The sequence below is a fragment of the Candidatus Mycoplasma mahonii genome (assembly GCF_030550815.1).
GTDB classification, from domain to species: Bacteria; Bacillota_I; Bacilli_A; order Mycoplasmatales; family Metamycoplasmataceae; genus Mycoplasma_O; species Mycoplasma_O mahonii.
On the sequence record NZ_CP114583.1, the window covers coordinates 692,058 to 749,728 of the forward strand.

A 57,671-nucleotide genomic window follows, 5' to 3' on the forward strand; every position below is an offset into this window, starting at 1 on the left:
TATCTTGCTGTTACCCCCGAGGTTAAAGTTGGCTCAGTAATTCCAAGCACATCAGGAGTGATATCCTTAGCTGAATTAATAATAGCAGTTTTTAGATCAGCTTTATTTTTTGAAGATAAGGTATTAGTGAAGAGAGCTAAGTCATTTGTAAAAACAAATGGTGTTATTATAATATTTTTCCTTGCTATTTTATTTTCTTTGGTTAAAGTAACTCTCACAACAACTGCATTTGTCTGATCATAAAATGGTGTTGCAATAGCATATCTTACTGTTACCCCCGAGGTTAAAGTTGGCTCAGAAATTCCAAGCACATCAGGAGTGATAACCTTAACTGAATTAATAGCAGTTTCTAGATCATATTTATTTTTTAAAGATGAGACATCAGTGAAGAAAACTAAGTCATTTTTAAGAGCAAATGGTGCTGGTACTGGTGAATCATCTATAGGTGCTGGTACTGGTGAATCATCTATAGGTGCTGGTACTGGTGAATCATCTATAGGTGCTTGTACTGGTGAATCATCTACAGGTTTTTTAGTAGGACTTTCTTCATCACATGATATTGCTACAGCAACTGGAGCAATAACGGTTGTTACCATTCCAAATCCTAAAGCTAGTTTTTTCGTTTTTTTCATATATTATATTTTTCCTTATTCTATATATTCTAAATGTATTATATATGTTATGTTATGTTATGTTATGTTATGTTATGTTATGTTATGTTAACACTTTAAATTATATTAAGACAAATGGAGAAAATTATTACAAAGAAAATTATTGTTCTAGCAAATGATTATTAATGTTTTGCAATGAAGAAGTATATTTGCAAAATAGTGAAAGAGCGACCTTATGTTTAAAGCAAGTCTGTTATTTCAAAATTTTTACAATAATCACATACCTTAAAAGTTTAAATAAATTAGAAATATGATATTTCTAGATGAGGGCAAAATAAGATCAAAAACAAATATGAGTGTAATTGTAAAAATATTCATAAATGTATTCAAAAAAAATGAAAAATTAATTATATTCATTAAACAAACATATGATACACTGTTATAACTACCTTTGAAAAATAACAAAATTATTAAAAGGTCCATCAAAAGATCTGCGGTGATCATATTTACAAATACATAAATAACAATTGTGGTGACATTGTCAATCAATAATATATAGATTAATAAAAAGAAATACAAAATGCTGTCCAAAAAGATTTTTTGTTAGACTTATATAATAAAAATTATTTACAAACTTTGTAATTTATGTATAATAACACTTAGAAAAGGAAATATATACATATGAAAAATAAAATAATATCAATTGGGATAATATCTGCAATTGCAGCACCATCAGCATTACTTATTTCATGCGGAGATTCAACACAAAAGAAATTAGATAAAGACCAAGGATTGACTATTAGTTATTGACCAGATATTGATCCTGCAATCTCTTTAGGGGCTAAAATTAAAACATCAGCATTTTCTGGAGGCCATAGTGCCACATGATTTACTGGCACAAAATTTGAGGATAGAATCCAAAATCTAATTCAAAATAGACCTTTATGAGATGTCGATACAATTGACGAAGAGTATTGAAGAAACTTAAATGGAGGAAAACCAGTAGGCCTCGTCTATGAAAAATGAGTAGAAACACCACAAAAAGGTTTTTTAGCAAGTGATCCTAACATTGTCCCCATTGAATTTGATTATAACTCAGGAATTGCAAATGAAAAATATCATTGAAAAGTGATTGGCGATGAAAATGTTAATGAAGTCTTACTTCAAAACAAAGGAGATGTTAACTATATAAATACATCTGATTTGTATCAAATTAGAGATATGGGTGAAATTCTTAAAAAAGCTGCAAGCGAATTAGATAAAGCTTTTGACGAAACAAAGTATTCCATTAAAGCAAAACAAGTAATTGAAGAAACTAATAAACATTGATCAGAATTTGCCAAATTACAAGGAAGCGATGTTCCTATTGATGAAAATAAACATGAATGAATTAATGATGATATTGATAAAAATCAAACCCTTTTAATTATCAATATAAAGACTGGTGCCGTTAGTGCTGGATCAAATGATACTGTTGCTTTTTCAACTCCATCAATTCAAAAAGAGGCTTATACAAAGACACACTTTAGGATGCCTAATTTAAATAAAGAACAATTTAATATTTTAGCGAAAGGCAATAATCTTAAAAATGACGGTCATGCTGTAGTTGCAAGCGCAACAAATAACGGAGTATATTTTCCAAATTATGAACAAAACCCATTGCCTCAATCGTTTTGAAGTTCGTGAGATAATAAAATAGATAAAATAGTTATTGGTGTTTCTCCTAGTGAAGTGGATAATATAAATATACAAACCATAATATCAAACTACCCTTTTATCACAAATCTTATGAAAGGCAGTAATGGATTAACAAGCAATAATGCCGTGATTATGGACACATATCTTGCTGGATCAGGCGCTTATGGATTCAGAATGCCAATAGGTCAAAATGTATTTATTGACAAAATCGCTAAGGCATTTTACGATGTTGATGTTGATTCAGACGTACTAAAATGAGATTTTTAAATAAAGTTAGTTACAAAAACACATTATTAATTATATTTCTAATCTTCTTAACATTTTTCTTTATTTTATTGGGCCTCATTTTTGATGTTGTGAAAAAGACGCCTTCACAAGTTTATAGCGCTGTTTTTCACTACAATTCTTCAAACCCTTATCAATACGAGATACGTCATAGACTATTAATACTGACTGCCATGATTCTCTGCATTGTAGCACTAAGTGTTGGAGGATTATTGATGCAGACAATCTCAAGAAACGCCTTGGCATCTCCTGGTGTTATGGGTATGATGGGAGCTATAAAACTCGGAGCTACAATTCTTTTATTAACTGGTATATCTATTCCATTGCTTGGTAAACAAGCATTATTGATGATATTTGGATCGATACCTATTTTATTTTTATTTATGATATTGAAATTTTCAAAAATCAGAATATCTGGTATTTCTATTATTTTTATTGGTGTTGCTTTAGGAGTTGTTTTTTCTTCTATTGAATGATTCGTTATGTACAACAACGAAGAGGGTGCATTATTTGTAAGAACCTTTGTTGATTCTAATTTCACTCTTGTTTCAAAAACAAATTTATTTATATTAAGTTGATTTGTAACTATACCCATTTTATTATCATTATTATTTTCTAGGCAATTTACAATATTGTCTGTTGGTGATTCGCTATCAACAGCAACAGGGAACAATGCAAATAGAGTACGAATGTTTGGATTTGCACTGGTCATTATTATGGCTCCTGTCACAATTATTATTGGAGGCAATTTGTTATTTGCCGGAATTATTGCACCAAATATTGCTAAGCTATTGATCAAAAATAAGAAATTTCTTCAACTTCTAATTACCACGATTTTGATCAGTATAATTATTATTTGCTTGACATCAATTATGTCAGCATATATAACAATAAATGTGGGTTCACTCCTTAATGTAATCGCTGCTCCAATATTCATTATATTAGCAAGGAGACATCATGAATAAATGTTTAGTATTCTTTAAAAATATAAGATTAAGTTGAATTAACTCGACTGTGAGTAAGAGGTTTTTTATTTCAGTTGCCATTATATCATTTTTTATATTTCTTATTGGATTTGGTCTTGTATTCATTGATACTATTGGAGGCTTTGATACTTATGCAATATTAAAATATAGATTACCGCGAATGCCCTTATTAATTATTATGGGTGTGGGAACACCCTTAAGTGCTTTGCTAATTCAAAAAATTACCAGAAATAATCTTGCTGATGCAGGTCTTATTGGAATATCTCATTCAGGTGTATTTGCATTATCAATTATTTCTATATATGCACCAAGTATTATTAATCCAATCAATAATACATTAACCATTAGCCTAATTACTCCATTAATCATTGGTGTTTCTGCATTTATCACAATGATTATGTTATATGTCTTGTCAATCAAACAAGGAGTATCCCCAGAAAGAGTCATTCTTATGGGAATTGGACTACACATTTTTTTCTCTGGCGCGGCTACATTAGTTGTTTTTTTCAATAATGGGTATGAAATCAGTTTTTTTACTCGTTACCTCATGGGTTTTATTGAGAAGAAGCCTGTATTATTGTGAATTGTATCAGCAACAATTATTGTATGTGTCATCATTTTCACATGGATCATTGGCAAGAAACTGGACATTTTAGAATCTGACGAGAACATGGCAAGGTCTGTGGGGATTAGGGTTGAATTACTAAAGTTTGTTGTTTTTGTAGTTGTAGCATTAGCTATTGGAGCTACAGTATCAAGTGTTGGATCGGTTGCATTGTTGGGCTTGTTCGTACCTAATATTGCAAGATCATTAGTTGGTAGTAAGACTAGGAGCTTACTCATTGTATCTTCGTTATTTGGAATTATGTTTGTTTTTTTAGCGCAATTTATTAACGTTAACTGATCTCACGTATCAGCACCAATTGGAATTCTGCTACAAATTCTTATTGCACCATACTTTATCTATAAAATATTTAAGAGGTCAAATAATGTTTAACATAAAAAATATAAATTTTAAATACTCGAAAAAAACAATAATAGAAAAAATTTCCGCTTCATTTAAGCAGAATGCTTTTACATCTATTTTAGGTCCTAATGGATCTGGAAAAACCACATTAATTAAGATTATGATGAAATTGTTAAAACAACAAAAAGGCGAGATTGATATTGATGATAAAAATATTTCAACATTTAAGTCCAAGGAGTATGCCAAAAAAGTTGCTTATATTCCTCAACAAATTACCTTCCCCGTTGGCACAACTGTTTTTGATTTTGTTGCCTATGGTCGTAACCCGCATACCAACATCATCGGAATGATCACAAATGAAGATAAGACAAAAGTCAAAGAAGCACTAGAATTGTGTGGGATAAGCCATTTACAAGATAAATTTATAACCCTCCTTTCTGGAGGTCAAAAACAAATGTGTGCCATTGCTTTAACAATGGCACAAGATGCTCAAATTATTTTATTGGATGAACCTAATTCTTATCTTGATATATATCATGTTGATGAAATTATGACCATTTTAAAGCATTTAATTAACACACATAACAAGACAATTATTTTAACTATTCATGATATTAATCAAGCTAGCAAATTTTCTGATTATATTCTAATGATGAGTAAAGGAAAAATTGTTGATTTTGATACTCCAATCAAAGTAATCACTAAGAAAAATCTTAAGAATACTTTTCACGTTAATGCAAAGATAATCAAAAATGAGGGCAAGCCATTCATACTAAACTATACACGTTATGAAGAAGATCATGCAAAAGATGACATATAAGGAACAATAAATGAAATTAAAATACTATGGAGAATACCCAAATGTTCAAGAGGCAATCAAATATTATGAAAAAATATTTGATTTTGATGTAATTAAAAATACAAAAACTCATGGCAATATTTTACTGTATTATCAAATAACTTTGTTGTTACATAATGAAAGTAGTTTTAGAGCAAAACCAGGTTATTATATTATTAAATTTGATGATGATGAAGCAGATAAGTATATGTCTGCCGTCAAAAAGATAAAGGCCAGTAACTCCGTTCAAATAAGTATTGATATGCATGCAGGCAAATGAGGCACAACATTTTTTGAATTTCTTGACCAATATGGATACATGTGAGATTTAGAAATAAATTCATCTGCTTTATTTTAATCCAAAATAATTAAGAAACTTTTAATCACATTTTGTGATCTTGGCTTTTATATAAAGTAAGATTTAACTAACTAATTTGGCCATCAAAAATTGCATGAATATCTCTTAAATCAGATGCTAAGATATTTGTATCTTTTTTTCTTGAAATCATTTACTCTTTGTTGAATTAATTCAAGATTGGGTAATTGGATTTTTTTGCCTTTATATTGTTCGCTCCAACTTAGAATGTATTTACTAATAGCTGAAAAGAAATATATACAATTCACAAACTTTATTTAACATCTCTTTTCTTTAGAAATATGTTTTGTTTTTTAATTGAAAGATGTTGTTCAATATTTTGAATTCACTTTCATTGTAATTACAGTATTTAACATAATTTAATTTATCAATATCAATTATTAATTTTGGTTAATTACTTGTTATTAATCACATTTAGTTCTCTAGTCATAGAAAATAGTGCAGATTCTATGCCTTGTGTGCCAAATCCTGAATCTTTAACTCCCAGAAAAGGAAACTCATCTGGACCTCTAGATGAAGAACGGTTAATATTAACGCTTCCAGATTCTAAATCTAGAGCAAGTTCTTTAGCAAAGGCAATATCTTTTGTAAAAACGGAATTTTGCAATCCAAAATTGGTTTGATTGAAGATATTAATCAGATCTTTTTCATCATCGATGACAATAATTGGCAGTAATGGTCCAAAGGCTTCTTCTTTTCATGCTCTGGATGAAGCATCTGTTTCCACAATATGAAATGGAACATCATTAACATTTGTTTTGCCTTCTAAAATGAATTTATCACCTTTTGTTTTAGAATCTAAAATTAACTCTTCAACATAATCTTTTGCATGAGAAGTAATAAGGGGATTTGTCTTCATCTTAGAAACAGCAATCAATAATTTTTTAATAAACTCATCTTTAACATCTTTATGTAAAATGACTCTTTTAATAGCTGTACATCTTTGGCCTGAATAAGAGAAGGCACCTTTAGCAATCTCCTTAGCAGCGTTGTCTAAATCAGCATCGTGTCTTACATAACCAGCATCGTTACCACCTAATTCCAATACTAAAGGAATCATACTTTGGGCTTTGGTGATATTTTTACCAACTCTAACACTTCCGGTAAATGAAATCATATCAATATTAGGGTTTGATATTAAAACATCACCAATATCTCTACCTCTTCCAGTGACTAAATTAAAGACTCCCTTAGGAATTCCCGCTTCATGCATAAGAGTAGCAAGAAAGCCTCCTACAAGTGTGCCATTTGTGGCAGGTTTAAAGACAATTGTATTCCCGGCTATTAACCCAGGGGCAATTTTAGACATTGATAAATTAACTGAATAATTAAATGGAGAAATAGCTAAAACAACACCAAGAGGAACAAGATGAATATCATTTGTTTTGCCGCCAATGATCATTTGTCTAGTTTTTATCTTATCAAATGCTATAGTTGTCTTTTCAATATACTCGATAGTTCTATTTATTTCTGATATGGCATCGGACATTTCTTTGGCGTTCTCTAAAAACATAATTTTAGCTAACTCGTTTTTTCTCTCATTCAAAAGATTTTTGAATTTTTGCACATAAGTTATTCTTTTGCTAGATGATAACTTTCTTCATGATGAGAAAGATAATTTTGCATGTGCGAAGGCCTCGCTGATCATCTTTGGTGATAATGTTGATACAACTCCTACAATCGCATTATCTTTTGGGCCAATTATTTCAAGTTTATTAACAGAATCAATAAACTTTCCATTTATATATGATTTAAATTTGTACATACATTGATTATACAACAGAGTAAAAATACTAATCAAAAGTTATGAATAAAAAATATTTAAAAATAGATATTTAAGATAAATTGCTTATTTAATGAATTTTATTTGCCTTTGTAAGAAACTGATTCTTTTTAAATTTTAGATAAAATTCAATATTTTGTAGCGTTGTTTGAACTTTTTCATCAACCTTGTTAAACCATTAATCAATTTTTAAGATTCTTTAACAACCAATTTTCCCAAAGTTGGTTGTTTCACCTTTGTTTTATTTTTGGAACCACAATGACATTTCTTTTAAGCATAGTTCTCCAAAAAAATACATGAAGTAAAAAATGCAATCATAATGATTACATTAGAGATACATAACTTAAAAAAACTATCTAGATGCCACACTTGAGTTGCCCATTGGTTCCTACTCTTCCGCCTCTAGACATAATTTCCATTACGTTTTTACGATGATCAGAAATACCGTATTGATTACAATTATTTAGTATCTATTTCTTTTTAATAGGATTCAACTTATCATCTACTTCTCTAATGTTGATTGGATCCTTACATCTTGGAGTTGATATAGTTAGTTGTAATTAATTAGGTGTCCTTATTAACCCCCCTATAATCCCCCCCACTCCTAATGTATTGTCTCAACTCATAATTATCATCTCTAATGTGGATTGGGTTCTTGTATATAGGAGTTGGATAGCTTGGTATTTCATCTCTTCATATATTGGATTGTTTAAGGCCATTTAAAGGCATTCAAAGCTTGGCTAGGGTATTTCTCTTGGCCTTGCTCTCTTGAATCTTCTGGCATTGGCATTACAAAACAATTAAAATAAGTAACACTTGTTCCTGATCTTGCTCCGTATAATACTCTTCTGGCTGGAACAATATTCATTGAAGCAATTTCATCGGAAAATTCCTTGGCAAACTTTTGATTTTCATCAGCCACTAATGCATTTTTCACTCTTTTAGCAATTTGTTCATAAAATATCTCAAGCGGTTTTGAAATAACTGATTTATTTAAAGTAATGACACCATTTTTTGGTTTATAAGATGGATCAATTTGAGGAATATAGTTTTCATCAACATCTTACTGATGCTATCATGTGGTATACCCATTAACTTATCTATTGGGTAAATAAGGGGAAAAATAACCTAATTTGCTTATTTAGTTGGTCCATATGATCTTGCTTGTATGGTCTATTTGTTTCCATAATGTAACTTCTTTTTGTTTATTTATTCAATTATTATATTCACCATCTTGTTATATAAAATCATAAAATAATAATTATTTTTTGGGACATTATCGGTAAATTAATACGTCTTTTTTTCAGTTTATTTATGTTTTAAAGCATCAATGAGGAAGTACCCCTTCATTGAATCACTCCAAGCCTTGGTATAAATTGTACTTTTTTCATCATTTAGTTGGCCTTTTTTCAATGGATTAACATTGTATATAAGTTCCTTCTCATTAAATCACTTTTTAGTTAGATTTCCGGTGTGAGAAGAAACAAATGAACTTCCTTCTAATGTTTTATAAGAACTTTTATAAACTTGATCCAGGAATTCATTGATTTTATCCATAAGTGTTTTAAAACTTTTAAAACTCATTTTTGGCAAATTAACCAGCTTAGAGAGATCCAGTGCAAATGAAGGATCAATATTAAGTAGCGCTTTGACTACATCATTAGTTATTAAAATGCTACCGACACGAGCTACGCCACTAGAGTTAACGGGTTGTCCATCAGCAGAAAGGCCTTCGGCTTCAACATCGAATGACTTGGCACTAGATCTTTCGGCAGGTTTTTTTAAATTATTAAACAAGTTTATTCCTTGAATTGCTGCATCTGCTAGATCAGTTATGTCTCATCTTATTAATGTCTTCTTATTTTTATACTGAAAATTTAAGTTAATTGTTTTTGTTGTATTTTCAATATAGTCTCTCATTCCTCAGTAAGCATTTGGAACAGGGTCATCCTTTCAATATAAATCAGCTCTTTTTGCTGAAATAAGCCCTAAAACATGAGCTAAAATTAAATTTAATTCAAACTGATTATTGATCTTATCCAACATAACTGTCTGTGTACTTTCATCATAAGCAAGTTTAGATGTCAAAATATCTGGCCTTACTTCTCACTTATCTGGTTTGGCATATTTGAGGTTTGGAAATTCAGTGATAGTTTGCTTGGGATTTTTTTCTTTTTGTCATTTTGTTCAAGTTGTTGTGCATGAAACAACCATTGTTGGCACAACAACAATTGATGAAATACTACCTAATCATAATAATTTTTTATACATTATTGCTCCTTAAACGCTGCAAGAACAGTGTCGGCTTTCAATCGCATAATACTGGAAAAAGTAATTATCATAAATAGGAATAGGATTCCTATGACGGCAGCAATTGGCATTCATCAAGACATACCAAACGGAATTAATATATGACCAAAATTCATCGTAAACTCAGTCATGGCAACAAATACTCCTAAACTAATTAACGTGCCGAAAATACCAGCTAAAATAACAGGTAACAAATACATTGTTAAAAATATTTTAGATATTTCTCACTTGCGATACCCTATTGTTCATAAGGTGGCAATTTTGGTATAGTTTGCCCTTATTAATAATGATGTGATAATAATGGTAAAAATTAGTGCCATAATAATTGAGATTGATTCAATCGAAATAATCATAAATGAAATTAATTTCGATATATTGTTAAATGTATACCGATCAATTTTATCTCATGATACATCTGATATGGCTGCTACAAATGGTGTAGATGAGTATTTATCAATAAATGATGAAGAATCATTTGCAATAGTATCTGAATACTTCCAAATATCATTATTTTTAAGCATGTTACTTAGGACAGAGTTCCAAGCACCGGAAAAAGAATCCGTTCCTGGATACAAACCAGATTCAGAGTATAAAGGCAGCGTGTTAATTATGGCGGGATTTTTATTTTTAGAAAAAATACCATTAAAGCCATCAATAACATTTAATCCTAAAATGGTATTTGCCTTAGATTTTAAAGTATATATACCTGCATCATTATAGCCATTAACAATTCCACGAATGACACCTTTTACTATATGTGGGTTATGATCTTTGAAATTTCTTGTCGAGTCATTATTAATTGTAAAATCAATCGTTGATCCATTATTGAGATCATATTTCTTAGAAATATATTTATTAATTAGAAGTGGTAATTCATCAGTATTTGATTCCAATTTTTTTAACTGATCATTAATATCCACCATTTTAGTTGAGCTATCAATCCCCAAGATGGTCATTTTTTTAGAATCGATACTTGTATCTAAATACGTATATTTTTCATCTCCATAATCGATAATAACATTATTATAAGAAATGATGTAAGGACTTGCCTGTGCCTGATCACTCAAGTGATAACCGATTACTTTTTTAACTGCAATTTTCTCAGCAATTAATTTTTCATCCGGAACTTTTGTATTAGGACCGTTGATTAATTGATTAATACTTTTAGAATCTTCAATGGTCTTATTAAGTTGATTCTCTGGCATTAATTTCTTGGCTATATCCCATGGGTTAAGCCCTAAATCCCTATTTAACAATGTCTCTATTTGTAGTTTATTTTTAAGATACGTAGATGATGCTACTAAGTTATTCTGCGCGTTATCTGGTAATCCATATTCTAAATCCCCAATACTGGGTATATGCCAATGTGGTTTTAAGAGGTCAACAGAAATTGTTCCAGGGGGCCCATATGTTACTTCCATTGGAATAATATTTTCATTGACTAAATCTTTATAATTAATTGTTCCATATTGTCCACCTTCTTTAGTTGGTGAATTCAAATTAACTCGGAAAGTAAATTTTTGAACATTAGCAGTTTCATTGTATGCTAACATCCCTTTGCCAAATGAACCCATGCCAACAATGATTGCTGTAATGGAAATTGTGGAAGTAATAAAAATTAAAAATATTTTTCAAATGTTTTTTGTTGAAAGGGCAATGGCATAACGGCCAGATATACCAACAACTCTTAATTTTGAAATAATCTTTGTCAAAATGATGCTAGACGGATCATTTCTGCCTTGTAACATTTTAGGTAAAGGAAAACGTAACGAAAATATTGTTAACAAAATAATGGTTAGACCAACTAATAATAGCGGCAAGGCCACGATAACTAACAACGATGTTAGGGAAAACAAAACACCATAAGTTGGCAAAGTCCAATAATTGGAAAAAGAGTTAATGGCAATAAATTGCATTCCATGCCCAATTCCGTAAGCAATTATGGTAGAAGTGCCAATTAAAACTGTAAAAGCTATCGCTTCACTTAATCCAAGCTTTCATTTTGACATTCCTAATGAAAGTAATGTTGCAAATTGCTTTTTATTGATAGCAATAATCGCTTGCAAAACAAGAATCACAATAGATCCAACAAATACGATAAGCATAAACGTAGTCATTAATGAAACTGTTCTAATAGTATTTTTTAGTTGTTCTAAAAAGATGACACGTTCTTGCGTTAATAATAATTGATCATTACTATCATTTCAATTTGTAACAATTTTCACATTCCTTGGTCATGCAGAAGTGGGGTGATTAACAAGAGGAAGTGCTTTACCATTTGCGTCTTGGCCTCTTGCAAAATGTTCAACACTTGTCTTAATTTCAGCTTTTTTTTCTTGGGTAATATTTTTCTTAAATCTTGCAGAAATATAATTTTCTTGTTCATTAGTTCTAAAAGCATCATAAGTTCTTTGAAACCCTCTTACATTTGTGTAGACAATCGCTTGGTTAGCAGGATCCACTGTTGGATGTTGACCATCAATAATTGGATTAGCAAAATCTGGCGTTGTCCCAATGCCTATTATAATAAATGGTGTTTGATCAACTCAGATTAAGTTGTTATCGTATTGCATTTTAAGTACATTATCAGTGATAAGATTAGCCATGAATTCTGGATTTATTTTCAATATTTTTTGAAATTCAGTTGGAGAAATAGACTTTTTTTCATTTATATTAGCATAGGCCGGAGAAATAATCGCTTGATATGAAGAAGGGTCTATAATGTTTTCTGACTTATTTAAAACAGTTGTGGCAGTTACCTTGAACCCTTTTGTTGTATTGAAGGAATATTTATTTTTATCTATTCTTTTTTCTAATTGGTCTTTTAATTGTTTTGTTGTTAAAGGTTCTGTAAATAAGGATGATCCATCATTAATCACCAATTGATTTATCCCTAACACATTGTTAAATCTCACGACCTTAAAAGATTTATTACCAGATGAGATTGATATCGAGTGTGTTTCTTTTAAAAATAATTCGCTATCATATTCTTCTCTAAGAGCATCAGTAAATCTGATCGAGAGTTTTTGTTTAGCATTAAACTCTACAAGACTCTTAAAATTTAATTTACCATCTTCTATAATTTTTTTAGAATCATCATTTAGTGTAACACCATTATAGTTGAAAGATATGCTTCTTGTCTGTTGAATAATATCTTCATCATTAAAATCACCAATAGCATCTCCTACACCAAGATTTATAAAATATTCATTATCAATGCCACGACGAGCGTTTGCCTTGATGTTTTCGTCTGTTAATTCATACATGCCAGAAGTATTTGTGACGCCTTTAACTTTAAAATTAGAACCATCACTTTGCTTAAAATTTTCTTTAATAACAAAATCATGTAGTTTACCTTTATTAATAACATCATTATAAGAAGCATTAAAAGATGAGGAAGTTGATTCCAAAATGGTATAAATTGCCCCTGATAAAATAACCAAGATAATTAATAATATCGAAAAAACTTTATGTAAAAACAACCCTTTGAAAGATCTTTTTAAAAGCAATTTAAACATGTTGTACTGTAACCTTCCCATCTGAGACATTGATAATTTTATCTGCCATTTTAGTCACTTGGTTATTATGAGTCACTAGAACAATGGTGGTTTTATATTTTTTATTGATTTCTTTAAAAAGTTTCATGACTTTATCGGATGTCTTAGAGTCCAAGGCTCCCGTCGGTTCATCGGCAAAAATAATGGATGGATTTTTTGAAAGAGCTCTAATTAGTGCCACTCTTTGTAATTGTCCTCCAGATAGTTCACCAACAGAAGAATTTAACTCATCAGTAATGCCAACACGTTCAAAAAGCTCTTGCACATCAAGTCTTAAGTTCCCATCTTTTTGTAAACGTCTGCCAATTTCAACATTATCTCTTGCATTTAATTCTGATAGTAAATTGTATGATTGAAAGACAAACCCAACATAGTTTCTTCGAAATGTAGTTAGATCTGTATTAGAAAGGCATGACAAATTTGTGTTCTCCACAATAATATCGCCGCTTGTTGGGCGATCAAGAGCAGATAAAAGATTAAGTAAGGTTGTTTTTCCTGATCCAGATTGTCCCAATATTACAACAAATTCACCTTTTTTAATTTCAAAGTTAACATTATAAAGCGCTATTTTTTGAACCTTACCTTTAAGATATACCTTTGTAGCACCTTTGACATCAATGATATGACCTTCGGTGTTTTTTAATGAAGGATCACCCTTGGGTGTGTTGTTACCCATTTTAACCATTTTCGATCTTACATTCTGAGTTTTAATTTTAACCATCTTTTTCTTATCTTTATACTTTGCTTTTAACTCGTTATATTTATACATATTATCCTTTCTAATATCACCAAAATCATCGATTATTAATCTAACGTGATTATGCAAATCACATTGTAAAAAAGTTGCATTATTTAACGATTCAGTCCAATTATAATTTTCTATAATATACTTTAAAGTCTCTATTTTGCATGTAACAAATTTAATAACGACTACATAAATATCTAAGAACTAAATTTATTATTATTGGTAATTGACTATATTAAAAAATAAATTTTAAGTAATCATTTTAATACAAATGTGAATTTCTTTACTATTGACTAATAATTTCATTTATATTTGCTGGACCATTTTTAATGTATCAGTTAATGTTTTTGCTTCATCTATCACTAAAATTTTTAATTAATCTGTGCCTTTTTCGACATGATCGCTATTTTTACTTATATTTAAAAGAAGCACACTAAAAGTATCTTGTTCATTCTTTACTAAATATCTACCTTAATTATTAATGTTTTAACATATAACCTAATATGGTTTTAAGCTCTTAAGTCATTAATGTTATTAAGTGGATATGTGATATAGGATTTCATGATAGAACAAATAAATGATTTTCATGTAATCTAATTAGTTAATTTTTTATTTGAATGGTGAAATTATTGTTAATCTTAATAATTTAAGCAAGTTATTAGATTTAATTAATGATATTGATTATGATGCTTCTACTAAAGTTCACTTAGGAGTCAAATGTTCTAGGATGTATCTTACAATTTCAGTTCCGCCCATTGCATCAACACCTAGAGTCCATAAAACTCCTGTTGTCAGGGTGTGAGTCTTTTCATCTGCGGTTGCTACATTAAGAACCAATGACGAAAATTTATTATTTTTTGAAGCTGGCTCATCAGCGGTTCCAACATTTGTGAATTTCTCTATAATGCCTTTTCCAATTTCATTTATATCAGCAGATCCGTTTTTTATGAAATCAAAAAATGGTTTTTGAAGTGCAGATAATGCAGCTGAGTCTTCTTCTTCTTCTGTTGACAGCTTGGCCTTAGCTTCACTATAACCTTTTCAAGCAATCAAACCCAATTCAGCTGTGGGTCCTCTAGCGCCTCTTGCAAAACTAATAACATTTCATGATGTCTCTCAGTTTTTATAATAATTTATTAATGTCTTAAGTGATGCTTTTTGATCAGCACTGCCTGTTAATGTATCAACCTTAGCTAAAGCTTGTGCTTTGGTTAATCCTTTAGTATCATCTGCTACCAAAATAGCCAGTTGTTCATCTCCTATAGCAGCAACTTGACCAATAGTTAGATCCAATGTTGTTGGACTATCATCACCACAAGCAATAACAACGGTCATGGGAGTAATAACTACTGTTATAGCACCTAATGCCAATAATGATTTTTTCATTTTATTTCTCGTTTCTGGGCTTGACCCCATGTTTATCTTCTTAGTACTTAAAAATAAGTCGATACAAAAATATTATTGTCTTTATTTACTTTAAATCTAAACATCGGTCTAATTTCGCATCAACTCGAATTTATTACTTCTAAAGGTAATAATAAAGATGAAATTCACAAAGACATCTTTCACCCGTTCAGTTACTTTTTCAAATAAAATCAGTGTTCCAACATTTGGTAACAATAACTTAATTTGATCAACATTACCAGCAAACTCGTTGTTGATCATTTTGATCATATCTTTAATCTCACTTCTTGTTAGAACTAGACCTTCAATCTTCACAATCATTTTCAAGACCTTATATTGTCTTCATGAAGACAAGACTTTAAAGTCTTGGATACTATAAAAGTTTCTTCCTAGCAGTCAATTGACTTTTTTAGAAAGATCTTTTACATTGATAACTTTTGCTTTTTTATTTAACAACATAAAATCATTATATCAAAAATACAAAAAAGTAAGGTGTTACCTTACTTTTTTCATATGGTAGTCCCAACAGGACTTGAACCTGTGACCAACCGGTTATGAGCCGGTTGCTCTAACCAACTGAGCTATGGGACCATGGTGCCTTGGCGGCATTAGCCAAATGGTGGCTCCAAAGAGAATCGAACTCTTGACCTCGCGGGTATGAACCGCGTGCTCTAACCAACTGAGCTACAGAGCCATAATGGTGGAGAGGATGGGGATCGAACCCACTACCCCCTGCGTGCAAGGCAGGTGCTCTAGCCAGGTGAGCTACCCCCCCAAATGGTGAAGAAGATAGGATTTGAACCTACGACCACTACGTCCCAAACGTAGCGCTCTACCAAGCTGAGCTACTTCTCCAAGTAATTTGCTAAAAAATTATATCAAAAAGTATCAAGAGTAAAGTATTTATTTGCTACACCTTCATTCCCATCCTTAATTACACAAGATTTTATCTCTTAAATTTATAGCTTCAATAGATATTTAGTTTTTAATAATTGGTGACAGTAATAACTATTAACAAATCGCTCTGTTCCTTTAGTATTCTTTGAGTTAATTTATTCACATATCAACCTTTTGTTCATACCATTTTAATTGGACAACATATTGTTTCTATGAATTATTTTGTCATGAATAATATGGATATAAAGCAAAGATTTTATCAATGATGAAATCTTTAGATAATTATTCTTGTTTATCATTAATTTTAAATTTAGTATGTTTTATGATGGCATTATTAAATTTAATTTGTTTTTTGTTTACTTCCCTTTGTTCTTTGTTTACTCCCCTTTGTTCTTTGTTTACTACCCTTTGTTCTTTCATAAATTCAAAGACAGCATCATTGAAAATACCCTGATTATCAATAAACACACTTGTCTTCTCCATAAAAGCTCTTACTTCTTTTTCAAATGTTGGACTCACAGGTCACCTCCTAGTCTTATATGGAATAATATAGATTCCATTATCTTTGCAAAATTTATTTGTCACATCATGAACTGACTTAAACCATAATCTAATGATTCCGCTTTTTAGTTCTCTAGCGATAATTTCCTTTTTATTGAGATGCTTTATCAATGCTAAGATCTTCTTTTCATTCATTAAGACATCGCTATAATTATACATTTGAAAATTATTTTTTCCAGATCCAATTTACATAATTTCATATTTGCTTTATTTTCAATCATATTTATAACCTTTCTAAGTGAGTAAAATATTTTTCTACTCACTTATATATGTAGTAAAAAAACATCAATTCTTAAAAAACTCTAAATATTTTACAAAAAGACTATAACTAGCGATAACTATTTATTAGTAAAAAACGATCCTCATTAGGATCTACGATAACTATATAATTATGTTATTAATTTCATAAAATTAAAAAATTTACCCAAAATAAAGTCATATACTTATCTTTTCCATTCAAGAGGAAGATGGTAAAGTCATAAACCATAATCAGATTGCAGACATTTTTTCACAATACCTCCTTAGTTTAGCAGTTGGTTGCCCTATCTTATTATCAGAAATTATACTTTATGATCATTTAATGGCATAACCGATTATTATTTCCACCACAAAATCAGAAAGATATTCTCTTGGGTGATAGCTGAACATATAAATATACATGTAAATAAAACATGTGAAATACAATATAATCTTTTTATGGCAAACAAGAGAAATTCACTTAATAATTTAAGTTTGGAAGAATTAAAAAAAGTGGCAGAACAATTTTCCATATATAAATATGATAATTTAAATAAAGAAGCGTTGATTGACCAAATACTTTTAGTATCAGGACATAAAATTAAAAAGGCAAAGCAGCCAAAACCAAAGATGATGACCACAGATATTATTAATCTAATAATAATGACTGCACTAATATCTGCATTATTTTTAATGACTATTTCAACATTTTTTACAAATACATATTTTAAAAATAAACTATTTGATACTTCCACAATTAATGGCAATGGTTATTTTGGGATTATATTAAATTTATTTGGGGTATTATGATCTGTTTATATTTATATATGATGATGAAAAAGAAGGGTGTTTTCTGCATGAATGTTTATCTTTATAATTTTAAATATCGGTTGATATATATATTTTATCATTAATTATGTTGACAATATGAATGCCATTAGACACCTTATATCAGTGTACGAGACAACAAGTAATACAAGTACATTATTTTTTAAAGAATTAAAACATAATTTTAATATATACCAAATCCTGTTCTGAATATGATCCGGAACAATATTTGCGTGTTTGCTAATATTCTTATCAGCATTTAGTTTTAAATATTTATATTATTGAAAAAGATAGTAAGAATTATTAATATATGATATAAATTAATAATGGTTATATTAATATTAATTGGTGTGTTTATAATTATTGTAGGAGTAATTGGTTTACTTATTGGTTTACTTATTTTTAATTCATCATATCTTCGTCCTGTGTGTTACAAATGTAAAAAACCGGTTTCTGCAATAGGAGATATATATTTTAAGGGAACAGGAAAAATAACTTCTCGAAGAAGTAAATGTTTGATACATCAAACACCCGGATATGATGTGCAAATAGATATAAGTGAAAAACATTATATTTGAATGAATAAAAATGTTTTAAATGATATAGAAAGAAAGAAACTGGAATCTCAAAAAAAATTCACAAAAGAAATTAAAATTGATAATCTTTTAACGAAAAAATGTATATTCAATTCAGAATCAAAAAAAATAGAATATAAAATAAATATTTTTAAAAATGAGAAGTGAGATTCGCACTATCAGTCTGGGATTTATATGATGCAATTAAAATCTACAAAGCAAATCTATGTAGGACAAAGCAAAAATGTGATCAAAAGACTAAAAGAGCATTTTCAAGAAAGTTCGTCGCATTTTAACTCTAAAAATAGTAAAAATAGATCAGATTACATTGTAAAAACACTCATAAATTGCTCTGTTGAAAAATTAAATTTTTTTGAGGTATATTTCATACAAAAGTATGGTTCCTTTGAAATTGGCTTTAACAAAAATAGAGGTAATATAAATAAATTGACAAACGAGGAAAAGCAGACCCTCAGATTGATTAATAATACATAAATAAATCTTCCACTTAATCCATCAATAACAAAGCAAAGTCATAAACCATAATCATAGCGCGGACATCATTTTCGCAATATTTTCTTAATTTTGTCACTTCTTGTTTTCACTTATTTTCACCAATAATCCCTAGTGCTCTTTCAATGGCTAAGTTCATGGCCATCATCCCATTTTGAACATCTAGTTCTTTATAAGGAACTATTACTCTTGGCAACTCGATATGATTTGCTGTAATATGTTTTTCAACATTCTTAATTGATGAACGAGCCTTTTGATCATGCAAGATAATTCCAGGTTCAGCATCTTTTTTGGAAATCACAAAGATGTCATAAAGATCAACTGTATGATTAATGATCCATTCATACATTGATCTCGCTGTTGCTGCTTGAGGATGATCTGCTTTATCCATGTATTTAACTATTTCTTTGATTCTAGTATTTTCATAAGTTTTGTTATAAACAACATAACAATCAACTTTATTGGCATAAACAGTTTTAACAACATCAAATAAGTCTTCAAGTGTTAAAGTCCTAGGATCAACTACTTTGTTTTCTTTTCTCACTTCCACATTATCGATGGTCTCAATGATTGAGACTTGAAAAGGGACTTGTGAATTAGGAGCAATATTGTCTAAAGGGGCAAATGGTAATGAATATCCTTCAAAATCATATCAAAGGACGTGTGTTGCTTGGATGATAGGATCAATTGTTTTACGTACTATTTCTTCATTATAAACACTAGCCTTCTTGGCTTTTTTGATATCATCTCATAAAGATGAATCAATGGTATCGTCATTAGCTAATGATTTCTTTTTAATCAAATTACCATTAACTCCCGCATAAGGATGTTTCAAAACTTCTAACAACTCAACCCATTGATTGTTATCACCAAAAGACGTTGTATCAAGCTCCAAGTTTTCAGAAAAGACTTTAGTATCTTTAGCTTCTTTAATTTTTTTAATAGCAAAATCAATATCTGGAAAAATTGTGTTTTTATCTACTTGTCTAGAAATTACCACAGGCAAAATAAGTTTAGCTTTTTCATTACCGTTTTTATCTATTTCTCCAGGGGCAAAACCGCCTTTTTGGGAATGAATTTTATTAACAGCAATTAAATCAATTTCATTTTTTTTATAATCTTTATCCACTGGTAAAAATAATTGATAATCATGAACGATATTATACTTTGCAGTGATGGAATAATTTCAAAAAGCTTTCATAAAATCAGCTCTTTTGGTTTTTTTGGAATATTTAATATCAACAATGATCTTTGATTTAGTATCATAAGCAAAAGGTTGAGCCACGGCTCCATCGTGTTCAAAGACCGGTCGTAAAATTAGTTTGCCTGAATCGAGATATTTTTTTGTTTCGATAATCTTATCTTCGACTGATTTAGCTGATAAAATAATTATTTCATTATCTTTAATAAGCTTATTCATAAGTCACTTATCAAATAAGCTATATGTTCTTGCCATAATTTGACTAGTTGGATCAATATCTAAAGAATCGGTTAAATCCTCAAAACTAAAACCTGTTGCTGATTCTTCAACATCGATAGCATCATCTAATTTATGCCAAATAAAAAATGGTTGAGCTGTTAAATATTTTCTAAATTGGGCATATTTAATATACTCATTACTCATGAGGAATTTTGCCTTGTTGTATTCATTTGTTTTGTAGTTCTAATCATTCATCAACATTTTTACATTGTAAATATTCAATTTGTTCTTTATCAAGAATGGGATCTCATTCTGGAGATATCCCAGACTTTGTATATTCATAATATCATGTCTTGATCTTTTTAATATCATCTTCTACTTGGTTATTATCGATTTTAAATTTTCATAATTTGGTTTTTCGCTGAACAATATCATAATCCTCAGGATGAGCATAATCTTCTTCTTCTAAGAAAGTTGCTACAATGACATATTCTTTTAATCCCATTAAATATGTATATAGTTGCGATTGTTTATGATAAGCAACAGGAATTCCCCATTTTTTTCATTTATCAAAGTTTTTAGCGCCCGTAGTTTTAACTTCTATAACAATTCCATCAGCCTCAAGTAATCCATCCGGTAGACCGCCCACAACATCGTCTTTGCCTTTGAAATAATCATAGTTATACTCTTTTGCAGGAAAACCTTTAACTGGTTTGCTTAATTTATTCGAGATTAAATCAAGTACTTTAGGCTCAATGGCGATCCCGGCATCAACATATTTGCGATCAAGAATTGGGACACCAACTCAAGACATACGGCAAAAAGCTTGGAATCTTGATTTGTAATTATCGACTAATAAAACATCACCAACTGATGATCCTCCAATTTTTTTAAATCCAAGCCCTAGCGAACCGCCTCATAGTCCTTTATTTAATAATTGGCCATGAAAATTATTCTTCAAGGTGATCTTTTTTGTCTCAGGATCAATTGTGTAGTGTTGTTCATTATAAAAGTGTCTCTTAATGCTCATAACAATATTATACATTCTATTATCTATGACACAAAAAATATAAAATAATTATTTATGGCAAAAATAGGTAATAAGTTTAAGAATACACTAGAATGATACCACCCTAAAACTGAAATATGATATTTCTTTATTTTGATTTTGTTTAAGAATACACAAGAATGATACCACCCCAAAACTTAGTAAATAGAAAATCGCAGATAAATTGAGTTTAAGAATACACAAGAATGATACCACCCCAAAACTTTGGAATTATTTCTATTTTGACGCCTAAGTTTAAGAATACACAAGAATGATACCACCCCAAAACAAACATCTCTAAGTCAAATATCATATTAGCGTTTAAGAATACACAAGAATGATACCACCCCAAAACGACATAGAACTCATTGGCAAGGCGTTCCCCGTTTAAGAATACACAAGAATGATACCACCCCAAAACCCTTGTACCATAATAGTTTGGAAATAATTTGTTTAAGAATACACAAGAATGATACCACCCCAAAACGCCAAAATCTTCAAGCCCATAATCACTAACGTTTAAGAATACACAAGAATGATACCACCCCAAAACCAAATGGAAGATGGAGCTAAAGGTTATGGAGTTTAAGAATACACAAGAATGATACCACCCCAAAACGCTATGGTATTTGCAATTAAGGTTGATCCGGTTTAAGAATACACAAGAATGATACCACCCCAAAACGCTATGGTATTTGCAATTAAGGTTGATCCGGTTTAAGAATACACAAGAATGATACCACCCCAAAACTGGTAAAGCATCAATTGTAATGTTTCAACTGTTTAAGAATACACAAGAATGATACCACCCCAAAACTTAATAGCCAATGGAATATTTTTTACATTAGTTTAAGAATACACAAGAATGATACCACCCCAAAACAACACATTGCGAAGATTTTATTAAAGAAACGTTTAAGAATACACAAGAATGATACCACCCCAAAACTTGCTTCAATCAATGGAGCTAATTGAGTTAGTTTAAGAATACACAAGAATGATACCACCCCAAAACGTTATGCACTTCTTTAAGGGGAAGCGGCGCGTTTAAGAATACACAAGAATGATACCACCCCAAAACTGGGCGAACTTTCAAACTTCCTGGGTTTGAGTTTAAGAATACACAAGAATGATACCACCCCAAAACTCATAATGTAGCGAGCGACGTACGATGCGGGTTTAAGAATACACAAGAATGATACCACCCCAAAACATTTGCTCCCAAGTTGAAAACTTAATAGGCGTTTAAGAATACACAAGAATGATACCACCCCAAAACTTGTAAATGAAATTGGAATAGTTCCTTTTTTGTTTAAGAATACACAAGAATGATACCACCCCAAAACCAAATGGAAGATGATTCTAAAGGTTATGGAGTTTAAGAATACACAAGAATGATACCACCCCAAAACTTGTTCCTAACAGATTACTATGGAACAGATGTTTAAGAATACACAAGAATGATACCACCCCAAAACTTAGGGCGTTTTCATTGCGTAGTACTATTCGTTTAAGAATACACAAGAATGATACCACCCCAAAACATGATTTGGAAGAAGATTTGGAAGAAGCTAGTTTAAGAATACACAAGAATGATACCACCCCAAAACGCGTGAGCGTTTAAAGCTTTTTGTATTTTTGTTTAAGAATACACAAGAATGATACCACCCCAAAACTTGCCGATGTCAATTATGAGGCCGCATCTGTTTAAGAATACACAAGAATGATACCACCCCAAAACTGGTTAAAATTACGGTTGAATGTAGACCTAGTTTAAGAATACACAAGAATGATACCACCCCAAAACCCATTATATGATCTCAATGGTTATATGACAGTTTAAGAATACACAAGAATGATACCACCCCAAAACTCTTTGTTGTAATTCAAAATCCATAATCAGTTTAAGAATACACAAGAATGATACCACCCCAAAACCCAAAACCGATAGACATTCCAGGAGTGCTAGTTTAAGAATACACAAGAATGATACCACCCCAAAACTGATTTCATATAGGTTTTATTCTTAGCTCTGTTTAAGAATACACAAGAATGATACCACCCCAAAACTGGGAGCGCTGAGGTAAAGTAATCTTTATAGTTTAAGAATACACAAGAATGATACCACCCCAAAACCCAAAACCGATAGACATTCCAGGAGTGCTAGTTTAAGAATACACAAGAATGATACCACCCCAAAACTTTCTAAATCTTTTCACTTCTTTTTTACTTGTTTAAGAATACACAAGAATGATACCACCCCAAAACCAAATGGAAGATGATTCTAAAGGTTATGGAGTTTAAGAATACACAAGAATGATACCACCCCAAAACTTGTTCCTAACAGATTACTATGGAACAGATGTTTAAGAATACACAAGAATGATACCACCCCAAAACATGATTTGGAAGAAGATTTGGAAGAAGATTTGGAAGAAGCTAGTTTAAGAATACACAAGAATGATACCACCCCAAAACTCTGGTAGTATAAAAGTCAGCGGCTAAACGGTTTAAGAATACACAAGAATGATACCACCCCAAAACTATCATTTTGATTGTAGAATAGTCGATAGCGTTTAAGAATACACAAGAATGATACCACCCCAAAACTCATTTCTTGCTCCTTTTTGGCAGTTCTATGTTTAAGAATACACAAGAATGATACCACCCCAAAACGGAACTTGTTCGTTCATTATCGGAGTATGAGTTTAAGAATACACAAGAATGATACCACCCCAAAACTGATTAAAATTCCTATTGAACGTCGACCTTGTTTAAGAATACACAAGAATGATACCACCCCAAAACTTTGTCGTTCAAGTTTTGCCAGCAAAATTTGTTTAAGAATACACAAGAATGATACCACCCCAAAACTTAAACCCTTTAAGTTCCCTAAACTTTTAGGTTTAAGAATACACAAGAATGATACCACCCCAAAACGGTATTTCCGGTTAATGAGTACGCGGATAAGTTTAAGAATACACAAGAATGATACCACCCCAAAACTTAATATATTGACATTTACCATTTTTAATAGTTTAAGAATACACAAGAATGATACCACCCCAAAACTAGCCAATTGCTATCCCTTCTGGTTGAGATGTTTAAGAATACACAAGAATGATACCACCCCAAAACTGAAAGTACCTAAGGGTGGATGAGGGAGTTGTTTAAGAATACACAAGAATGATACCACCCCAAAACATTCATTAGTTTAAATTGAGCGTCTTCAAAGTTTAAGAATACACAAGAATGATACCACCCCAAAACTAACGAATTCATTGATAATATGGAAGAACTGTTTAAGAATACACAAGAATGATACCACCCCAAAACGCAATATGGTCTGGCATTAATTCGCTATGAGTTTAAGAATACACAAGAATGATACCACCCCAAAACTCGAACACCAATACAATTTATCACAAGAGGGTTTAAGAATACACAAGAATGATACCACCCCAAAACTCATTGTAATCTCAAATGACATTTTCGGCAGTTTAAGAATACACAAGAATGATACCACCCCAAAACTTTGTAATTCCAGCCATTTTACCTCCTTGTGTTTAAGAATACACAAGAATGATACCACCCCAAAACTCAATTGGTGTTTTATCTTCAGCTAATTTTGTTTAAGAATACACAAGAATGATACCACCCCAAAACTCTAACCGGAGATACCTCAGGCGGTTTTACGTTTAAGAATACACAAGAATGATACCACCCCAAAACTGTTTGAATTGAATAAATGCATATCCAGTTGTTTAAGAATACACAAGAATGATACCACCCCAAAACTGGAATTGTTTAACTCTTCCATACATATATGTTTAAGAATACACAAGAATGATACCACCCCAAAACAAAATCCATTTAGTACTCACAATTTAGATTGTTTAAGAATACACAAGAATGATACCACCCCAAAACAAATCTTCTTCTCATTCTTTATCAAATGCTGTTTAAGAATACACAAGAATGATACCACCCCAAAACTCGCAAATACCAATTATGAGAGCTCAGCGTGTTTAAGAATACACAAGAATGATACCACCCCAAAACTGTTTTTCTAGGCATTTTTGCCCTCCTTTTGTTTAAGAATACACAAGAATGATACCACCCCAAAACTTATCAATTCTTTTAAATCGCCTATTTCTTGTTTAAGAATACACAAGAATGATACCACCCCAAAACGTCCCGGAACCATTCATTTCATATTAGCGCGTTTAAGAATACACAAGAATGATACCACCCCAAAACTTTTAAAATTTCGTCAATATCTTTGGTATTGTTTAAGAATACACAAGAATGATACCACCCCAAAACTAGCCAATTGCTATCCCTTCTTGTTGAGATGTTTAAGAATACACAAGAATGATACCACCCCAAAACTTTGATGAAATATTCAAAGAAGTTGAAAAAGGTTTAAGAATACACAAGAATGATACCACCCCAAAACAGATGATATGAATTTTTGTACCTTTATTTAGTTTAAGAATACACAAGAATGATACCACCCCAAAACTTTTTTGGTAATCCAGTTTTCATGGATCACGTTTAAGAATACACAAGAATGATACCACCCCAAAACTTGCTAATATCTGTTATATCCTTCTTATCAGTTTAAGAATACACAAGAATGATACCACCCCAAAACAGATGATATGTATTTTTGTGCCTTTTGTCAGTTTAAGAATACACAAGAATGATACCACCCCAAAACTATTGGAAATCAAATTAGATTTTTGAATTAGTTTAAGAATACACAAGAATGATACCACCCCAAAACAAGTTAAACGTTCGAAAGTTTGACCCGGAAGTTTAAGAATACACAAGAATGATACCACCCCAAAACTCATTGTAATCTCAGATGACATTTTCATTTGTTTAAGAATACACAAGAATGATACCACCCCAAAACATATATATATGCCTCCAATATTCCAGGCTTGTTTAAGAATACACAAGAATGATACCACCCCAAAAACAGCTCCAGAAGATGCTCGTGAAGTAGAAGTGTTTAAGAATACACAAGAATGATACCACCCCAAAACAATACAGAATATATTGATCATATCATATCAGTTTAAGAATACACAAGAATGATACCACCCCAAAACTTGTTTCAATCAATGGAAGTAATTGAGTTAGTTTAAGAATACACAAGAATGATACCACCCCAAAACTTGTTTCGATTAATGGAAGCAATTGAGTTAGTTTAAGAATACACAAGAATGATACCACCCCAAAACTAATGATAAAGTTTTATTTGCAGGATTGAGTTTAAGAATACACAAGAATGATACCACCCCAAAACCTGGATGCGTAAATTTCTTTACGATAGATAGTTTAAGAATACACAAGAATGATACCACCCCAAAACCTATCTGAGCCACGAGGTGAAATATAAGCAAGTTTAAGAATACACAAGAATGATACCACCCCAAAACGTGATTCGATGAACTGTCCAAAAAAGATGTGTTTAAGAATACACAAGAATGATACCACCCCAAAACAGTGGAACCTATCAAACCACATCCAAATTTGTTTAAGAATACACAAGAATGATACCACCCCAAAACCTGCCGGCACTAGTGAGTTTATCTGAAACTAGTTTAAGAATACACAAGAATGATACCACCCCAAAACCTGCTTTGCATTTTTCAATAAATGCCTCTCGTTTAAGAATACACAAGAATGATACCACCCCAAAACAATACAAAAACAATTATTTTCTCACTCTCAGTTTAAGAATACACAAGAATGATACCACCCCAAAACTTAATGCATTTTCATTGCGTAAAACAATTCGTTTAAGAATACACAAGAATGATACCACCCCAAAACGGTATAATAATTATATGGCAGACAAGAATAGTTTAAGAATACACAAGAATGATACCACCCCAAAACTATTCCAGTAAACAATCTTTGGAAGGTTGAGTTTAAGAATACACAAGAATGATACCACCCCAAAACTACCTTTAATGGTAGAAGAAGTATTACCCGGTTTAAGAATACACAAGAATGATACCACCCCAAAACAATACAATCCGTCTCAACCTTCGGTATCTGGTTTAAGAATACACAAGAATGATACCACCCCAAAACATACTATCACTAACTAAGCTAATAAGATTAGTTTAAGAATACACAAGAATGATACCACCCCAAAACTCATTTAAAACTCCATTTAAGCTTAATTTAGTTTAAGAATACACAAGAATGATACCACCCCAAAACCGCTGTTTCTTTGATAAATGTACTGCCAAGGTTTAAGAATACACAAGAATGATACCACCCCAAAACGATTAGACGTTTTAGATTTATTAGATCGAAGTTTAAGAATACACAAGAATGATACCACCCCAAAACTAGTAAAGACCCTGGAATTGCGAAGGATAAGTTTAAGAATACACAAGAATGATACCACCCCAAAACTCACCTGCTGGAAACTCTGCCTCCTCTTCAGTTTAAGAATACACAAGAATGATACCACCCCAAAACATGTTTCTTCCTTATCTCATTTGTAAAAATGTTTAAGAATACACAAGAATGATACCACCCCAAAACCAAGTAAGGCCGCTATTCTATCTATTGCTGGTTTAAGAATACACAAGAATGATACCACCCCAAAACTTAATGCGTTTTCATTGCGTAAAACAATTCGTTTAAGAATACACAAGAATGATACCACCCCAAAACATTTACTATCTAATTCTTCCTTCTTCTCTTGTTTAAGAATACACAAGAATGATACCACCCCAAAACGAAAAGGAATGTAAACATGTGCAAGACAAATGGTTTAAGAATACACAAGAATGATACCACCCCAAAACCGATTGGAAATCAAATTTGATTTTTGAATTAGTTTAAGAATACACAAGAATGATACCACCCCAAAACATATATATATATATACTATTAGGTCTTGGAGTTTAAGAATACACAAGAATGATACCACCCCAAAACTGCCCTTTCAGCTATTCCCATTCATTGTAAGTTTAAGAATACACAAGAATGATACCACCCCAAAACCAACTTCGCCCTTAGGGTTATAAAAAATGGGTTTAAGAATACACAAGAATGATACCACCCCAAAACGTAATAGATGATGTTTTTTCTGTCATTTTTGTTTAAGAATACACAAGAATGATACCACCCCAAAACTCCCCAGATAAATAAGTATAACCGCAACCAGTTTAAGAATACACAAGAATGATACCACCCCAAAACGGGCTTTTTCATTCATAGATCTATATATTTGTTTAAGAATACACAAGAATGATACCACCCCAAAACTGGATGGGACTGATTATGGAATAATCCCAGGTTTAAGAATACACAAGAATGATACCACCCCAAAACATAACTCGCTCAATGTTTTTATCATTTGCTGTTTAAGAATACACAAGAATGATACCACCCCAAAACTAGAAATGCCGCGGCGCCAGATACAATTTAGTTTAAGAATACACAAGAATGATACCACCCCAAAACCATTATCATATTTTTTAACTATAATATTTAGTTTAAGAATACACAAGAATGATACCACCCCAAAACAATACTGTCATTAGGTTTATTTTGTTGCCAGTTTAAGAATACACAAGAATGATACCACCCCAAAACCTGAATAGGTAGAAGAGATTTAAAAAAAGGGTTTAAGAATACACAAGAATGATACCACCCCAAAACTATAATTGTGTGTGATATATGAACTATTTTGTTTAAGAATACACAAGAATGATACCACCCCAAAACAATACTACACCTAATGAAAGAGGTATTTCAGTTTAAGAATACACAAGAATGATACCACCCCAAAACTAAAAGCTCACATTTGGGCCTCGTGTTTAAGTTTAAGAATACACAAGAATGATACCACCCCAAAACAAGAAAGAATTCGATTATTTAAATACAGAAGTTTAAGAATACACAAGAATGATACCACCCCAAAACTCTTCTTCTAATCATATTTAAATCCCTTCTGTTTAAGAATACACAAGAATGATACCACCCCAAAACCCAATTAATTATGATTCAAATGATTTATTTGTTTAAGAATACACAAGAATGATACCACCCCAAAACTATATATTACAAATTCATTTAAAGCCAAACGTTTAAGAATACACAAGAATGATACCACCCCAAAACTGGGTGTCAACACCAAAGGCCGCTTTTATTGTTTAAGAATACACAAGAATGATACCACCCCAAAACTAACAAGCTGTAAGCTATCTATATCTGCCAGTTTAAGAATACACAAGAATGATACCACCCCAAAACATTTGTCGATTGATAAAGATCTTAAAATTCGTTTAAGAATACACAAGAATGATACCACCCCAAAACTTTGTACTATAATGGACTTGCTTAGATGTAGTTTAAGAATACACAAGAATGATACCACCCCAAAACTTTTGGCGTCTTAATCTAACACAATAAAATGTTTAAGAATACACAAGAATGATACCACCCCAAAACGGGACCCGGTGGTAATTTGTGGTATAATATGTTTAAGAATACACAAGAATGATACCACCCCAAAACTCGACGGAACGGATTACGGAGTAATTCCAGGTTTAAGAATACACAAGAATGATACCACCCCAAAACCCGCCTTGACTAATTCTATTGACAATTTGAGGTTTAAGAATACACAAGAATGATACCACCCCAAAACTGGCCTAAATAGGCCAGTTGTCATATTTGGGTTTAAGAATACACAAGAATGATACCACCCCAAAACTCATTTAATCCATTTAATCAATTTATTACTGTTTAAGAATACACAAGAATGATACCACCCCAAAACTTAGCTTTGGAAAAAGCTGGATTTGATAGAGTTTAAGAATACACAAGAATGATACCACCCCAAAACTAAATTTGTTATTTTGTCATTCAATCGCGCGTTTAAGAATACACAAGAATGATACCACCCCAAAACCTATTTGTTGAAGATATCACATTTTTGCTAGTTTAAGAATACACAAGAATGATACCACCCCAAAACCATTTGACATTTGAGCATTCATTTTTTTAAGTTTAAGAATACACAAGAATGATACCACCCCAAAACCATTAGTTATGGTCTATCATTCCAGGCGTTGTTTAAGAATACACAAGAATGATACCACCCCAAAACAAGTTTGATTTAGCAAAAGATATTAAGATTGTTTAAGAATACACAAGAATGATACCACCCCAAAACCTACCTTCTTTTTTTCTTTACTAATCTGTCGTTTAAGAATACACAAGAATGATACCACCCCAAAACCACCATTAACTGCGGAACAAATTGAAGCAAGTTTAAGAATACACAAGAATGATACCACCCCAAAACTCACCTGATAAATAAGTGTAGCCGCAACCAGTTTAAGAATACACAAGAATGATACCACCCCAAAACAAGAATAATGATAATCTAATTGGTAAATCAGTTTAAGAATACACAAGAATGATACCACCCCAAAACCTTCAAAAATATTATAACACATTATTTTACGTTTAAGAATACACAAGAATGATACCACCCCAAAACATTGAAGGTAAAGTTGATATTTCTGGAAACGTTTAAGAATACACAAGAATGATACCACCCCAAAACTTAGGGAATTTTCATTGCGTAGAACTATTCGTTTAAGAATACACAAGAATGATACCACCCCAAAACAAGCTCTTAATCTTATCTTCTACTAACTTAGTTTAAGAATACACAAGAATGATACCACCCCAAAACCAGCTTTGCATTTTTCAATAAATGCTTCTCGTTTAAGAATACACAAGAATGATACCACCCCAAAACGGGGTTGATTCATCTGAAACTAAAAAACCGGTTTAAGAATACACAAGAATGATACCACCCCAAAACCTCAAATAGCAAAAATAATTTTTATTTTTCTTAAATTTCACTTTTTTGAATAATAAAACCAAGAATATCTAATTTAAAAATTTTAAAGTCAATTAAAGATGATAATGTAATATAGTTTTGATTTTCACTATTGCTTTTATTCATGGATAAATTTTTTAGTTCTATTCTATTGGTCGCATGGTGATGTCCACACACTCAATATCAATCAACATCATTGGAAATAACATCGCCATAATCTAGAACACTAAAGTTATTTGGATCTTTAACATTTTTTCGTTCTAGTCATTTGAATAATTTTTGAGAGTCTATTATTATTTTATTATTTATAATTTTAGCGTTGGTAGCATTAATTGGAATAACTTTCTTGTTATTTTTAACATCTTTATAGATCCTGATTTCAAATCAATTCATACTTTCATAAAATGATTTGTTGGCATTATTAGGTAACATTATGATTTCATCAACATTTTTTGATGGACCTAATAATCTTAATTTTTTAGGGAAATTTAAATAATTCAACTTACCAAATGACAGCCCTGTTTTTTTAGCTTCTTCATAAGCGGAAATAAAAGGTTGCTTTTCATTTTGATAAGAGAAAAATATTTTTTTTAAATCATAATACAATGTTTTTTCTTTATTTTTAGCTTGTTGATAAATATCATCATAAATGAATAAGCTTTTACTTTTTTTATCATAATCTTTATGCTCTTCATCAAAATAAGGAGCATAATCAGAAGATTTTTTGTTTTTATCAAAAAGATTAATGGTTTTAATCTTTTTTAAAATGGTTGCTTCCTTATTTTTTTTATCTTTTTCTACTACAATTTTGGATGAATAAACTGTTTCATCAAATAATGCAAATGATCTTCTTCTTTGTTTCATTCTTGAAAATTTCATTTTCGACATTTTATTATTTAATTCTTCAGCTCCACAGCTAATAGAACTGATAAGCGAAGCATATTCTGTATTTATGAGTGCATCCTTTTTGTCTAATTTTAAATTATCGTATTTATTATTTTTTTGAAATTTATTGGGCGAGGATAAAATTTTTTCAATCATTTTATTTTCCCGATAATTTTTATTTAAAATTGTAATTAAATAAGCGTCTTCCGCATGATGGCCATGTCATAATCTTTCTTTGGTAATTTTTCCTTCTTTGTTAGTAGTCATAGCATCTGCTCCATCTGGTCTTTTTAACTCATAATTACTTTTAAAAATAGTTTGCCTAGCAAATGAGGTCATCTTGCCATTAATTGTTTTTACTTTAAAATCAAGATTATTATCATCTTTATAAGAATTTAAGTATTTTAAAAACTCTTTTGTAGTGTATCTAGTATCAACTAAATTCCTAGCAATAAAACCAATTTGATTTTCAGGTCTAGTCATATCAAGTGTTGTAGTGAGAAAATTAAATTTTTGTTTAGAAAGAAATGATTTATCTTCACCCCTTGTTAGATACCATTTGTTTCATAATGATTTTAATTGTTCAAATTTTTCATTATTATTAATATATTTGATTGGTGTTAAATTATTTTTACGGGCATTGTGTTGATTTTTTGTCAAAACTTTATTTTCTCTTGAGTTATCAAATGATTGTGATCTAGGAATAATATGATCCACATCATATGAATGAGGATTCTTTTTAAGGTGTTCTAGCTTAATATCTATTCCATCATAAACATCCTTGCCCATTTGTTGTTTCCAAAATCATATTTTTTCTCTTAATCTTGAATTACCACCAGATGAAGGAATATTTTTATCACTATTTATATATCCTGCAATCTCTTTATTATTTGCTTCCCGGAACTTTTGTCTTTGGGTTTCATTTTCTCTTGCTTGTTTATTTTTTGTTTCTCTTGCCATTTCAACAACAATATTTTGAATCTTATAATCATTTTCTTGGCATTTGACCACTAGAGCATTCAATACTTTAATTGTTTGTCGCAACGATCTTTTGACTGTTGGTGTAGCCACTAAGTTATGTAACCATGCATTTAAATCCGTTTTTGGGGCATTTTCACTATCAGGTTGGTGATACTTATAAATATATTGTTGCTGATTGATAGATTCAATAACAAGTGTTTGCAACATTGATCTCATCGCTTTGTATGAAAAAGAGTGCCTCTGAGACATATTTTCTTTAATTTTAGAAACGTTATCAATTTTGGATTTATCAATTTTATATTCTTTAAAAATATTTTTAAATTCTTCTTTTCTTTTTTCAATTGTTTTAGTATTAGACAATACATCAGCTATTGAATCAAAACGATTATCTTTCAAAAAATCCTCTAATACAAATTTTAAATTTTTTGTTTCAAATAATAGAGCTTTAGATATTAAATGAAATGAAACCAAAGAGGTAATTAAATTTTTCCCTGACTTATCAATTCTAAAACCTTCTATATCATCAATACTAACATTTAAAGTTTCGGATATATATTTCATAATCTTATTTAAATTGGATTTTGTCGCAAATGAAAAATCAATGCATTTTCTAATGACTTCTTCGTTTAAGTTTGAACCATTTACTCTTAAATTAACTAAATCATTAATTAAATTGAACAATTCTGAAGTCGGAGCTTTTTTTGGGGCTCTATTTTCATCTGGATATAAAGAACATTTCCCAATAGTTTTACTTCAAATAGGAATAGTAGGCTTAGATCTATTTAATTTTGAATCCCAAACGTAATTTTCTTTGCCTACTCCATACTTTGTATTCGTTTTATAATTACCAGGACCATCTTCGAAACTCCTTTGTCTAGTGAAAAAAGATAAAAATTTCTTTTTAAATGATTCACCTAATTTTTGGTGTAGGAATATTTGATCAATCTCTTTTAAATAATCATCCTGATGAAACCTTCTATTAAATTCACCATTTAAGTAACCATTTTCTTTGAAATAATTAATTTGTTGGGTAATTGGAAAAATATCTTTTTCATTGATAGCAATATCTTCTTCATTTTCATCTGCAACCGTATATTTAAACCCTCGATGCAATATATATCAATACAATACTTTTATTAGTGAATTTTTATCTAGTTTTTCTTGTAAGCCCTTGTTTCTAAAGTAAAAAACCGATGATAAATTCTTTAAAGAAGAATCGTCTCATTGCACTTTATTTTCAATATTTATATAATTATGAAGAAAATTGCTAACAAAAAAATCTTTATTATCCAGTTTTATATCGGAAACATATTTAGACTTAATAAGTCATTTAATGAAATCCCTTTTTAATGTATACCTTCTATTCACCTGTCTTCTTGCTGATCTAGATTCCCTTCTTTTCTCGTTTAAAAGTTTACTATCTTTAGGGTTATCAACTGTGCTAAAAAGTCTTGATCCATGTAAAATTATTTTAGATGTTTGGGAGTCAACTAATGCTCATCCCACTGAAGAAATACCAATATCAAATCCTATATCTATGTTTTTCATATGTCTCCTATGTTAATCATTATAATTGATTTAATGTCTTTTGAATAATAAAAGTATTAAATGTCTTTTTTTGTAATAAAAAATCATCAATATCTTGTTTTGATAAAACCATTCTTGTTTTTAACTCTAATCATGATTTAAATTTATCTGCATCAATTATTTCTATCACTTCTGCATCATTATCAATGATTAACCTTTCAATTGTTTTTCATTTTATCAAACTTAAATTGCTGGATAATAAAAATATGTCAATCATGGACCTTTCTAAGTCAAGGTCGATTCCTGGGAAACCAGTAATTAATATTCTCATTTTTTTATTAGATGTTTTTGTTAAAATAAGTAATAACTTTTCCACATCCATTAAATTTATATATCTATCTTCAAATTTAAAAATATCTTTCATCAATTTGTTTTTATTAATATCAATATCTAGCACATCGGTAAGTTCATTATTTTTCATCATAAAAGCATTAATTTTGTCCACATCCATTAATTCATCTATCATTATATAAATTTCATCAATATAATGCTTGGAAAAAGCATTGTTACTGGCAAAACTAAATACATCACTAACTTTAGTCATGGGAGTGATAATCAAATCAAAAAAATCACTTTTTGAGCCACAAATTCATTTAAATATATCATTGGTATATAGCAATTTATTACCGAAATCATTAATTAGTTTCATAATCAATAATAACTCGTTTTGATGCGTTATTAATACTTTCATTTAATCTTTTACTACCTCTTAAAAAAATCGAATTCATATATTGCCTTTCAGATATTAATATCATTCTGATATTACCTTTAGATGGTAATACCTTTTTTAAATAATTTTCTTCTTGTTTAGCTAAAGAGGGAAAATTTAATATTTTATAGTACACAGAAAATTGAAGCATAATATATCCTCTTCTAATTAAACCATTTCTAAATTTAGTATATTCTTTTCTTGATGATTCATCAGTCATATTTAGATCATACATAACTAGCAATCTCATAATTCTATCCATTCGATCATTCTCCCTTGCACTAAATTATTTACATACATTTTCATAGCATTAGCTAGATAATGTTTTTTGCCTTTAATTTTGACCTTGTGTTGATATAGATCCAATAATAAATTTCTAGCCGAAAAATCAAATGATTCTTTTGCCCTTAATTCATAAACAACTTTATCTACCAATGGTCTAAAAGGCTCCATTAAATCTGAAGCTAAGGCAAAAAAATTACTAAATGATTTATGGAAAATGCTTATTCTAGTATCTAAACCCGATGAAATAATGGACTTGATCATTAAGGCCCTGATGATGGAATAACCATAATTGAGCATCGAGTTAATAATTGTATATTTATTCATATCCATATTCTTTTGTCTATAAAAATTTTTGCCAAATAAAGAATGCCAGTAAATTTTTGAAGCATGCCCTTCTCTATTAGAAATATCAAATGATTTGATTTCTTGTGTTAAAACTTCCATATCTTGAATATATTCATTATTACCAGTTTTATTTAAAAGACTAATCTGGTTTGTTATTTTATTTTTGACTATATTTTTCCACAAGGCATTTTTATATAGATTAGTTCATGATATTTGTTTTTCAATGATTTTTAAACTCATATGATTACCTTTGACAGGGATAGTGTAACTAGCCGGTTCTCTTTTCCCATCCATGAATACAATTGAGACATTTGAATTAGTTAAAGCATTAAGTAATTTAATAGAAATAGTTGCTCTATCATTGTTAAATATCAAAAGGTCAATATCATTCATGTTTATTAATATTTTTTCTTTAATTCTCTTTATAAATAAATTATTCAAATATAATGAAATATACTCATCAGTATTAATTTCAACGATTTTTCATCCCATAAATAATTCCTTTCATTTGTGATAAAAAAAACATCCCAAGGATGTACGGCATAAAGCCTTATCTTGAGGATGTATCATTCTTGTGTATTCTTGCTAACACTTGTGTATTCTTATTAACAATGTTAGCAAATATTATTATATACCTTTTTGCAAAAAGTGAAACAAATTATTTTCAATGTTCTGTCCACACCTAAGTGTACCTAAAAATTTCATTATAAAAGGCCACTTGCCTTACAATTGGTTTGAAGACTAATTAGAAAGAAAAGGGACACTAGAAAATAAGCATAGAATCATAAGAAAATTAATCCCTAAGGGAAAAAATTTAAATAAATATATAAATAAAGATTTATTAATCCTAAATAAATTTGTCAATAACTACTACTCAAAAACATTTAATAGAATATAATGAAGCAGAACCAATAAAGGCATTGAAAGACTTTTTTTCATTACTGAAAATTAGGTCCACTTACCCCCCTGGACAAAACACACTACGCAAAAATGCTATAATTTAGATAAAGAGGTATTAAATGAAAAAGACATGAAAATTACTTTTAAGATTAGGATCGATGGTGGCCATGATTACCCCCATAACAGTTGCAATATCTTGTGGCAGTAAAGCCATCCCATCAAAGGAGCAACAAAGAAACATATTTTTAAAGCAAAAAGATAATATTTTATGAAAAGAAACCTTATCAAAACAGGATATTGAAGAAGAAGATAGGGAATTGGCTTTAAAATATCAACAATATACTGTTGCTAAAGCTTTAGATTTGTATGATCCAGAATCATATCAAAATGATGATAGCTCATATAATAAGGTTTTGTTGTTTTTAGATGGTGGACCTCGATTTTTCTTGGATCCAACCACACTCGATGAAAAAGGTAGTGAACTTTTACCTGGATATACCTCTGAAAATGACCATATTTTAAGTAGTGAAGCGACTCGTTCTGGTGTAAGAGATAATTTTATATTCGCAAATATCCAAAAATATGTTCATTTATCTGCTATTAATGAAACCGAATCTAGTATTAAAGAAACAAAATATAAAAATATTAAACCAAGATTATATAACTTTATAGAATCACAAAATTATTTAACAAATGACGCCTTTACCAGAGTTTATAGCTATCAACATATGCTGGATGCTCAAAAAATGACTTTAATTAATTTGCACAAGGCAATAAAAAGTTTTAAAGATAATGGGAAAAAAGTCTATCTCTGAGGTTCATCTTTTGGAGCGATGACTCTTTATGGATATTTAGCAAGATACGGTAATGACTCAGATGGAATGATCGCTTTTGGTGGACCTATTAATTATGGGTCATTTATGTACTCACCAAATAGTCCACAAAAGTCCATTAAAAACATTAAAAAGAATCTTAGTACTGAAAACATCTATAAATTACCACATTGAAATGATGGTGCTAAAGAACTAATACTTGAACATGAAGTTCGTGAAGCAAAATTAAAACAAATGAAAAACTTTGTAATAGCAAATAGAATAACGCTTTTGAGAGCAACAAATAATCTTTCTAATACTGAAACAATCGCCAAATTGAAGTTGGACAATAAAGTAACTATTAGTTATGGTGATGATGATTGATTCTTCTCAAAATCAACGATTTTTCCTGAATATAAAGCTTTTTATGAATACATTCAAGATTGAACATGAAGTAATATGGAAAAATCTGGCGCAAATATTCTTGTTCTGAAAGGTGCAAGACATACATCGCAATTTATTTATGGGATGTTGAGCCAATATTTAGTTACCCAAATGATTTTAGATGATAAAGTATCGAATATTGATACATTTGAAAAATATATGGACTTCAAACAAAAATACGATAACCTTAGTTATTAAATCAAACTTAGAGAAATTTATCTAATTTTGGATTATTAATCATATGTTATGAAAATATCTATGTAGTTATTTATGTGTTTGGATTAAAATATAATTGTTCATATAATATCAATAAGGAGCCTGCATGAAATACAACACAAAAGTGGTCATTGGCACCCAATGGGGCGATGAAGGCAAAGGAAAGGTTTCAGATTATTTGGCACAGTCTGCAGATATAGTTGTTAGATACCAAGGTGGAAATAATGCTGGTCATTCTATTGAATTTAGTGGAAAGCGTTATGGTCTTAACCATATTCCCTCGGGGATATTTAATCCCAAAACAACTAATGTTATGGCTCAAGGGATGGTGATTAATCCCAAAATGCTTTTAGATGAAATAACTAGATTAGAAAATGGTGGTGTTACTAATTATAAATTAATCATCTCTGATCGTGCTCATGTCATTCTTCCTTATCATCTTGATATTGATGCTCAACTAGAAAAAATTAAAGCAACAGCAGATGTAACTAAAATGATTGGGACCACAAAAAAAGGAATTGGTCCCGCTTATGAAGATAAATTTGGTAGAGTCGGAATCCGTATGGGTGAATTTATTGATCCAGAATTATTTAAAGAAAAACTGCAAGATGCTTTGCTAATTAAAAACAAAATCTTGAAAGGATTAGGATTAAAAACATATGAAGCAGACACCATTTTTAATGAATATGTGGAATATGCCAAAATAATTGCCCCAATGGTAACTGAAACTGGTTCTTTTTTAGCTAAGGAATTAGAAAAAGGTCAATCGGCTGTTTTTGAAGGTGCCCAAGGCATTATGCTTTGCATTGAAAACGGAACTTACCCTTATGTAACTTCTTCTTCTCCAACTGCATCAGCCATCCCTCTTGGAACAGGCCTTAATCATAACTACATAAATGTAGTCACTGGAATTGTGAAGGCTTACACCACCCGTGTGGGCCAAGGAGCTTTGCCAACTGAGATTGAATTAACAGACCCAAAGATAGCTCAACACCTCAGAACCAAAGGCAATGAATTCGGAACAGTCACTGGTCGCCCCAGAAGAGTTGGTTGATTAGATACCGTGGTTTTAAAACATGCGGTGCGAGTTTCAGGTATTAGCGATTTTACTATTACATTATTAGATGTTTTAGATGAACTAGAAACAATTAAAATATGCTATCAATATGAACTTGATGGAAAAATAATTGATTACATCCCAGCAACTAACAAAGCCTTTGTAAGATGCAAACCTATATATTTAGAAATGCCTGGATGACAGCAAGATACTACTAGAACAAAATCTTTTAATGATTTACCAATGGAAGCAAGAGCTTTCTTAAATAAAATTGAGGAATTAACGTCTGTCCAAGTTACTAGATTTTCCGTTGGGCCAGATAGAAACCAAACTATCACAATAAAATAGCATATAATAATCTTAATGTTATAGGTCCTTTTTAGTGAATAATATCACCTTAGTTCTTCGGAATGCAGTTAACTCCTCTAAAGGGAGTTTTTATATAGAATAATCTTATGAAAAAACATCATTTAAGATTAGAAAAAGTTTACCATATCGTCCTGATCCCATATCTCCCTTTATAACAAAAAGAACGTTAACTAGTTTGTCACTATAAAAACAATTTTGCTGTTACATATTGACTCATCTAAAAAATTATTTTATATCAAATATATATAATTCGTTGTTATAATTTCATTAGTTATGATTGATAGATATTCCACACCTGAAATGAAAGAAATATGAAATGATAAAGCTATGTTTGAATCATGGTTGCTTGTTGAAATCTACAGCATTGAGGCTTATGCCAAACATAATACCCAAATCACTCTTAGAGATATTGCTAACTTGTGAAAAAATGCTAAAGTTGATGTTCAGAGAATCAAAGAAATTGAAAAAGAAACAAAGCATGATGTCATTGCTTTCACAAGACAAATTTCTGAAACGTTAGGCGATGAAAAAAAATGATTTCATTATGGATTAACTTCTACTGATGTTGTTGATACTGCACAGTCAATTAGATTAATGAAAGCAAATGACCTTATTAAAAAAGAATTAAAACAATTTTGCACAACATTAAAGAATTTAGCTAAAAAACACAAATATACTTACCAAATTGGACGGACACATGGAGTGCATGCTGAAGTCACAACCTTTGGTTATAAAGTTGCCCTTTGATATGATGAATTCACAAGACATATAAAAAGATTTGATGAAGCTTGTCAAGAAATTCAAATTGCTAAAATTTCAGGTGCTGTTGGTAACTATGCCAACATACCTTTGGATGTTCAAGATTATGTCGCTAAAAAATTGTATTTAGCTTCATCTAAAATTTCCAGCCAAACGCTGCAACGTGATCGCCATGCACAATATATTTTTTCCCTAGCATCAATTGCAACATCGATGGATAAAATTGCTACTGAAATTAGACACTTGCAAAGGACCGAAGTTCGGGAAGTTCAAGAAGGTTTTGCCAAAAATCAAAAGGGATCATCAGCAATGCCTCATAAAAAAAATCCGATTGTCTCAGAAAATATTTCAGGCTTATCAAGAGTAATGAGGTCGCATGTTCAAGTTGCATTAGAAAATGTGGCGCTGTGGCATGAAAGAGATATATCACATTCCTCAACTGAAAGAGTTATTATTCCTGACTCAACAACTATGTTGCATTACATGTTAAAAAGGTTTGATAAGGTATTGCAAAATTTAGTTGTTTCTCCGGAAAATATGATGAAAAATATTGAATTAACTAATGGTGTTATTTTTTCCCAAAGAGTAATGCTGAAAGTAATTGATGTGAACAACTGATCAAGAGAAAAATCATATGATGTAATCCAGCCAATAGCAATGAAGGCATTTAATGAAGGAATATCATTTAAACAATTATTAATTGAAAATAATATTATGTCAGAGCAAAATATTGGATCATGTTTTAGTCTTGATTATTATTCCCGAAACATTGATGCCGTATTTAAAAGACTTAAGATTGGGATTTAATTGTACTATCTTTTATGATAATTGTTCATTAGCTTGATTAATTGTAGCATCATAATTATCACATGCTTTTGTAACTAAATCGGTTTGATCTTTTATGGCAACTATCAACTAATCTTGATCTCCTACTCTTAAAATTTTGTCAGATGCATTATTGACTGCATTTTTATATTAATTTTTTTTAGTTGTATCAATTGCATCTTGTGATGTATGAGTTGCAGTTTTTGCTCCTACGGTAATTAATTGTGGGAAAAATATGCGTGTCCCCTCATTAAATTCTAAAGAAATTCAATAAGCATTCTCCCCTACTTTGTCCTTATTCATAATATTTATAAATAAATGGGATACCGCTGAACCTTTGACCATCACGACAAAATCAAGGCCTGCTTTTATCATTTGTTTGGTGGATTTGAATTCGTGGATTCCATCATATAGTCCGTCAAGTTGGACGGAAGATGATGTTGCATATTTTGCAAAAGCAAAAGCTGAATCAGTTCTAACTGCAAGATTTGAATGAGCATTAAGAGCCTTATGAACTGATGGGGTTGTGGCAATTGCAATATCTGCATTATCAATGCCTCCTTGAATGACTCCATCTGCACATTTCATAATTCTCATTACAGCATCATCAATGAGTTTTTTAATTTTTGCTCCTTGTTCTGCAAGTGTCCCAATATGAGCAGCAGTTGTATCCACACTTTCAATACTTTTTATTGTTCATACGACCTTACTTTGGGCAATTATTGCTTGAAAATAATTTTGATCCTTTATGACCGTCGCACTAACTCTAAATACTTCTTGGAATCTTGCCAATAATTCGTTGTCGTCTTCTAAAACTTGCCCACTTATTGGTCATCAAGTTAGATTATGGGTTCTTAGTTTGTTTTTTAATTCTATTTCGCCTCACCAGATTGATTCTGCTTCCTCTAGCACTAATGATTCCTTTTGCACTAATGGAATGAAAATTGGAATGAAAAATCTTACTTGTTGTGTCTCTCTAATTTCTTTCTCAGTTGATAAAATCTTTACCTCACTTGATAGTCAAGTAGATATTGATTTTGCTGAAACCTTTTTTTCTATACCAACTAGTTTCTGTCTTATCGTTGGATTTGAATTTAATGATTCTTCTTTGGCCATAATAGCCTCCTTTGTTTTTTTTTGCTTAATTTACTATTTTAAAAGTAATGAGCCTTATTTATATAAGAATGGCCATATGAATTTAATTTAGTTCATGTGAAGAAATATCATAAATAATACCCTAGAGTCTTAAAATAACGACTTTTTCCTCATTCCTACTAAATAATTCTACAAGCATTAAATATCATGGGACTATTCTAATATCCTTCAACGGATTTAAGTAATACATAACTAACATACTTCAAAGAATCGATGTGTTTACCGCCCGAATAAGATATAGCTGATTGAATGTCTTGTTCAATATATTTTAATGTATCCCATATTGATCCTTTAAGTTCAACAAGCTCTTTCTTACCTTCAACATTTTTCATATTACCTTTATTAAATTGTGAAGCAGAACCGAAATATTCTTTATACTGAACCTTGTTTTTTTCAATGATTTTGCCAGGAGACTCAACATGAGCTGATAGGATTGACCCGGCCATCACCATGGTTGCACCAAATCTAACTGATTTAATAATATCTCCGGGATACATAATCCCTCCATCAGCAATAATGGGTTTCGATGCTGCTTTGGCACACAGTTTAATAGCTGATAATTGTCATCCTGCTGTGCCAAAACCAGTTTTTAATCTTGTAATACAAACTTTTCCAAGTCCAACACCAATTTTTGTGGCATCTACACCTCATCTTTCTAAATCGGTCACAGCTTCAGGAGTGGCAATGTTTCCTGCAATTAAAAAAGTTTTATTTCCCATATGTTTTCTAATATGATCAATCATATTTTTTGTGACATTTGAATGGCCATGGGCAATATCGATGGTGATATAGTCAGGAATAAGTTTTTCTTTAACTAAATCTTCAATAATAGTATATCACTCTTGCTTAACGCCAATAGATATTGATGATATCACTTTTTCTTGAAGGCAACGTTTGATGAAATCCTTTGTATTAATATCAAATCTATGCATAATATAAAAGTAACCATTCATACCTAACTCAATTGCTAGATCAATATCAATAATTGTCTTCATGTTTGCTGGTACTAGTGGTATCTTGAATTTGTGTTTTCCAAATTTAACTGTTGCATCACATTCTAACCTGGAAGCCACAACACCCTTTTTTGGTAATAACTGCACATGTTCATAATCAAATACTTTCATTTATCTCCTTGTTTCTCTTTAAGGGATTAAATATTAAAATTCATAAAAAATGAATATCCTTTTTAATTATAACATTTGATTAAGGAAATATTTATAGTAATTATTATTTAATGCAATACATCAGTATCAATTTCAAATACTCAGTTGTAACCATATTTATCAATAAATTCAAAAAATGTTGTACCTCATCCAGCACTATATTGATCATATCTTATTTTTACTAAATTATTTGCTTTAACCTTATGAATAGCTAATCTGTATTTATCCACTTCATTATGATCAAACTTAATAATGTGATAACCAGGCTTATCTCTCTGTGGTTGTCTTGGTAAAAGAAGTAATGTTATGCCACCAAACAATGTTACATTTCCATGTGATCAAGTATTTTTAATTATTTTTAAATCAAATATTTGTTGATAATATTCAATAGCTTTTCCAACATCATCAAATTCTCCATAATACTTTAGTTCCATTAATAACCACCTTTGTCTACTAGTAACTTTTATCTTTTAAATGGAGCAAATAAAAAGAACAATATGTGATTTACACTTAGGTTACAATTAGGACATTATCCATTATATATTGATTTACCACTCGAAAATATTATACATAATTTCCTATTTAACAGCTTGCAATAATTGCTTAACTCTGTTGGTTTTTTCTCATGTAAACGCCTCATCTGTACGACCAAAATGACCAAAAACAGATGTCTTATGGTAAATAGGACGTTTTAAATCAAGTTCTTTAATGATAGCCTTTGGTGAGAGGTCAAATACTTTAGCAACTGCTTCCTCAATTTTTAGATGATCAACTTTTTCAGTCCCAAAAGTTTCGATTGCAATTGAAATTGGTTGGGATATCCCAATGGCATATGATAATTGTATTTCTGCTTCATCTGCTAATTTAGCTGCAACAATATTTTTAGCTATTCATCTGGCTGCATATGCTCCTGAACGGTCCACTTTTGTATAATCTTTCCCGGAAAAAGCTCCGCCACCATGATGACTTTTGCCACCATAAGTATCGATAATAATTTTTCTGCCAGTTAAACCAGTATCACCAATTGGTCCACCGATAATAAATTGACCGATCGGGTTGATATATACTTTAAAATCCCTATTTAAATGATATTGATTAGCTACATAATCCATAATATCGTTTTTGATATATGCATAAAATTGCTTTTGATCATAATCAACATCATGTTGCACTGACATCAAAATGGAATTAATAGTCGGCACTTTACCTGAATAATCAATTGTGACTTGTGTTTTAAGATCTGCATGAGCATATTTAAAAGTACCATTTTTCCTTAATGTTTCTGCTCTCTTAGCAAGAGCATGAGCTAAAGTAATCGGCAAAGGCATTAGTTCTGGTGTTTCATTCACTGCATAACCAAACATAATTCCCTGATCGCCAGCTCCAATTTCTCCATCAGCTTGATCAACTCCTTGATTGATGTCCGATGATTGTGAATTAACATTAGAAATGATAGTGAAATCATTTTCATGATAACCAACAGATTCAAGTACTTCTCAAGCGGCAGCCACAACATCGACATACCCGGTTGTTGTTAATTCTCCACCAACAATAATTAGTCGATTAGAAGCCATCACCTCAATTGCTACTCTAGCATTTTTATCCTGAGTTAAAACACGATCTAAGATAGTATCTGAAATTTGATCACAAATTTTGTCAGGATGTCCAGCCCCAACTGATTCGGATGTAAATAATTTTGCATACATAAAAAACTCCTTTTCTTTGTCATAAAGTGGTCATGGAGTTTAGACATTACATGCTGTACAAATTGTACCTTGCTCTCCACCTTCCTCTGATGAGGGGTTGGCTCACTTCAACACCGCTAGGCTCCATGACTCTTTATGTATATTTTTATATTGTAGCAATTATACCATTTAATTTATTCTGTAAATACATAAAAATCATATGTTCTATTGATATCTAAGTGAACCTATATTAAAAATAAAGTCAATCATGTTATTAATAAACATTTTTCTGAAAAAGAAAAGAAATTATTTTCTGAACAAATCGGTAAAATTGCCACTGTTCTTGATTAGTGATTATGTTCTTGAAAGAGTTCCTCTTCTATGACATTCTCGACATCTTGCTTCGTATTCTTCATTTCCGACTTGAACTTGTGGTCCTCCCGGTTGTTTTTTATATGTCTGTGTAGCCTCGCGACGACACACAACACAAATAGCAGACTCTTTAGAAACCATTTCAGCCATAGCTAGAATTTCTGGAACATGTCCAAATGGTTTGCCAGTGTAATCCAAATCTAAAGCAGAAATAATAACTCTAACACCATTGTTTGCAAGAGTTGTGATAACTTCAAGAATACCTTTATCAAAAAACTGAGCTTCATCAATGGCAACAACTTTAAATGTTGGATCTCAAAACTTTAAAATGTCTTTTGCTTTTTTAATTTTTTTGGTTTTAACTGATCCACCGGCCCGTGAAATAATTTTTTCGCCATCTCATCTATCATCAATGATTGGAGTAAAAACCAACGATTTCATTTTTGCATAACCAACTTGTTTAATTCGTTTAATCAGTTCTTCTGACTTACCAGAAAACATCGGTCCTACAATCACTTCTATTAATCCCTCTGAATATTTTTTATAAAAAGTCATATGTAAATTATATTACACTCTTTCATAGAATTAGTAAATAAGGTGTTATTTAACTATGTTAACATTGATAAATGTTTTTCGTTAAAAAAATGCTATTTAACCATGTTTGTGGTTAAATTAAACTTTATAAAGCGACTGGATTTTCCCATTTTCCCAAAATTGGAAAATAGTGTTATTTTCTTATTCAAAATATGCATAAATTCCTCAATTTCACGCATTCATAAATCATTTACATCTTCTTTAAATTTATTGATAATTTTTAAAATACTACTTGTGAATAACTTTACTATATATATCAGTTTTGTATCAAATTTTTTTCTTGATGTTTGAATTTAGTTATTATTTTCCTGATATTTACCATCATAACGTATAATATAAAAGTGCTACTTTCTGAGTCTCTATTTACCACGAAACAGATGTATAGTTATATTAAAGTAAGGCCATGACAAATTTTAATACCAAAAATGTATAATTTTTATATGAAACACATATACCGAGGCTTGGGAAAAGGAAAAACTTCATGCTTGAATGAATCAACCATTAGAGCGAAAGAGGCAGATTTAAATGTTGCTACTTTTCGTTTTTGAAAAGAGAGAGCAACATCAGAGAATGCTAAACTTGAAAAATTAGATATTCTAATCTTTATGTGTCAAAAATCAAAAAAATTCGTTTTACAGATGGAACCACTGGTGAGATTAAAAGAGTTGGATAACACAATGATGTTTCTTAAATTTATCAAAATGAATGTTGATAAGTATGATGTTATTATGTTGGATGAAATAATAGACCTATATGCTCATAATGTTAATTTTATGACAGAAAATCCACTTGGCAACAAAGAGATTTTGATGCCTGGTCATACAAAACTAGATAAACTATTTAAAAATGTTGATTTAATTACTGAATTTAAGCCAACAAAGCATTATTTTGAAAAAGAAGTTGGATTATAGTGTTGTTGTTAGCTGTTAGTGGTGGTCCAGATTCAATGTTTCTTTTGAATGAATATAAAAAGAAGGGTATTATAGTTGCCCATATTAATTATAATTTGAGAACCACCTCTATGAGGGATGAAAATATTGTTAGGAATTTTTGTAAACAACATAATATACATTTCAAATTATTATCTGTCAAATTAAAACCTACTAGAAATACAGAGGCATGGGCAAGAAAAATAAGATACGATTTTTTTAACAAAATTTATACTGAATTCAATTGTAATAAATTACTAACTGGACACCATAGGGATGATTTTCTTGAAACGGGATTAATGCAACAACGCTCCAATAGGACTCCAAGATACTACGGGATCAAGAAAGTTAGAATGATAGATGGCATGAAGGTTTATAGACCGTTCATTGATTTATATTGAAAAAACGAAATTAGCATTGAACTTAAAAAGAAAAAAATCAATTATGGTCTAGATGAAACAAATAATGATTTAAAAATTTTAAGAAATAAGATCAGAAAAGAGATTAAAGACTGAACACCAAGAAAGAAAAAAAGTGTTGTTTCATGATTTAAAATATGCAACAAAATACTTAAGAAAAAATTTAAAAAAATTGATAATTGTTATGCAAAATGAAAAGAATCAAATTTTTCTATTAAGTTCTTTAACCTCTTAAAAAAATATAAAGAGGAACTAGTTTTTGAGTTAATTCATGATAAATTCAACAACGTTCAATTAACAGGAACTAAAATTAATTCTATCATTTCTTTTATTGATGGAATAGAGGGAAACAAAAAGTATAAATTAAAAGATGGGATATATTTGATAAAAAGAAATGGTTTTATCTCATAAAAAATAACCTTTTAGCAATAAAGTGTAATTATCAAATAGTTCAAACTTGTAGTTATTTAGAATAAAGTGGAATTATGATTAATGAATGGCCCTGCAATATATTACTATATTTTTGCATAAAATTGATTATTAAAAAATGATATGGACATAAAACCTATAACAAAAGACTTTTAATGATTAATTTGCTAGGTAGACAATCATGAGATCTTTAAATAAATTAATAAACTTTTATAAGTTTATGTATTTCCAATAAAAGATCAAAAAATCAAAAACATCACAAAGTCGCAAATAATTTATGTTCTGTACACCAAAAGAAATGGTTTATTTCATAAGATTATTTTTTTCTTTATAATTTAGGTATGAAAAATAAAATAATAGATACTATTCAAAAAGCCGTTAAATCAATTGGTGGAACACAAATTGTTAAATTAACTCCATCAAGAGGACATGGTGATTTTTCAACAAATATTGCAATGAAACTTGCAAAAGAATTACATGAAAACCCGATGGAAATCGCAAAAAAAATAGTTGATAACATTGATAAAAATTCTATAAAAAAAGTGGAGATAGCTATTCCTGGATTTATTAATGTTTTTATAAATTCAAACAGTTTATCAAATGTAGTTGAAGACATAATAAAATCCGGTTCAACATTCGGGAAAGGTAATCAATCAAAGTTTATAAATATTGAATACGTTTCAGCGAATCCAACGGGGCACTTGCATATTGGTCACGCAAGGGGCGCAGCTGTCGGTGCAACACTTTCTAATATTTTGATATTTGCCGGGAATACTGTTGATCAAGAATATTATATAAATGATGCCGGTAATCAGATTGAAACACTTGGTATGGCTGTTTATGTTAGATATCAACAAGAACTTGGTGTTAAAATGGATATGCCAGAAGATACATACAAGGGTTCTGATATCATTGATGTCGCTAAAATATTCATAAAAGACTTTGGTGATAAATTTATAAATGTACCTTATGAAGATGTTGGTGATGTTTTTAAAGACAAAGCTAAATCAATATTATTAAGAATGATAAAAGAGCATCTTGGATTAATGGGTGTTAAATTTGATATTTATTCATCTGAACAAAGCATGTATAATAATGATTTAATCAACCCTGCATTGGAAAAAATTAAACAACATCTTTATGAACTTGATGGTGCAACATGATTAAATACTACTGCCATGGGAGATGACAAAGATAGAGTCCTTATTAAAAGTGATGGTTCATATACTTATTTCACACCAGATATTGCCTATCACAAAACTAAAATGGATAGGGGATACGATGAGTTAATTGATATTTTAGGTGCTGACCATATTGGATACATAAAACGTATGGAAATCGTAATCGGATATTTAGGACTTAAAACTGAAAAATTGGATATATTGACAGTTCAGCTAGTGAGGTTGGTTAGAGATGGTCAAGAATTGAAAATGTCAAAAAGAGCTGGGACATCATTTACCATAAAAAAATTAATTAAATTAGTTGGTGTTGATGCTGCAAGATTTCACTTAATTAACAGATCTAATACTTCTACATTTGATTTTGATATTAACCAAGTAACTAAAAAGTCTAGTGATAACCCAGTGTTCACAATTCAATATACCCACGCCAGAGCAAACCAGGTTTTATCTAAATCAAATAAGAAACCTAAACCTGGAGAATATCTTGATAAGGAAATAGATTTAATAAACTCCTTAAATAGATTCCCAGAATTAATTATCGATATAGCAAACAATCACAAGGTTCATTTACTTCCAAAGTATTTAATTGATATTGCAAAGCAATATAATTCTTTATATGCAAGTACAAAGATAATTGATTCGGAAAGAGAAACATCTTTATTAGCTTTAACTATGGCTCTTCAAATTGTTTTAGCAAATGGATTGAAATTAATTGGGGTTTCTGCTCCAAATAAAATGTAATTAATGACTATTGTCATTTTTTTATATAATACAACTATGACAAATTTAAATAAAGATATAAAAGTATTCTTCATAGATCTTGATGGGACATTATTAGATAGTCAAGACAATAATGGTAACTTGACAATTTCAAGGGAAAACATAAAGGAAATAAAAAAAATACAAGAAGCAAAAAAACATGTTGTTATTTCAACGGGAAGATACGGAGATCAAGTTCAAAAATTTATGAAACTGACGAATGTTAAATATTCCGTAACTGCAAATGGCGCTTATGTCATTGACAATAACCGAAAATTATATAAGGATGACAAATTATCCATTAGGCAAATTATATTATTGGTAGATTTTGCAAGAAAACATGAACTCAGCTTCAAAGTTAATGAATCATGAATAGCATATGGCGTTAGAAAACCTCTTCAAAAATTTATTGTTAATAAGTGAGGTTTCACCGCAATTGGTCATTACAATTGTGACCTACAACGTGAATACCCAAAAATTATCTTTTTTGGTAAAACAAAATGGAAAATTCAAAAACTAGTTGCGCTACTTACATCTGAAATTGATGGACTTTCAGTTGTAACATCTGCTAAGGGCTACACAATTGAAGTTACTAATGAAAAATCTACTAAGGGAATTGGCAATATATATGTTGCTAAAATGCTAGGCATTACTAAGAAAAACAACATGATGCATATAGGTGATACTATGAATGATTCTACAGTTGCTAGACATATGAGACTTGTTGCTATGAAAAACTCCGAAAAAAAATTAAAGAAAATAACAAAATTTATTGGCCCCTCCTATAAAAATGGTGGTGTTGCAAAAGTTCTAAGGGGAGAATATAAAAAAATTACTTAGTGACGTATATGGTAAGTTATTTTTTTTGCAATTTTAATAATTAAAAGAGGAGCCAAAGCAAAGATTGGCATAAATACAGAAGTTTTCATCAATGAAAATTCTTCTTGATAATTTAATTCTTCAAACAATATATTAGTTATAGGGTTATAAACAATAATTGTTATTATGAGCACAAATAAAATTAACAAAATATAGTTTGAAAGTTTCTTTTTCTTTATATATGAATGAATTAAAAATCCTATTAATACAACAATTGATGAATAGTAAATCGTTAATTGAAACATATATTCGATAAATGAATTGGTGAATCGAGTGTAAACAAATGATTCGTAAATTGTAAAAATACTTGAATCATATGCATTTACAAAGAAAACACTTATGGCTGCTGAAAAAATTGTTAGAAAGATAATTATTGGTGTGTATATTCTTGTCATTTCAAGAAAAGTATTTATTCTATTCATTAACTTTGCTCTACCAATCGAAACCATGAAGACATAAGCAGATATCGTTAGGACAAATATTGTTATAGACAATATTTTCGAATAACCATACAAGGTTAAAGATTCTACGATTAAAATCGGAGCAAATAACTGAACTAAAAATAGTGAATTTTTTGGTTTCTTAAGGAATGTATAAGTAATCATTGTTGACAATGCAATCATAAATAACACTGCAATTAAACTAGATTGAATAGAGAATATGCCAATAATAGAAAGTCCAAATACCACACCATATCTGCGTCTTGATAAGTTTATTAATCTTACGGCTGATGCGATTACAAATAAAATTAAGAAAATACCAAGCATTTCAGATAAGTTTAAGCCAATAGAAAAGAATAAAGTAACAAGCAATGTAGAAACAAATGATGAAATAATTATTAAGTAATTTTTCATCCTATAAAATTCACTAATGAAACTAGCCACCGATGCATAACCAATTGATGAAACTAAAATAGGGAAAAATCAATTCGATGAATAATCTGTACCTAAAACCAAAAATCTAGTCATTACCATTTTGAATTTATGCCATGTTTCAAAATATTTTGGCGTGATCTCGTTGTGTGTTCCTATTGCCTTCACAACTCCGTAGTTATAGATAATCGTTATCAACACTCCGACAAATACAACCATAATAAGCTTCTTGGCTTGTGCGGTTGTCAGTGTTCCTTTTTCTCATTTAAGACCAAGAATTAAATAGAGAAATGCTTCCTTTATGAAAAAGATAATAATATAATACAACTCGTTATTTATAGTTCATAAAAACGGAATAAAAATAGCAAATGTAATAATAAAATAAATTATAGAGCCAAGTACAAAAGATGCAAAATCGTTGCCCTTAAAGATATCTTGTGATTTTGAAACATATGACCCAATCAAAAACATACTAGTAATGATGATTGGTATTATAATAATTGTTAGTAAAGTATTTAAAAGCACATATATATTATATATAATAATATGGATGATATATCATGGCGCCATGGCCAAATGGCTAAGGCATAGGTCTGCAACACCTTGATTGCCGGTTCGAATCCGGTTGGCGCCTCCATTTTTTTTAATGCGCCCGTAGCTCAATTGGATAGAGTGCTTGGTTACGGCCCAAGAGGTTAGGGGTTCGACTCCTCTCGGGCGCACCAAATGTTTGAGAAAAAGCCAACAAAACACACATAGCAACATATGCTTGGTGTGTTTTTATTGAAATATATTGTTTTGCTATTCTTGGTCTTTTATCATTTGCAATACTTCTTTTGTTGGATGTCTGTTTTTTTCTACCAACGAATAAGTATGTACATGAATAGCTAGCAACTTTTAAACTTTTTTCAATACCAAAATTTTCTTTTAGCAACTTTTTATTAAAGCTCAACATAAATGCACATTTCTAAATACATATAACATACTTTAGCGACTTGTTGTAAACCATTTTGTTGTGTAGCAAATAATTATTTTGTTATAAATATTTAGAGAAATTAAGTTGTATTTAATGCATCAATAAGGAGGTAAGTCTCTCTTTTAATGTAAAATGAGATTATGCTAAACATAAAAGATATAACAAATGATTCAAATAAAATTAAAAGGAAATTAAAAACTAGAGGGATCGATACAAAAATCATTGATGATATTATGGTTTTATTAGCTAAAAGATCCAAGCTGATGCCTTTGCTACAAGATTTGGAAAATAAAAGAAATATTTTATCTAAGCAAATTGGCTTCAATAAAAGTAAAAATGAACCTGTGGAAAATATTTTGAAAGATGTTGCATTAATTAAACATAGCATCGAAAGCATTAAGCATGATGAAATTAAGATTAATGAAGATGTTCATGAACTACTGCTTCTAATTCCTAATACACCATCACTTAAAACGCCAATTGGTAATTCTGAAGAAGATAATGTTTTAATTAAGGAGTATGCAAATTTAGGAAGAGGTAAAGTTATTGATGTTTTACCTCATTATGATATTGCAACAAAACTCGGAATCATAGATTTTGAAAGATCCGTAAAAATATCTGGAAAAAGATTTTGGTCATATATGGGTGATGGAGCAAGATTAGCAAGAGCATTGCAAACATTCTTTTTAGATGCCCATTCTAATAATGGGTATGTAGAAATAGTTCCTCCGGTAATTGTTTTATCAAAAACATTGGAAGGCACTGGACAGCTTCCTAAATTTAAAGACGATTTATTTAAAATAGAAGGAAAGGATAAGTGGTTAATACCTACTGCAGAGGTTCCACTTACTAATTTTTATGCAAATGAAATTTTAGATTTATTATCACCAATTAAATTAACAGCTTACACTCCCTGCTTTAGAAATGAGTCTTCATCTGGAAGCAAAGACATAAAGGGGATCATAAGAGGGTTCCAATTTAACAAGGTTGAGATTGTTAAAATACTTAAAAGTGAACAATTAGAAGAAGAATTTAAAAAAACTCTGAATGATATCAAGAGTTTATTTTCCCAATTAGAACTACCATACCAAGAGATAGAGTTATGTACTGGAGACCTAGGATTTTCTGCAGAGAGGACAACTGATCTAGAAGTTTGAATTCCGTCAGAAAATAATTATCGTGAAACTTCCTCGGTTTCGTCATTTGGAGATTTCCAAGGAAGAAGAGCGTCTCTAAAATATATTGATGATAAAGACAAAAAACAAATAGCTTCAACTATTAATGGTTCAGGATTAGCAATTGACAGAATCATAGCTGCAATTTTAGAAAATTATCAAAATAAAGATGGAACAATCACTATTCCTAATGTGTTGGTTAAATATATGGGTAAAAATATTATAAAATAAAATTAATGATTAGATTATCCCTTAATAAGGTTTTTAATAAAAAAACTAACCAAAGTAAGTGTGTACTAAATTCTAAAGTATAGAAATGTTTTTCAATGTTTATTTAAGTGCTATTTAATGAATCCAATACCAGCATCTTTTAATAGATCTTTAATATATTTATCATGGACCTCTACTTTGATAGGATCAGTTTTTCTATTACTAAAATACATAATCGCATCCGAGTAGATATTTGGAGATTTAATAGAAAACATTGTTGAAAGATTATTTAGATTATACTTTAGCACTCTGCTATTGCCATCTTTTGTTGTTGGATTTAATTCTAGTTTACTTTCTTTATTCGGTCTAGGAATTATTCCTATAACAGCATTTAATTTAATTGGTTCTTGATTTGGTTTATTAGAATCAAGATTTCTAAGTGTAATATCTTCATCAATAATATCACCTTTTTGCAGAAATCCTCAGTCTTTAGATATTTTGTCTTTATCTGCCTCTATGACTTGCTTGTCATTTGCAGTAAGTGAACTGATGCTAAAATCCAATCTACCAGTTCCAGACGGTAAGGGAACTAACCCTTTATAACCAATTAACTCCTGAAACTTGGATGCATTAGTGAGATCACTTATTGTTTGAAACCCAATGTGAAATGAACTATTTTTTTCAGAATAAGTTGCATAATTAGAAATTTTTTCATCTGGTGGTTGATCATTAATCTTTAATTGTTTAAATGCATTAATGCTTGATAATTTCCCCATTTTTATAAATGCGAAAGTATCATCTTCTTTTGTTAACTTTATATTTCATGAGTAAGCAAATTTATTTTTAAGCGCATATCTTGTTAATGGAAAATCTTTTGAATCATCAATTTTTTGTTCAATGGGAGAAAGAGTGATTGTATGTGTTATATCATCCGGGTTGTTTTCATCAGCATTATCAGCTGAAAAAACATCTTCTCAGCTAGTTTTATTAATTGATAAATAAGCTTTTGAGATTAATAACTTTTTAATTAATGCTGCAAAACCAATTTTTTCAAATTTCTTGTTATCATCGCCGATAGAATTTAGGATTTCAAATAATGTATCATCATAATGTGCTGATGTATTTTCCCATTTATCGTTAGAAGAAACATAATCCTTATTGAATCCTCATGTATTTAATTTGTCTTTCATACTAACACTATTATCAACAGTCTTTATTTTATTGCCAAGTGTAATTAAGTAACTAGAATTTTTTCTAGTTTGTTCAATTAAAAAGTTTTTAGTTAAATTCTTTAGTAATGCCTTTTTGAACATTGCTTCATCATGACCTACTTCTGGCACACCAAGTAAAGAGAATTTCTTACCTTTACTTGTTATAGCATCTTTTATGATTGAATTAACCACTTTTTGTGTCCACATTCCTTCGAGCAGTGCTCTTCCTCTATTTGATTGAACAAAAGAAATGAACTTAGATTCTTTGTTCCCCATTCTTGTTCCTGGAGAACAAGCAATAGCTGCAAAAACTGGTGCAGCGGCGGTTAAAGATGTTCCGAGCGTTATTATGATTTTTTTAATACTTGTCATTATATTTCTCCTCCAACAATATCGAATGCATCTTGGTATATTTCATCAGGATTAATTGAAGAAGATTCAATCATCCCGGTATCGTATTGACCAACCAACCATTTTGTGTTATTTTCAGCATAAACATTTGCAATTGTTCCAGCTTTTGAAGCAATTACTCTTTCTAACTGGTTTATTAATCCTTCTATATATTCCTCTGGTGTTTCATCATTCAAATCATCTTTTTTATTCAATGTAGTTAAATATTTACTAAATTCTTTTTTGAATTCTGTATCAATGTTACTTTCTCCTTTGAGAAGATCATAATAGAATCCGTTTTCCGTTAACATATTAGTGAAATATTTATCAAGGCCATATTGAGCTGCAGAATTAGATTTTTTCTGAGCCATCTTTTTAACCTCGGATTTAACAATTGTCCCTATATTTTGCTGACCAGTTTGGTCAAAATCATATGATGCAACAAAGTGAATACCATTTTTAGAAGTTACTAAGTACCTTTGTTTTCCATTAATTTTATTGCCATTTGTATAAACCAACTTACGCCCATCTCCAGCTCCAAGCGCTTCACTAATAAATCTACCAAATGTTTTAATCATATTAGCCTTAAGAGATGGATTTCCTAAAATCTTTTTATATTTTTGAGTAAATTCTCTGATACTAACAATTTCGTCATTAATTGAGCTATTTATCGTTATAAGGTTTAAATCAACATCAGATATGTCTGGTTCAACCATTGTTTTTATATAAGCTTTTTTAATTGCTATTTGAATTTTTTTATAAATATCATCATCTTGATTAACTAGATTACTGTCCCTTCCTGTTGTAGTACTGGTTGTACTATCTGCTGCTAACATTCCCAATGAGAATCCGTTATTCATATTATTAGAAATAGCACCATTATGCAAAATGCCTAATGAACCCATGTTTGACCTTGTTCCACCATTATCTGAATAACCTTCTATAAAGTCTTTGGTATAATTTACATCATTTTTGTTAGCTGTTTCCCCGTCTATTTCAATGTTTTCAAAAAGATGTTGAATATCTTCAAATGCATGTTCCTGAATGTTTGCACCTGGCATGACTGGTTTAAATGAGAACATATTTTTAATCACATTTTCATCCACCACCCACGGCAATGTTTCACCATTATCATCTGGTTTTGCGATTATTAATGCGTGTCTAATTAATTTAAATTTTTGACCAATAACACTTGAAGTATTTCAAGTGTTAAAATTGTCCTTAAGAACTTTCTTATGATTAATATTAGAATGAGTTCCATAATATCAAATTTTATCAGTCATTTTTTTCTTTGTATTATCAATTAGATCTGTTGTTGTATTTTTTTGATTGTTTTCTATTGCACCGAATTCTCCGATCTCCTTAAGAAAAGAAAATCCTTCGTCTGTGTTTGATCATAAAAGTTGCTCTCTTGTATAACTTTTAATAACTGAAATATTTCTTGATAGCAATGCCTTGCTTTTTATTTGTTGCAAAACAAGGTATTCTATAGCTTCATCATCAGAAGTTGCACCACCATATTTACCAAGTCTATCTTTTACTCATTTTTCTTCACCTTCAGCTT

Annotated in this window: 38 protein-coding genes, 6 tRNA genes and 1 CRISPR repeat array (2 of these 45 cut by a window edge); of the genes, 17 read left to right on the top strand and 27 right to left on the bottom strand. The window is 30.4% G+C overall.

Features of this window, described 5'->3' with window-relative positions:
• Nucleotides 1–632: the beginning of a beta strand repeat-containing protein gene (locus O3I44_RS03215; RefSeq protein WP_303717077.1), read on the bottom strand. The gene continues 2,515 nt to the left of window position 1, outside the view; the window shows 632 of its 3,147 coding nt (coding positions 1–632); the start codon lies at nt 630–632; the stop codon falls past the left edge of the window.
• 660 nt (nt 633–1,292) lie between these two features.
• Here O3I44_RS03215 and O3I44_RS03220 point away from each other — a divergent pair.
• From O3I44_RS03220 to O3I44_RS03240, 5 genes are read left to right on the top strand one after another with little or no spacing between them, the layout of a single operon-like run.
• Complete coding sequence (locus tag O3I44_RS03220) at nt 1,293–2,576, top strand: hypothetical protein (protein WP_303717078.1); 1,284 nt, start codon at nt 1,293–1,295, stop codon at nt 2,574–2,576.
• A complete protein-coding gene (locus O3I44_RS03225) occupies nt 2,564–3,559 on the top strand; it encodes an iron chelate uptake ABC transporter family permease subunit (RefSeq protein WP_303717079.1) in 996 nt (331 codons plus the stop codon). Before O3I44_RS03220 ends, O3I44_RS03225 begins: the two co-directional genes overlap by 13 nt.
• Complete coding sequence (locus O3I44_RS03230; RefSeq protein ID WP_303717080.1) at nt 3,552–4,577, top strand: iron ABC transporter permease; 1,026 nt, start codon at nt 3,552–3,554, stop codon at nt 4,575–4,577. The genes O3I44_RS03225 and O3I44_RS03230 overlap by 8 nt, the downstream gene beginning before the upstream one ends.
• Nucleotides 4,570–5,367 (top strand): ABC transporter ATP-binding protein, encoded by a 798-nt coding sequence (locus O3I44_RS03235; RefSeq protein WP_303717081.1) that lies wholly within the window; start codon nt 4,570–4,572, stop codon nt 5,365–5,367. The genes O3I44_RS03230 and O3I44_RS03235 overlap by 8 nt, the downstream gene beginning before the upstream one ends.
• 10 nt (nt 5,368–5,377) lie before the next feature.
• Nucleotides 5,378–5,743, top strand: a complete 366-nt coding sequence (locus O3I44_RS03240) for a VOC family protein (RefSeq protein WP_303717082.1) — start codon at nt 5,378–5,380, stop codon at nt 5,741–5,743.
• 412 nt (nt 5,744–6,155) lie between these two features.
• Here the strand turns inward: O3I44_RS03240 and O3I44_RS03245 are convergent, their stop codons facing one another.
• From O3I44_RS03245 to O3I44_RS03300, 12 genes are all read right to left on the bottom strand, one after another.
• Entirely contained in the window at nt 6,156–7,526 is a 1,371-nt protein-coding gene (locus tag O3I44_RS03245; protein ID WP_303717083.1) for an aldehyde dehydrogenase family protein, read from the bottom strand.
• Nucleotides 7,527–8,253: 727 nt separating this feature from the next.
• Nucleotides 8,254–8,481, bottom strand: coding sequence for a hypothetical protein (locus tag O3I44_RS03250; RefSeq protein ID WP_303717084.1), 228 nt, complete (start codon nt 8,479–8,481; stop codon nt 8,254–8,256).
• 371 nt (nt 8,482–8,852) lie between these two features.
• Nucleotides 8,853–9,815, bottom strand: coding sequence for a hypothetical protein (locus tag O3I44_RS03255; RefSeq protein WP_303717085.1), 963 nt, complete (start codon nt 9,813–9,815; stop codon nt 8,853–8,855).
• Entirely contained in the window at nt 9,815–13,372 is a 3,558-nt protein-coding gene (locus tag O3I44_RS03260) for an ABC transporter permease (protein WP_303717086.1), read from the bottom strand. Before O3I44_RS03260 ends, O3I44_RS03255 begins: the two co-directional genes overlap by 1 nt.
• A complete protein-coding gene (locus O3I44_RS03265) occupies nt 13,365–14,180 on the bottom strand; it encodes an ABC transporter ATP-binding protein (RefSeq protein WP_303717087.1) in 816 nt (271 codons plus the stop codon). Before O3I44_RS03265 ends, O3I44_RS03260 begins: the two co-directional genes overlap by 8 nt.
• 657 nt (nt 14,181–14,837) lie before the next feature.
• Complete coding sequence (locus O3I44_RS03270; RefSeq protein ID WP_303717088.1) at nt 14,838–15,542, bottom strand: hypothetical protein; 705 nt, start codon at nt 15,540–15,542, stop codon at nt 14,838–14,840.
• 108 nt (nt 15,543–15,650) lie between these two features.
• Complete coding sequence (locus tag O3I44_RS03275; RefSeq protein WP_303717089.1) at nt 15,651–16,019, bottom strand: hypothetical protein; 369 nt, start codon at nt 16,017–16,019, stop codon at nt 15,651–15,653.
• Between the two features lie 55 nt (nt 16,020–16,074).
• Nucleotides 16,075–16,151, bottom strand: a tRNA-Ile gene (locus tag O3I44_RS03280).
• Nucleotides 16,152–16,177: 26 nt separating this feature from the next.
• A tRNA-Met gene (locus tag O3I44_RS03285) sits at nt 16,178–16,254 on the bottom strand.
• Between the two features lie 4 nt (nt 16,255–16,258).
• A tRNA-Ala gene (locus O3I44_RS03290) sits at nt 16,259–16,335 on the bottom strand.
• 3 nt (nt 16,336–16,338) lie between these two features.
• Nucleotides 16,339–16,415: transfer RNA gene (locus O3I44_RS03295), tRNA-Pro, on the bottom strand.
• A gap of 324 nt (nt 16,416–16,739) precedes the next feature.
• Complete coding sequence (locus O3I44_RS03300) at nt 16,740–17,177, bottom strand: hypothetical protein (RefSeq protein ID WP_303717090.1); 438 nt, start codon at nt 17,175–17,177, stop codon at nt 16,740–16,742.
• Nucleotides 17,178–17,714: 537 nt separating this feature from the next.
• Between O3I44_RS03300 and O3I44_RS03305 the strand changes: the two genes are divergently transcribed.
• Both O3I44_RS03305 and O3I44_RS03310 read left to right on the top strand, forming a co-directional pair.
• Nucleotides 17,715–18,377, top strand: a complete 663-nt coding sequence (locus tag O3I44_RS03305) for a Rho termination factor N-terminal domain-containing protein (protein ID WP_303717091.1) — start codon at nt 17,715–17,717, stop codon at nt 18,375–18,377.
• Nucleotides 18,378–18,409: 32 nt separating this feature from the next.
• A complete protein-coding gene (locus O3I44_RS03310) occupies nt 18,410–19,153 on the top strand; it encodes a GIY-YIG nuclease family protein (RefSeq protein WP_303717092.1) in 744 nt (247 codons plus the stop codon).
• A 13-nt stretch (nt 19,154–19,166) separates the two neighbouring features.
• Here the strand turns inward: O3I44_RS03310 and O3I44_RS03315 are convergent, their stop codons facing one another.
• The 6 genes from O3I44_RS03315 to cas1 all read right to left on the bottom strand — a co-directional run bounded on the left by O3I44_RS03315 (nt 19,167) and on the right by cas1 (nt 36,818).
• A complete protein-coding gene (locus O3I44_RS03315) occupies nt 19,167–20,795 on the bottom strand; it encodes a DUF2779 domain-containing protein (RefSeq protein WP_303717093.1) in 1,629 nt (542 codons plus the stop codon).
• Nucleotides 20,788–21,621 (bottom strand): MAGa7180 family putative nuclease, encoded by an 834-nt coding sequence (locus tag O3I44_RS03320; protein WP_303717094.1) that lies wholly within the window; start codon nt 21,619–21,621, stop codon nt 20,788–20,790. Before O3I44_RS03320 ends, O3I44_RS03315 begins: the two co-directional genes overlap by 8 nt.
• Before the next feature lie 74 nt (nt 21,622–21,695).
• A CRISPR array of direct repeats spans nt 21,696–31,516; the repeat unit is 36 nt; unit sequence GTTTAAGAATACACAAGAATGATACCACCCCAAAAC.
• A gap of 30 nt (nt 31,517–31,546) precedes the next feature.
• Nucleotides 31,547–34,948 carry a type II CRISPR RNA-guided endonuclease Cas9 gene (gene cas9, locus O3I44_RS03325; RefSeq protein ID WP_303717095.1) on the bottom strand — a complete coding sequence of 1,134 codons (3,402 nt, stop codon included), beginning with the start codon at nt 34,946–34,948 and terminating at the stop codon, nt 31,547–31,549.
• Nucleotides 34,949–34,967: 19 nt separating this feature from the next.
• Nucleotides 34,968–35,678 (bottom strand): hypothetical protein, encoded by a 711-nt coding sequence (locus tag O3I44_RS03330; RefSeq protein ID WP_303717096.1) that lies wholly within the window; start codon nt 35,676–35,678, stop codon nt 34,968–34,970.
• Nucleotides 35,623–35,958 carry a CRISPR-associated endonuclease Cas2 gene (cas2, locus tag O3I44_RS03335; protein WP_303717097.1) on the bottom strand — a complete coding sequence of 112 codons (336 nt, stop codon included), beginning with the start codon at nt 35,956–35,958 and terminating at the stop codon, nt 35,623–35,625. The genes O3I44_RS03330 and cas2 overlap by 56 nt, the downstream gene beginning before the upstream one ends.
• Entirely contained in the window at nt 35,934–36,818 is an 885-nt protein-coding gene (gene cas1, locus O3I44_RS03340; RefSeq protein WP_303717098.1) for a type II CRISPR-associated endonuclease Cas1, read from the bottom strand. The genes cas2 and cas1 overlap by 25 nt, the downstream gene beginning before the upstream one ends.
• A 527-nt stretch (nt 36,819–37,345) precedes the next feature.
• Here cas1 and O3I44_RS03345 point away from each other — a divergent pair.
• From O3I44_RS03345 to purB, 3 genes are all read left to right on the top strand, one after another.
• Nucleotides 37,346–38,680 carry a hypothetical protein gene (locus tag O3I44_RS03345; RefSeq protein WP_303717099.1) on the top strand — a complete coding sequence of 445 codons (1,335 nt, stop codon included), beginning with the start codon at nt 37,346–37,348 and terminating at the stop codon, nt 38,678–38,680.
• A 124-nt stretch (nt 38,681–38,804) separates the two neighbouring features.
• Nucleotides 38,805–40,103: an adenylosuccinate synthase gene (locus O3I44_RS03350; protein ID WP_303717100.1), complete on the top strand. Its 1,299-nt coding sequence runs from the start codon at nt 38,805–38,807 to the stop codon at nt 40,101–40,103.
• Nucleotides 40,104–40,397: 294 nt separating this feature from the next.
• Nucleotides 40,398–41,690 carry an adenylosuccinate lyase gene (gene purB, locus O3I44_RS03355; RefSeq protein ID WP_303717101.1) on the top strand — a complete coding sequence of 431 codons (1,293 nt, stop codon included), beginning with the start codon at nt 40,398–40,400 and terminating at the stop codon, nt 41,688–41,690.
• 168 nt (nt 41,691–41,858) lie between these two features.
• Here the strand turns inward: purB and O3I44_RS03360 are convergent, their stop codons facing one another.
• The 5 genes from O3I44_RS03360 to O3I44_RS03380 all read right to left on the bottom strand — a co-directional run bounded on the left by O3I44_RS03360 (nt 41,859) and on the right by O3I44_RS03380 (nt 46,638).
• Nucleotides 41,859–42,824 carry a hypothetical protein gene (locus O3I44_RS03360; protein WP_303717102.1) on the bottom strand — a complete coding sequence of 322 codons (966 nt, stop codon included), beginning with the start codon at nt 42,822–42,824 and terminating at the stop codon, nt 41,859–41,861.
• Nucleotides 42,825–43,021: 197 nt separating this feature from the next.
• Nucleotides 43,022–43,987: a GMP reductase gene (locus O3I44_RS03365; protein WP_303717103.1), complete on the bottom strand. Its 966-nt coding sequence runs from the start codon at nt 43,985–43,987 to the stop codon at nt 43,022–43,024.
• A gap of 107 nt (nt 43,988–44,094) precedes the next feature.
• On the bottom strand, nt 44,095–44,460 hold the full coding sequence (locus O3I44_RS03370; RefSeq protein ID WP_303717104.1) for a VOC family protein: 366 nt from the start codon (nt 44,458–44,460) through the stop codon (nt 44,095–44,097).
• 144 nt (nt 44,461–44,604) lie between these two features.
• Nucleotides 44,605–45,732: a methionine adenosyltransferase gene (metK, locus tag O3I44_RS03375; RefSeq protein WP_303717105.1), complete on the bottom strand. Its 1,128-nt coding sequence runs from the start codon at nt 45,730–45,732 to the stop codon at nt 44,605–44,607.
• Between the two features lie 333 nt (nt 45,733–46,065).
• On the bottom strand, nt 46,066–46,638 hold the full coding sequence (locus O3I44_RS03380; protein WP_303717106.1) for a thymidine kinase: 573 nt from the start codon (nt 46,636–46,638) through the stop codon (nt 46,066–46,068).
• Between the two features lie 479 nt (nt 46,639–47,117).
• Here O3I44_RS03380 and O3I44_RS03385 point away from each other — a divergent pair, with 479 nt between their 5' ends.
• From O3I44_RS03385 to O3I44_RS03400, 4 genes are all read left to right on the top strand, one after another.
• Complete coding sequence (locus tag O3I44_RS03385; protein ID WP_303717107.1) at nt 47,118–47,588, top strand: cob(I)yrinic acid a,c-diamide adenosyltransferase; 471 nt, start codon at nt 47,118–47,120, stop codon at nt 47,586–47,588.
• Nucleotides 47,588–48,436, top strand: a complete 849-nt coding sequence (tilS, locus tag O3I44_RS03390; protein ID WP_303717108.1) for a tRNA lysidine(34) synthetase TilS — start codon at nt 47,588–47,590, stop codon at nt 48,434–48,436. Before O3I44_RS03385 ends, tilS begins: the two co-directional genes overlap by 1 nt.
• Before the next feature lie 359 nt (nt 48,437–48,795).
• A complete protein-coding gene (argS, locus tag O3I44_RS03395; protein ID WP_303717109.1) occupies nt 48,796–50,376 on the top strand; it encodes an arginine--tRNA ligase in 1,581 nt (526 codons plus the stop codon).
• A 36-nt stretch (nt 50,377–50,412) separates the two neighbouring features.
• On the top strand, nt 50,413–51,234 hold the full coding sequence (locus O3I44_RS03400) for a Cof-type HAD-IIB family hydrolase (RefSeq protein WP_303717110.1): 822 nt from the start codon (nt 50,413–50,415) through the stop codon (nt 51,232–51,234).
• Here O3I44_RS03400 and O3I44_RS03405 read toward each other — a convergent pair.
• Nucleotides 51,231–52,670, bottom strand: a complete 1,440-nt coding sequence (locus O3I44_RS03405) for a hypothetical protein (RefSeq protein ID WP_303717111.1) — start codon at nt 52,668–52,670, stop codon at nt 51,231–51,233. The two genes, O3I44_RS03400 and O3I44_RS03405, sit on opposite strands and share 4 nt — an antisense overlap.
• A gap of 37 nt (nt 52,671–52,707) precedes the next feature.
• Here O3I44_RS03405 and O3I44_RS03410 point away from each other — a divergent pair.
• From O3I44_RS03410 to serS, 3 genes are all read left to right on the top strand, one after another.
• A tRNA-Cys gene (locus O3I44_RS03410) sits at nt 52,708–52,782 on the top strand.
• A gap of 11 nt (nt 52,783–52,793) precedes the next feature.
• Nucleotides 52,794–52,870: transfer RNA gene (locus O3I44_RS03415), tRNA-Arg, on the top strand.
• A gap of 391 nt (nt 52,871–53,261) precedes the next feature.
• Nucleotides 53,262–54,527, top strand: coding sequence for a serine--tRNA ligase (serS, locus tag O3I44_RS03420; RefSeq protein ID WP_303717112.1), 1,266 nt, complete (start codon nt 53,262–53,264; stop codon nt 54,525–54,527).
• Nucleotides 54,528–54,637: 110 nt separating this feature from the next.
• Here the strand turns inward: serS and O3I44_RS03425 are convergent, their stop codons facing one another.
• Together O3I44_RS03425 and O3I44_RS03430 are read right to left on the bottom strand one after the other, a co-directional pair.
• Nucleotides 54,638–56,089 (bottom strand): hypothetical protein, encoded by a 1,452-nt coding sequence (locus tag O3I44_RS03425; RefSeq protein ID WP_303717113.1) that lies wholly within the window; start codon nt 56,087–56,089, stop codon nt 54,638–54,640.
• On the bottom strand, nt 56,089–57,671 hold the 3' portion of the coding sequence (locus tag O3I44_RS03430) for a hypothetical protein (protein WP_303717114.1). It continues 754 nt past the right edge of the window; 1,583 of the gene's 2,337 nt are visible here — the last part of the coding sequence; its start codon lies off the right edge, out of view; it ends in the stop codon at nt 56,089–56,091. The genes O3I44_RS03425 and O3I44_RS03430 overlap by 1 nt, the downstream gene beginning before the upstream one ends.